Origin of the sequence: Pseudarthrobacter sp. 1C304 (assembly GCF_052245515.1) — a bacterium.
GTDB lineage: Bacteria > Actinomycetota > Actinomycetes > Actinomycetales > Micrococcaceae > Arthrobacter.
On the sequence record NZ_JBQQCH010000011.1, the window covers coordinates 1 to 56,920 of the forward strand.

Here is a 56,920-nt window from a genome sequence, read left to right on the forward strand (position 1 = left end):
TGACCCGCGGGTTCATCATCGGCGCCACCGCCGGCCGCACCACCCTCACCGGTGAAGGCCTGCAGCACGCCGACGGCCACTCCCCCATCCTGGCCGCCACCAACCCCGCCGTCGTCACCTACGACCCGGCCTACGGCTACGAGATCGGCGTCATTATGCGCGACGGCCTCAACCGCATGTATGGTCCGGGCCCGGCCGACAATGATCCGTCGCGGAACGTGATGTACTACATCACGGTCTACAACGAGCCGATCTCCCAGCCGGCTGCACCGGCGGAAATCGACGTCGAAGGCATCATCAAGGGCATTTACCTGCTGGCTCCGGCCAAGATCGACGGCCCGCGCACGCAGATCCTGGCCTCCGGTGTCTCCGTCCCCTGGGCCCTCGAAGCCCAGCGCGTCCTCGCCGAGGACTGGGGCGTCTCCGCAGACGTCTGGTCCGTGACGTCCTGGAGCGAACTGCGCCGCGACGCCATGGCCGCCGAGGAGGAAGCCTTCCTCAACCCCGGCCAGCCCGCCCGCGTCCCGTTCGTCACCGAACAGCTGGCCGGCGCCACCGGCCCGATCGTGGCCGTCACGGACTACATGAAGGCCGTGCCGGACCAGATCCGCCAGTTCCTGCCGAACGAGTTCGCCTCGCTCGGCGCGGACGGGTTCGGGTTCTCCGACACCCGCGCCGCTGCCCGCCGCTTCTTCAAGAACGATGTCCACTCCGTGGTTGTCCGTTCGCTGCAGATGCTGGCCCGCCGCGGCGAGGTGGATGCCCAGGCTCCGGCCCAGGCGATCGAGAAGTACCGGCTGCACAACGTCAACGCCGGCACCACCGGCAACGCGGGCGGCGACTCCTAAGTCCAGCCCGGCAGCACTCGACGGCGGCTCCCACCGGAAGGCGGGGCCGCCGTCGTGCGTTTAACCCCCGGCACGCTGCACCCGGCACCCGGGACGCCGGACCCGGCACCCAGCACCCGGGGACGCCAGCCGCAGTGTGACCCGGTGCGGTCCGGCCGACCCGGCACTGTGATTAAACACAAAGCGCGTTGTAGCCTTTGCACAAATGGAGCTTGCCCGGCCATCCCCGTATGCTCGATGCATGGCCGAGCCGATCACCACTCCTGCAAAACGCAAGCCCGCCTCAAGGGCGATGCCTCCGGAGAAGGTGGAGACCCTCAAGAAACTGCGGGCCAGCGTGGGCCAGCTGTCCACCACAACGCTGCGCCAGCTGGAGAAATCCCTGCCCTGGTACAGCCGGCTGAACTCCGACGAACGCTCGGCCCTGGGCATGGTGGCCCAGAACGGCATCGCCGCGTTCGTCACCTGGTACGAGCGGCCCAGCTCACCGTCGTGGATCCTGTCCGACGTCTTTGGCACCGCCCCGACCGAGCTGACCCGCTCCATCAGCCTGCAGAAGGCCCTCCAGCTGATCCGGATCGTCGTGGAAGTCGTCGAGGACCAGGTTCCCGTGATTGCACCGGAAGCGGACCAGGGCGCTCTCCGCGAGGCGGTGCTGCGGTACTCCCGCGAGGTGGCGTTCGCCGCCGCGGACGTCTACGCCCGCGCCGCCGAATCCCGCGGATCATGGGACACCCGGCTGGAAGCCCTGATTGTCGACGCGATCCTGCGCGGCGAAAACACCGACGCCCTGCGGTCCCGGATCGCGGCGCTGGGCTGGAAGGCGCAGGAGCGCTTCACCGTGATGGTGGGCAACTCCCCGTCCGAACCGAGCGCCAGCTACGTCAGCGAACTGCGCCGCACAGCGGGGCGTTTCGCCGAGGACGCGCTGGTGGGGATCCAGGGCGACCGGCTCATCCTTATCCTCGGCGGCGTGCACGACCGCGAGACGGCCTACCTGAAACTGGCCGAGCTTTTCGCTCCCGGTCCGGTGGTGTACGGCGCCGAAGCGGGTTCCCTACTCGAGGCCAGCGGCTCCGCCCAGTCCGCGTTCGCCGGGCTCACCGCCGCCCGCGCCTGGCCGTCCGCGCCGCGCCCGGTGGCCGCCGATGACCTCCTGCCCGAACGCGTGATCTCGGGGGACGACGCCGCGCGCCGCTCCCTCGTGAAGAACATCTACCGGCCCCTGCTGGCCGCGTCCAACGGCCTGGTGGAGACCCTGGGCACGTACCTTGAACTGGGCCATTCGCTGGAGGCAACGGCGCGTGAACTTTTCGTCCACGCCAACACCGTGCGGTACCGGCTCAAGCGCGTCTGCGACGTCACCGGGTGGGATCCGCTCCTTCCGCGGGAGGCCTTTGTGCTCCAGACAGCCCTGGTGGTGGGCCGGCTGGCGGCCCCGCCCAAGCCCGCCACGGAACGCCAGCCTTCCCGGAACAGCTCCTGATCGGTTGTAGACTTCCTACAAAGTGACCCGATGAGCTTGGTGCATGAATGCACCATAAATCACGCCGCAATTTGGAAAGCTGGATACGTGCTTGCAATCGTCTGCCCTGGACAGGGCTCCCAGACCCCCGGTTTTCTGGCCCCCTGGCTGGAACTACCGCCCGTCGCAGGCCACCTGGCCTCCCTCAGCGAAATCGCAGGTATCGACCTCGCCGCCCACGGCACCACCTCCGACGAGGAGACCATCAAGGACACCGCTGTTGCGCAGCCCCTGATCGTCGCCGCCGGGCTGGTGGCCGCGAAGTCCCTGTTCGACGTCGAACTCGGCACCCTGCCGGTGATCCTCGCCGGCCACTCCGTCGGCGAAATCACGGCGTCGGCCCTAGCCGGCGTCCTGACCGAAACCGAAGCCATGACGTTCGTCCGCGAGCGTGCGAACAGCATGGCGGCTGCCGCAGCCGCCACCCCCACCGGCATGAGCGCCGTGGTGGGCGGCGACCCGGCCGGGGTCCTGGCGGCGATTGAGGCCAGCGGCGCCACGGCAGCCAACGTCAACGGTGCCGGGCAGACCGTCGCAGCAGGAACCCTGGAGCAGCTGGCGTCCCTCGCGGACAACCCGCCGGCCAAGGCCCGCGTCATTCCACTGAAGGTCGCCGGCGCGTTCCACACCTCGCACATGTCCCCCGCCGTCGCGGCGCTGCAGGCCCTGAAGCCCACGCTGCACCCGCGCAACCCGCAGGTCCCCCTGCTTTCCAACTACGACGGCGCGGAAGTCACCGATGGTGGCGCCGCCGTCGAAAGCCTGATTGCCCAGGTGTCCCGCCCGGTCCGATGGGACCTGTGCATGGAAACGCTGGTGCGCCGCGGCGTGACCGGCGTGATCGAGCTGGCCCCGGCCGGCACCCTCGCCGGACTCGCCAAACGCGGCATGCCCGGCGTCAAGACCGTCACCGTCAAGACCCCGGACGACCTGTCCGCCGCCCTGGCCCTATTCGCAGAACTGGAAGGACAGGCATGAGCGTTCCCGCCCTGAAGCAGGCGCCCCTGCACGAGCACACCCGCGTGATGGGTGTCGGTGCGTACCGGCCCGACGTCATCGTCACCAACGACGACGTCTGCCAATGGATCGACTCCTCCGACGAATGGATCCGCCAACGCACGGGCATCATCACCCGGCACCGTGCCCCCGCCGACGTCAGCGTGATCGACATGGCCGAGGGCGCAGCCCGCGAGGCCCTGCAGAAGGCCGGCATCGAGGCTTCCCAGCTCGGCGCCGTCATCGTCTCCACCGTCACCCACCCCTACGCGACGCCGTCCGCCGCGGCGAGCCTCGCAGATCGCCTCGGCGCCACGCCCGCCCCGGCCTTCGACATCTCCGCAGCCTGCGCCGGGTACTGCTACGGCATTGCCCAGGCCGACGCGCTGGTCCGCTCCGGCACGGCCGACTACGTCCTCGTGGTCGGCGCCGAAAAGCTCTCCGACGTCATCGACAACACCGAACGCACCATCTCCTTCCTCCTCGGCGACGGCGCAGGCGCCGTGGTGATCGGCCCGTCCGACACCCCGGGGATCGGCCCGTCGGTGTGGGGCTCGGACGGCAGCAAGTGGGACGCGATCGGCATGACCAACTCCATGCTGGACCTCCGCGAGCACGCCGCGGCGGGCAAGCAGGGGGCTGCACTCAGCGCCGGCGAGGCCGCCGTCACCGACGCCGCCGTCTGGCCGACCCTCCGCCAGGACGGGCAGACGGTCTTCCGCTGGGCGGTCTGGGAAATGGCCAAGGTTGCCCAGCAGGCCCTGGACGCCGCCGGCATCTCCGCTGACGACCTTGCAGCCTTCATCCCGCACCAGGCCAACATGCGGATCATCGACGAGATGGCCAAGCAGCTGAAGCTTCCGGAGACCGTGGTCATTGCGCGGGACATCGCCGACGCCGGGAACACCTCCGCTGCCTCCATCCCCCTCGCCACCCACCGCCTGCTGCAGGAAAACCCGCAGCTCAGCGGCGGGCTCGCACTGCAGATCGGCTTCGGCGCCGGGCTGGTCTTCGGCGCGCAGGTGATTGTGCTTCCGTAGGCGTCCCCGCCTCTCCACGTCTTCAAATCCCAGAGCAAGCCGAACCCTCGGTTTGAGTCATTTACCGCCCGAAGTTTCCGGCATACCGGCAGCCCACGGCACCAACAAGAAAAGGAGCCACCAATGGCTAGCAACGAAGAGATCCTGGCCGGCCTGGCTGAAATCGTCAACGAAGAGACCGGCCTGGCCACCGAGGCTGTCGAAATGGACAAGTCCTTCACCGAGGACCTGGACATCGACTCCATCTCGATGATGACGATCGTCGTCAACGCTGAAGAGAAGTTCGGCGTGCGCATCCCGGACGAAGAGGTCAAGAACCTCAAGACCGTCGGCGACGCCGTCAGCTTCATCGCAAACGCACAGGCCTAATTCGGGCCCCGGGCCGGTCCGGGGGCGCAACTGCTCCCCCGGACCGAGCCCTTGCAGTACCTTCCCCTGCACCACCCCAGAGTTTTTTCACCGCAGGCCGACGCACCCCTTTCCCGGGTTTCCGTCACGGCCGGCGCACCGACAGAGAGTGATCCCATGGCACGCAAAGTAGTCATTACCGGTCTGGGTGCCACCACGCCCATCGGCGGCGATGTCCCCACGATGTGGAAGAACGCGCTGAAGGGCGTCTCCGGCGCGCACACGCTTGAAGACGACTGGGTGGCCAAGTACGAACTGCCCGTCCATTTTGCCGCACGCGCTTCAACCCCCGCGACCGAGGTCCTGAGCCGGGTCGAAGCCAAGCGCATGGACCCCTCCACCCAGTTCGCCGTCGTCGCCTCCCGCGAAGCGTGGGCCGACGCCGGCATCACCGATGTCGACCACGACCGGCTGGCCGTGGCCTACGCCACCGGCATCGGCGGCGTCTGGACGCTCCTGGACGCCTGGGACACCCTGCGCGAAAAGGGCCCCCGCCGGGTCCTGCCGATGACCGTGCCGATGCTGATGCCCAACGGCCCGGCCGCGGCCGTGAGCCTCGACCTGGGCGCCCGCGCCGGAGCCCACACCCCGGTCTCCGCCTGCGCCTCCGGCACCGAAGCCGTGCACATGGGCCTGGACCTGATCCGTTCCGGCAAGGCAGACGTCGTCGTCTGCGGCGGGGCCGAAGCTGCCATCCACCCGATGCCGATCGCCGCCTTTGCCTCCATGCAGGCGCTCTCGCGCCGCAACGACGATCCCGAGCACGCCTCCCGGCCCTACGACCGTGACCGCGACGGCTTCGTCATGGGCGAGGGCGCCGGCGCGCTGGTGCTGGAAGCCGAGGAACACGCGCTGGCCCGCGGCGCCCGCATCTACGCCGAGCTGGCCGGGACCTCGGTGACGGCCGACGCTTACCACATCACCGCCCCGGACCCGGAGGGCCTCGGCGCCACCCGCGCGCTGAAGGCCGCCATGTTCGACGGCCGGATCCAGCCGGAAGACGTGGTGCACGTCAACGCGCACGCCACCTCCACCCCGGTCGGCGACAAGCCCGAGTACGCGGCGCTCAAGGCCGCCCTGGGCAAGCAGGTGGACAGCGTGGCGGTCTCCGCCACCAAGTCCCAGATGGGGCATTTGCTGGGCGCCTCCGGCGCGGTGGAAGCCGTGCTGACCGTGATGGCCATCTACGACCGCAAGGCCCCGGTGACCATCAACCTCGAGAACCAGGATCCGGAGATCCCGCTCGACGTCGTCACCACGGCCCGCGACCTGCCGTCCGGCAGCATCGCCGCGCTGAGCAACTCCTTCGGCTTCGGCGGCCACAACGCCGTGATCGCGGTGCGCAGCATCTAGCCCCACCGCAGCGCGCCGGGCAGGCAGATGGCGGCAATGTTCTTCGGGAACATTGCCGCCATCTGTCTTTTCGGTGCTAGTTCAGGCGGTAGTCATTGATAACGACGCCGGATCCGAACCGTTCGCTGGCGGTCAGCTCCGCGTTCCGGGGCGTGTAGCCGTGGCCGGCGAAGAGCGGGATCCCCGCACCGAACGTCACGGGATTGACCTTCAGGACCAGCCGGTCGATCTCACCGGCCAGGGCGGACGCCAGCTGCCCTCCGCCGCACAACCAGATGTCCGCACCGTCCGGCCCGGCCTTCAGTTCCCTGACGACGGCGGCCGGGTCCTCCGCGCTGGTGGTGACCGCGGCCGGGGCGGCGGTCCGCGTCCGGGAAAACACATACTGCCGCAGGTGGGGATAAGGGTTGTCGAGGCCCTGAGCCAGCCCCACCGCATAGGTGTTCCAGCCCATCAGGACGGTGTCGAAGCGGGTCAGCGGGGCCGTGAGCCCCAGGGCAGCCAGCGCAGGCGCCGGAAGGGCGTCCGTATAGTCCCGCACGATGGTGTCCATGTGGTCACCGGTGACGGGAAAGGCATCGAAGGTGTGGTCCGGTGCCGCGATAAAGCCGTCCAGGCTGACGGCGACGTAGTACACGAGCTCGCGCATGTTCTCTCCGTTCATGGCTGAGGAAGCGGTGGAACGAGACTACGTTACCCGCGGCGCCGCCTGCGACAACGACAGCCGGCGGCACGGTTCCTGGGAACGGTGCCGCCGGCTGTCGTTGTGGATTGCTATGGAGTGATTGTCTGGAAGCCCCCGCGGGCCGGAGCCTCAGCCCACCTGGTGCAGCCAGCGTACGGGAGCGCCCTCGGCCGCGTGGCGGAACGGTTCGAGTTCCTCGTCCCAGGCCTCGCCGAGGGCCAGGGACAGCTCGTGGTAGACCGCCGACGGGTCGCCCGCGCCGGACTCGTAGGCGTAGCGGATGCGGTCCTCGGAAACCATGATGTTGCCGTGCACATCGGTGACGGCGTGGAAAATGCCGAGCTCAGGCGTGTGGGACCAGCGGCCGCCGTCAACCCCCTGGCTTGGTTCTTCCGTGACCTCGTAGCGCAGGTGCGCCCAGCCTCGGAGCGCGGACGCCAATTGAGCCCCCGTGCCCGGGTTTCCGGTCCACGACAGCTCGGCCCGGAACATTCCGGGCGCTGCTGGCTGAGCGGTCCACTCAAGGTCCGTCCGCTTGTCCACGACAGAACCTATGGCCCACTCAACGTGGGGGCACAGGGCGGTCGGGGCCGAGTGAACGAACAAGACACCGCGGGTCAGTGCAACAGACATTCCATCCTCCATAGCTGTAGGTACGTCTTCCCCAACGACCTCTTGCCTGGATGTCTGTCTGTTGCGCGGGTCCGCCATGATCGGGTGGTCCTTGCCAGACTATTAAATTAGTGCCCGGTATCTCGGTGGGGCTGATGCTCAAGAGCTTCAATCGACACTCGAAGGTGGCCGGGCGTGAGTCTTATTCTGCCGTACGCCTTGTTATTACGCCAGTGAAATTCGGCGCGTCTTTCCCGGCACGCCGCGCTGTGTCTTATATGGGCGGTCCGCGGGGGCCGGCACGCCGCCGGGCGGAGGGGTCAGGCCCTCGGGTGGGCCTGCTGGTAGCTCTGCCGGAGCCGCTCCACGGAGACGTGCGTATAGATCTGCGTGGTGGCAAGGCTGCTGTGGCCCAGGATTTCCTGCACTGCACGGAGGTCGGCCCCGCCGTCGAGCAGGTGCGTCGCGGCCGAGTGCCGGAGGGCGTGCGGCCCGGTCGCGGCGGTGTCCCCCAGCGCGAGCAGCAGATCGCGGACCACACTGCGGACCTGCCGCTGGTCCACCCGTTTGCCGCGGGCGCCGAGGAACAGCGCCGGGCCGGAAGTTTCCGTGGCGAGGGCGGGCCTGCCCCGGCGCAGCCAGTCGTCGACGGCGATCGCTGCGGGCAGTCCGTAGGGCACCGTACGTTCCTTGTTGCCTTTGCCGACCACGCGCAGGGTCCTGCGGTCAGGATCGAAGTCGTCCACGTCGAGGCCGGCCAGCTCGCCGACCCGGATGCCCGTGGCGTACAGCAGCTCCACCATGGCGCGGTTCCGCAGCGGCAGGGGCCCGCCCTCGGCGGCAGCAGTTTCGGTGCCTTCGACGAGGCGGAGGACCTGCTGCTGGTGCAGAACGCCGGGCAAGGACTTCTCCCGCTTGGGCGCCTTCAGCCGCAGCGCCGGATCCGCGGCGATCAGTTCCTCGCGGACCGCCCAGGCTGTGAAGGCCCTGGCAGTCGCGGAGCGGCGTGCCAGCGTGGCACGGGACATCCCGCCTTCGCTTTGCGCACCTAGCCACCGCCGCAGGGTCCCCAGTTCCAGGTCCGGCAGGTCCTCCACCCCTTCGGAGACGGCATACTCCAGGAGGCTTCCGACGTCGGAGAGGTAAGCGCGTACCGTGTGGGCCGAGCGGCCCCGCTCCGCCTCCAAGTAGCGGCCGAAGGCTGCGGCGGCGGCGGCCAGCGGGGCCGGGATCTGCTGTGTGGGCACCCCCTTACTTTCGCAGGATTCGTCCGGCGGTCAAGGAGCCGGGCGGCGCGCCGCGGGTCTGCTGCTGCCACGGCGCCTCCTCCGGGAACCGGGCACCGCTCAGCCGGGCTTCCCGGAGCGTTTCCAGCCGCCGGCGCGCGACTCGGCCAGCCCCAGCAACCCGAGCCGGCCCAGGCCCGCCCGGACCGAGTCCGCGCTGAGCCCCGCCACGACGGTGAGTTTTTCGACCGAGGTGGCGGTCCGCAGAGGCAGGGCGTCGAGCAGGATGAGGTCCTCCAGCGTCAGCCCGTCCTGGACCGCCGCGGGTCCGGATTTGTCATCGGGCAGAGATTCGCCGCTGGGCCCCGCGAGTTCGGCAATCTCGCCCGCATCGGTGACGCAGACAGCGCCCCCTTCGCGGAGCAGCCGGTGGCAACCAGCGGAGTTGGCGCTGTGCACCGACCCCGGGACCGCGCCAACCGCCCGGCCCAGCGTCTCGGCATGGTGCGCCGTGTTCAGCGCGCCGGATCTCCACCGGGCCTCCACCACCACCGTAACCGCCGAGAGCGCGGCTATCAGCCTGTTCCGCTGCAGGAACCGGTAGCGCGTCGGGGCGGACCCCGGCGGCACCTCAGCGAGGACCGCGCCCTGGTTGGCGACGGCCCGGAGCAGGTCCTCGTTGCCCGACGGGTAGAAGCGGTCCACTCCCCCGGCCATCACGGCGATGGTGGGGATCCCGCCGGGCGGGGCTCCGGCAAGGGCGGCCCGGTGGGCGTGCGCGTCGATCCCGTACGCGCCGCCGGAGACGATGGTGAACCCCCGCTGGGCCAGTGAGTACGCCAGGTCACCCGTCACCGACCCGCCGTAGGAGGTGCTGTCCCGGGAACCGACCAGGGCAATGGACTTGGGGGCCGGCGGCAGTTCCTGCTCGATGCCGCGCCACCAGAGGCAGATAGGCTCCTGCAGGCCAAGATCAGCCAGCTGACCAGGCCAGAGGTCGTCAGTGGGAATGATCAGGCGCCCGCCCAGCCGCTGCATCGTAGCGAGATCCCGTGCCGGCGCCAGATCCGGGATCCTGGGCGCCCAGCGCTGCCGTGCAGCCCCCAACCCCGTCCACCCGGCGCCCGTGCCGTTTTCGTCCAGCAGCCCGAACATTTCGCGCTCCAGCTCCGCACCGGCGGCCAGCTGCCCGGTGGCTATCCGTAGGGCGTCCTCCGCACCGGCGGCGCGCACGAGTGCGAGTCCCGCGGCGTCCTGCGGCTCAAACAGCCGTGACAGCGCTGCCCGCGCCGTCCGATCGCTCTCTGTCATGGGGGGGTCCTTTCACGCTCTGGCATCAGTGGCGGTACCGCCGCGCGGCGGAACCGGGCAAACGGGCTGGGCAACAAACGGGCTGGGTAACAAACGGGCTAGGCCGCGACAGCTGCCTGCCGCAGGTTGAGGGCCACCCCGATGTCATCGGCCTCCGGCACCTCGCGGAGGGACAGATCCGCCAGGGTCCATGCCAGGCGCAGAACACGGTCGTAGCCGCGTGCCGTCAGCACCCCGCGCTCCAGGGCATGGTCCAGGATCTGGGTAGTAGAGGCACCCAGCCGGAGGGCACCCCGGAGCACACGCCCCGGGACCTGGGCATTGGTCTCCATCCCGAAGGGCAGGAGACGCTCCAGCTGGCGCTTCCGGGCTGCCTCGACGCGGGCCGCGATGGTGGCGGTGTCCTCCTCGGCCACGGGCTGGCCGAAGTCCGCCAGCGAGACGCGCTCCACCTGCAGCTGGATGTCGACCCGGTCCAGGAGCGGCCCGGACATGCGGGCCAGGTAGCGCCGCCGCATGGTGGGCGTGCAGATGCAGTCGACCCCTTTGCCCGCGGCCTTGCCGCAGGGACAGGGATTGGCCGCAAGAACCAGCTGGAAGCGCGCCGGGTACGCCGCCGTTCCTGCAGAGCGGTGAAGCACCAGTTCCCCGCTCTCCAGCGGCTGCCGCAGCGCGTCCAGGACGCGGCGTTCATATTCGGGCGCCTCATCGAGGAACAGCACCCCGCGGTGGGCCCGCGAGGCTGCCCCCGGCCGGGGCAGCCCGGAGCCCCCGCCGATGATGGCCGCCGGCGTGGCTGTGTGGTGCGGGCTCTCGTACGGCGGCCTGCGGACAAGGTCCAGGGAAGCCGAGGTCAGCGAGCACAGGGAATGGATGGCGGTCACTTCCATGGCCTCGGCGTCACCAAGGTCCGGCAGGAGCCCGGGAAGCCGCTCAGCCAGCATAGTCTTGCCGGCGCCCGGCGGCCCCGTGAGCAGCAGGTGGTGGGCCCCGGCGGCGGCCACTTCCAGCGCCTTCCGGGCCTCCCCCTGCCCGGAGACGTCCCGCATGTCCGGCGGCACGAACGACACCGGACCGCCGCCGGTCTCCGGTTCCTCCTGATCCGGTTCGGGGTCGAAGTCGAGGGCCAGGTCCTGCGGATCAGCGCCAAAGTCGAACGCCAGCCGGGCAAGCGTGGAGTAGCCCTGCACACGGGCGCCCGGCACCAGTTTCGCCTCGGCGGCGTTTGCCTGCGCCACAACGACGTCGGCGTACCCGGCCCGCACGGCGGCCATCACGGCGGGCAGGACCCCGCGGACCGGCCGCAGCCTGCCGTCCAGACCCAGTTCGGCGATGAACACCGTGCGGCCCGTGGAGCGGACATCACGGGAGGCGAGGAGGGCGGCCATGGCAATGGCCAGGTCAAAGCCGGAACCGCGTTTAGGCAGCGACGCCGGGATGAGGTTGGCCGTGATCTTGCGGCGGCTGAGGGGGATGCCGGAGTTCTGCGCGGCGGAGCGGATCCGCTCCTTGGCCTCATTGAGGGACGCGTCCGGCAGACCCAGGATCACAAATGCCGGGAGTGTTTGTCCGATGTCGGCCTCGACTTCGACGATGTAGCCGTTCAGCCCGACGAGGGCCACCGAGTAGGTCCGGCCGAGTGCCACTCACCCCACCCCCTTGAGGTGTTCCACGGACGGCACGCCGCTGCCGTCGTCGAGCACCGCGACCACATCGACCCGGCGCAGCGGCATACGGAGTTCATGGTCACGGCACCAGGCGGAGGCCAGCCGGTGCAGCCGGGCGAGTTTGTCGACGCCGACGGCTTCGAAGGGGTGCCCGTAGGCGAGGGACCTGCGGGTCTTGACCTCGGCGATCACCAGCGCATCGCCGTCAAGCGCCACAATGTCGATCTCGCCCTCGGGGCACCGCCAGTTGCGGTCCACGATCCGCATGCCCTGGGCCTCGAGGTAGCCGGCCGCGAGTTCCTCCCCGCGCCGGCCCAGCACGTCCTTTGCTCTCATGGAACAAGCCTGTTCCGGAACACCGGAACAGCACAGGCATCGATCAGGCTATGTGGGTAACTCGCCTGTCATACCCGGCGGGACCCGGACCGCTTAGGCTTCGGTGCGGGCTTCCTGGACGGTGCGTGAGAGCAGGCAGAACTCGTTGCCTTCGGGATCGCTGAGCACAACCCAGGTTGCTTCGGGCCCCTGGCCAACGTCCGTGCGCCGCGCGCCCAGATCCAGGAGCCGCTCAAGCTCCTCGGCGGTCGAGGAGCCGTCAGCGCGGAGGTCAAGGTGCAGCCGGTTCTTGACGGATTTCTTCTCCGGCACGGCTATCACGTCGATGGTGGGCCACGAGCCGTCCGCCGGCCCGATGCTGATGACACCGTCCTCCTCGTCAATGACGCGCCAGTCGAGGACGCGGCACCAGAAGTCGGCGATAACGCGCGGCTGTGCGGCGTCGATGGCGATGGACGAGATCCGGCTGGGCATGCGGCTCAGTTCCCCAGGTCCTCGACCTTGGGCAGGGCGAGCTCCTCGCTGCGCGGCAGCTCTTCCACGTTGACGTCCTTGAAGGTGATGACCCGGACGCTCTTGACGAAGCGGGCGGAACGGTAGACGTCCCAGACCCAGGCGTCCTGCAGGGTCAGATCGAAGTAGACCTCACCGTCGGCGCTGCGGGCCTGCAGGTCGACATGGTTGGCCAGGTAAAAACGCCGCTCGGTCTCGACCACGTAGCTGAACAGCCCGACGACGTCGCGGTATTCGCGGTAGAGCTGCAGCTCCATGTCGGTTTCATAGTTTTCAAGGTCCTCGGCACTCATGGTTCCATCTTGCACCATCCCGCGGCGCCCGCGCGCCAGGCGCCTCAGTCTGCGAGCAGCTGCCAGCTCACCCGGTGGTACGGCGTGGGCCCGGCCGCGCGGAGGGCTTCCTTGTGGACGGCGGTGCCGTAGCCCTTGTTCACGTCCCAGCCGAAGGCCGGGTACTCCCGGTGCAGGTCGCGCATCATGCCGTCGCGCTCCACCTTCGCCAGGATGGACGCCGCGGCGACACTCAGGCACTGCATGTCCGCTTTGACCAGCGTGTGCACCGGAGCGTCGCAGCCCGGCTCCGCCGGTCCGTCGTCGAACAGGGAGGGCTGGGACTCCGGGGACAGCCAGTTGTGGCTCCCGTCCAGGAGGACGACGTCGGGCCGCACCCCGGAGGCCAGGACGGCGAGCCAGGCGCGCGTGCCGGCGAGCCGGAGGGCCGCGACGATGCCCAGGGCGTCGATCTCGTTCGCCGAAGCGTGCCCGACGGCGGAGGCCACACTCCAGCTGCGGACCAGGGGCACCAGCCGTTCGCGGTCAGCCACCTTGAGCAGTTTGCTGTCCCGCACGTCGGCCAGCAGTTTCTGCCGGTGCAGGTCCACGACGGCGATGCCCACGCTGACCGGCCCGGCGAGGGCACCGCGGCCCACCTCGTCGATGCCGGCGAGGAGCCGGGCGCCGGAGCTGCGGAAACGGCGCTCGTAGTCGAGGGTGGGGGCTTCGGACATGGCGGCCGCCGTTACTTTCCGGCCGGGGCCGGCACGCCGCCAAAGACCTCGGAGTAGTTGTCGAGCGCGGTGACGCGGTTCAGCGGCCAGGCAATGACGGCGGCCTTGCCCTCGATGTCCTCGATGTCGACGAATCCGCCGTTGCTGTCCATGTGGGCGCGGGAATCGGCGGAATGGTTGCGGTTGTCGCCCATGACCCACACCTTCCCGGCCGGGACCACAACGTCGAAATCGCGGGCCTGGGGCACCTCGGCGGGATTGATGTACGGCTCGTCGAGCGGGGTGCCGTTGATAGTGATCCGTCCGCCGGCGTCGCAGCAGACCACGTGGTCACCCGGCAGTCCGATGACGCGCTTGACCAGGTGCTGCTCCGAGTTGTCCGGCAGGAGTCCGATGAACGTCAGCCCGCCTTGCACCCAGGCGAAGGGCCCGGCGTCCTTCTCCGCGACGGGGACCAGCCAGTCCTGGGTGTCGCGGAACACCACGACGTCGCCGCGCTCCAGGGCGAACGGCTCCGGGACGAGCAGGTTGACGAAGATCCTGTCATTGACGTCCAGGGTGTTGACCATGGATTCGGACGGGATGTAGAAGGCGCGGAAAAAGAACGTCTTGATCAGAAAGGACAGCACGATGGCGACGAGCACCACGGTGGCCACTTCCTTGGCCCAGAGGAACATCGGGCTGCGGTGCTCCCGGGATTTCGCCCGGCGCGAATGCTTCGAGGCACCGGCATGGGCGGGGCCGGCGGGGTGCCCGCCGTCGTCCACGGGGTGCCCGCCGTCGTCCACGGGCTGTGCCGGGGCGGGGACCTCGGAGGAGGTCACCCGGGGCTCCTCCTGCCCCCGCGGATCAGGAGTCCGGGGTCCGGTCTCGGGCATTTACTGTCCGTTCGTCGCTGTTGATGGGGTGGCTTCGGGGGGCCGGGTTATTGCTGTAAATCTATCAAGCGGCCAGATGATCTGTACGGGCCGTCCGATGACCCGTTCCAGCGGCACCATGCCTCCGCCCGGCGCGCCCAGAAGGCTGCGGGAGTCGGCGGACTGCGAGCGGTGGTCCCCCATCAGCCAGAGCCTGCCCTCGGGCACCATCACGCTGAACTTCAGCTGGCTCGGGGCGTCTCCCGCATAGAGGTACGGCTCCTCGACCGGCTGGCCGTTGACTGTGAGCCTGCCGCCGGCATCGCAACAGACCACATGGTCGCCCGCGACGCCGATCACGCGTTTGATGTAGGTGCTGTCGCCGCCGGACAGGCCAAGCCAGTGGCCGGCATCGGCCAGGAAGTCCAGTGCGGGGGCCGCGCCGCTGCCCAGCGGGGCGAAGGAGCCGCGGCCGTCGAAGACCACAATGTCGCCGCGGCCCACCGGTTCAGACTGGAAGTCCGTCCGGGAGACGAGGATCCTGTCCCCCTCCTGGAACATCGGTTCCATCGAGGCGGAGGGGATGTAGTAGACGTCGAGCCAGAGCGAGCGGACCAGGCCGCTGATGAGGACCGCCAGGAAAACGGCCAGCAACACAAAACGCCAGCCGAGTCTCCTGGGCTGGCGTTTTGTGTGTTCCATGATCCGTATCCTCATAACGCTTTTCTGAAGTGAACAGCGCTGTTGCGGAAGCTCCGGCGCTGGCCGGACACGGTTCGCGGACCCGCGAAGGAAGCCTGGAAAGACTTACTTGGCGGTCTGGAAGTCGCGCTTTTCCTTGATCTTCGCGGCCTTACCACGCAGGTTGCGCATGTAGTAAAGCTTGGCGCGGCGCACGTCACCCTTGGAGACGAGCTCGATCTTGTCGATGATCGGGGAGTGCACCGGGAAGGTACGCTCCACGCCGACGCCGAAGGAGACCTTGCGGACGGTGAAGGTTTCGCGGACGCCGTCGCCCTGGCGGCCCAGGACGAAGCCCTGGAAGACCTGGACGCGGGAGTTCTTGCCTTCGATGATGTTCACGTGCACCTTGAGGGTGTCACCTGCACGGAATTCGGGAACATCGGTGCGCAGCGAGGCTGCATCTACGGAATCGAGGATATGCATTAATCCACTCCTGGTGAACGCCACAGGTCCTTCACGTTGGGTCACGGCGGCCAAGCCCGGACGCGGATGCGTCCCGAAATTCCCGCCGAAAAGTTGTCGATCCGGCTCCGTCAGGAATAGACGGGGCCGGGGTGCCGTGCTGTTGGTGGCGCTCCCCCTGTGGCAGGTTCGCAACCCAGCAGGCACAAGGACTAATTTTGCCACACCCGGGGCTTTCCAGCCAATCTGCTCAGGCGGATTCTCCGCCGTCGGCCGGGCGGCGCGCCAGGCGGCCGTCGACGACGTCGTACCCCAGGTCCGCGAAGGCGGTGCGGTCCGCGCGGGGCAGCGCGCCGGCGTCGAACCCTTCCAGCAGGTCAGGGCGGCGTTCAGCGGTACGCCGGTACTGCTCGTGCCGGCGCCACTGGGCGATCTTTCCGTGGTTGCCGCTGAGCAGCACCGCCGGGACGTTCCGGTCGCGCCAGCTGGAAGGCTTGGTGTAGACGGGGTATTCCAGCAGACCGTCCGAGTGGGATTCCTCGACCAGGGATTCGGGATTGCCGACGACGCCGGGCAGCAGGCGGCCGATGGCCTCCACCATGGCCAGCACGGCCACTTCGCCGCCGTTCAGGACGTAATCGCCCAGGCTCATGGGCCGCACGGTGAAGTGCTCGGCGGCCCATTCCAGGACGCGCTCGTCAATGCCTTCGTAGCGTCCGCAGGCGAACACCAGGCGGTCCTCCCCGGCCAGTTCGTGGGCCGTGGCCTGGGTGAACCGCTCCCCCGCCGGTGACGGGACGATCAGGACCGGCTTCGCCGCGTCGGTCCCGGGCCCGGCCACGGCCGAGAGCGCCTGGGCCCAGGGCTCGGGTTTCATGACCATGCCGGCGCCGCCGCCGTAGGGGGTGTCATCCACGGTGCGGTGCCGGTCCGTGGTGAAGTCCCGGAGGTCGTGGACGTTCAGCTCCAGCAGTCCGTCCTGGCGCGCCTTGCCGATCAGGGACAGCTCCAGCGGGGCCAGGTACTCGGGGAAGATGCTGACGACGTCGATCCGCATTTAGGCGTGCTCTCCGGCGTCGGCGGGACCCCCGGCGCTGCCGGGCTTGGCCGCGTCCTCGGCGTTCACTTCGAACAGCCCGGGGGGCGGAGCGACCACCACGTACTTTTCGCCCACGTTGACCTCGGGCACGATCTGCTCGACGAACGGGACCAGGACCTCCTGGCCGTCGTTCGTGGTGACCACCAGCAGGTCCTGGACCGGCATGGTGTGCAGTCCGGTGACCTTGCCCACCACGCTGCCGCCCACGTGGACGTCCAGGCCCTCGAGCTCGTGCTCGTACCAGCCCTCATCGTCGTCGTCGGCGCCGATGTCTTCGGTTTCGATGAACAGCTTGGCGCCGCGGAGGGCCTCGGCGTCGTTGCGGGTCTCCACCTCGTCGAACGCCAGCAGCAGGATGTCCTTGTTCCAGCGGGCACTGAACACGGTGAGCGGCCCGGAGGATGCCGGCTCCACAATGAACTGCGTCCCGGGGACGAAACGGTCTCCGGGCGCATCCGTCAGCACCTGGACGGTCACTTCGCCGCGGATGCCGTGGGGTTTGCCGATTCGTGCCACCTGGAGCTGCATCTGTTCCTCTGTTCGAATGTTCTTGACGCCGTTAATTGTGATGGTGCGTTTTGTCGGTGCGTTTACTGCGCAAAACAGTCCGGCCCCTCCACCATAAGCTGGTGGAGGGGCCGGACTAAAGACAAGTACTGCTGGTCGCGCTACCGGCGGCGGTCGGTGTCGACGACGTCGACCCTGACCGGCTCGCCGTCGGCCAGTGCTGCCACCACAGTGCGCAAAGCGCGTGCGGTGCGGCCCTGGCGTCCGATCACCCGTCCGAGGTCGTCCTGGTGAACGCGCACTTCGAGGGTGTCCCCGCGGCGGTTGTTCTTGGCACTGACCTTGACGTCCTCGGGGCTGTCAACAATCCCGCGGACCAGGTGTTCGAGCGCTTCTGCCAGCAATTTACTCAGCCTCGGTGGTCTCTGCTTCGGCGTCGGCGGGGGCCTCGGCTGCGTCGTCCTTCTTGGCCTTCTTGGTGATGGCTTCCGGGATGATCACGGAACCCTTTTCCGGGGCAACGAACTCAGCCTTGGCGGCCTTGGTCTTCAGGGTTCCCTCCTGGCCCGGGAGACCCTTGAACTTCTGCCAGTCACCGGTGATCTTGAGGATCGCAGCAACCTGCTCGGACGGCTGTGCGCCGACGCCGAGCCAGTACTGTGCACGGTCCGAGTCGACCTCGATGTACGAGGGCTCTTCGGTCGGGTGGTACTTGCCGATCTCTTCAATGGCACGGCCGTCACGCTTGGAGCGTGCGTCCATGACGACGATGCGGTAGTACGGTGCGCGCATCTTGCCGAAGCGCTTAAGGCGAATCTTTACGGCCACTTTTGTGGTCACTCCTGTTTCTGAAACGGGGTCGAGCCCGGCGTTCTGCACCCGTGGGGCGGGCCATACTAGGGGGTTCTAAAAGGACAAGATCCGGACGCGGAGAGAGGGGCCACGCAGATCAAGTACCTGTTCATTGTGCCAGATCAGCGGCGGGATTTCGACTTGACACCCGCAACCGGCCCATTCCGCGGCCTGCCGGAGGCCGCGCGCTGGTCAGGAGGTCCAGACGTAAAGCCCGGATTTGCTGGCCGGGTCGACGCCGGCAGCCAGTTCGGCGAGCTGCCGGACGATGCGTGCGGCCTGCTCGGCACCGAAGGGCATGTCCTCCTCGGCGGCCCAGCTCTCGGCCACCTCATCCAGGACGTTGCCCTCCCCCTCGGTCTCGTAGCTGAGGAGCTCGGCCAGGGCCCGGACCATCGCCGCCGGCACGCCGAGCAGGGAGTCACTGGCGACGTCCACCATGGCGAGTTCGTAATCGGCGCCGGCGGCGTGCACCGCGGCACCGGCCAGGTCACCCAGGCGCTCGACTTCGAAGTCGGTGATGTCCGCGATCCGGACGGCCCCGGCAGCGGCTGCCGCCCCGCCGTCGAGGGCGGCGGCGCGCTTGAGGGCTTCATCGTGGGTGGCGACAAAGACTTCGGTGAATCCCATGGAACAAGTCCTTACGTTCGGCGGCGCTGGTCCGCTGTTTTTCGGCGTCGTTTCCAGCCTATCCGTTCCGCCAGCCGCAAGGGGCATGCGCTCCCCCGGCCGTGGCCACTGGACATACTGCCGCTATGTCCGGTGGCCGCGGCGGCGAGGGGGCATGTCCGCCGGGGTGGGGCTCAGCGGACGGCGACGCGGATCCGGTTGCGCCACGGATCCTCGAAGCGCAGTTCCGCCCCGGTGTGGTGGGACTGGACACCGGCGGTCTTGAGGCGCTCGGCGAGGGATCCGACGTCGTCCCCGGACGGCACTTCGATCAGCACCTCGCCGAGGCCCAGGGTGTCGCGGCGGGGGCCGGCGCCCCGGCTGTTCCAGACGTTCATGGCCATGTGGTGGTGGTAGCCGCCGGCGGAGACGAACAGCGCCTGGCCGTGCCAGCCAGCGGTCTTTTCGAACCCGAGGGTGCCGACGTAGAAGTCATGGGCGGACTGGACGTCGCCCACCTGCAGGTGGACGTGCCCGACGTCGGCATCGGTCTCGCGCTGGCCCGCCAACGAGGCTTCGGTGAGGTGCTGCTCAAGGTAGCGCTGCGGCGGCAGGGCGAGGCTGTCCATGACGACGTTCTTGCCGTCCCAGGACCAGGCGTCGCGGGGCCGGTCCCAGTACAGCTCGATCCCGTTGCCTTCGGGGTCGTTGAAGTAGAAGGCCTCGCTGACGAGGTGGTCGGCGCTGCCGGTGAAGGACTGCGGCTCGAACTGCGCGGCGGACGCGACCGTGGCCGCGAGGGAGGACTGGTCCTCAAACAGCAGGGCGGTGTGGAAGAGGCCAGCTTCGCCGCGCGAAGGGAGGTTCAGCCCGGGGGCCGGGGCCAGGTGGACCAGCGGCTTCTGCTTGCGCCCGAGGTAGAGCCCGCCGTCCTGCTCGGCCACAATCTCGAGGCCCAGGGCGCGCTGGTAGTAGTCAGTCATGAGCTTCATGTCGCCGACCTTGAGCATCACAGTGCCCATGGTGAGGTCGGCGGGAAGAAGATCCTGGGTGCTGGTTTCTGCGGTCATGTCATGGCTCCGATGCTCCGGCGGCCACCGTCCCTCGATGACCCTTCATAGATATAAATTACTTGAAGCTTCAATTTATTCCTAATGGAGCGGGCACGTTTCTAGCGGACAGGTTCCCCGCGCAACACGATGTTTTTGAGGTCGTGGAGGGTGGCCAGGTTCCTGCGCGGGTCGCCGGCGCAGACCAGGACGTCGGCGCTGGCGCCTTCGGTGATGCCGTCCGCCCCCAGCCAGTTCCGCGCGGCCCAGGAGCCGGCGTCGAGCGCTGCGGCGGCCGGGAGCCCGGCGGCGTGCAGCGCTTCAAGTTCGTCGACGATGCGTCCGTGGCTGATGACGCTGCCCGCGTCCGTCCCCGCGTATATGGTGACACCGGCGTCGAAGGCTTCCCGGACGCGTTCCGCCCGGCGCTCCCAGAGCCGGCGCATATGCGCCGCGTAGCGGGGGAACTTCACCTCGGCCTGGGCGGCGATGTCGGGGAACGTGGCGATGTTGATCAGGGTCGGGACGATCGGCACACCTTGTTCCACGAACCGCGGCAGGTGGCGGGGAAGCAGGCCGGTGGCGTGCTCGATGCAGTCGATCCCGGCGTCGAGCATGTCATCGAGGGTGTCTTCGGCGAAGCAGTGGGCCGTGACCCGGGCGCCCTCGTCGTGCGCGGCCTGGACGGCGTCCTTCAGCATCCGGGCCGGGAAACTCGCGGCAAGGTCGCCGGCGTCGCGGTCGATCCAGTCCCCCACGAGCTTGACCCAGCCGTCCCCGGCGCGGGCCTGCTTGCGCACGGCCTCCACCAGGTCCCCGGGCTCCACCTCGACGGCGAACCCCCGCAGGTAGCGGCGGGTCCGCGCGATGTGCCGGCCGGAACGGATGAGGCGCGGCAGGTCGGCGCGCTGGGCGATCCAGCGGGTGTCGTGGACGGCGCCGGCGTCGCGGACCAGCAGGGTTCCGGCGTCGCGGTCGGTGGCGGCCTGTTCTTCAGCCAGCCGTTCCGGGACGTCCCCGCCGGGGCCGAGCCCGATGTGGCAGTGCGCGTCCACCAGCCCGGGGATGACCCACCCGTCGAGGATGAGGTCCGGGGCGGCGGCGGGACGGCGGAACGTCAAGCGACCGTCGACGGACCACAGGCCGTGGTGTTCCGTGCCGGGTCCGGTGAGGACGGTGCCGCTGAACTCGATGATGCGGGTCATGGGTTAAGCCTAAGGTGCCTGGCTCAGGAGGCGCGGGCGTGCTCCTGGCGTCCGACGTCGGCGATGAACGTCCGGATCATCCGGTCACCTTCCACGGAATCGTGCGGCCGGTGCCCGCCGGCCGCGGTGCGGTGCAGGGCCCCGGTCTCCCGCAGGTAGCCCGCAATTTCCTCGTAGAGCGGTTCCCAGCCTCCGGTCAGCACCAGCGTGGGAACGCCCGGCACGATCTGCAGCGGGGCATCCCAGGCCGGGGCCTGCAGCCGCAGCCGGCGCGCCTCCCGCTGGTCCTCGGGAGCGCCCAGGCCCGCCTGCGTGGGCGTGTGGGCCGCGAATACGCGTCGGACGAATTCGCGGTGGAAGTCCTCGTCGCTCAGGTGGTGCCGGACGTCGAAGAGGGGCTGCATAAGGGCGCGGTGCGCGGCGGTGGCCGGCAGCTCGGCGGTGAGGGAAAGGCAAGCCGGTTCCACCAGCGTCAGTGACTGCACCAGGTCGGGACGCTGGACGGCGGCCATCATCGCCGCGATGGCCCCCTGGGAATGCGCCACGACGTGCCCGCCGGCGGCGCCGCGGCCGTCGTCGGCGAGGGCGCCCAGGACGATGGCCGCGTCGGCAGCGAAGTCGGTTTCCAGCGGCTCGGCCACCGGGTCGAAGCCGTGGCGGCGCAGGAACAGGGCGTCATAGTTCAGCGCCATGCCGTGCTGTTTCGGCCACGCCGCAGCGCCGAAGCTGCCCGCCCCGTGGACGAAAACTACGCGCTGCTTGAACATGGTCTAACCCTATGGCACCGGCCCCGCAACGGGGCCGGCGACATCTCGGCCGGCAGGGCCTATTTGCCCCCGCCGAGGAACTTGTCAAAGCCCTTCGGCAGGTTCAGCTGGGACGGATCGAAGTCGCCGCCCTGCTGGCCGAAAGCGGCGCCGGTGGGCAGCGCCTTGGCGCCGGCCGCACGGCGGGCCTCCGCGTCCTTGCGCTCCTGCGCGGCCTTGGCCGGGTTTCCGGAGCGGGCCTTCTTCTTGGGTGCGGCCTTGGCGCCCTTGCGGGGTCCGCCGCCGCCCATGCCGGGCATCCCCGGCATGCCGGGCATTCCGCCGCCGGCAGCCATCTTCTTCATCATCTTCTGGGCCTGGGCAAAGCGTTCCAGCAGGCCGTTGACCTCGGAGACGTGGACGCCGGAACCGCGGGCGATGCGGGCGCGGCGGGAGCCGTTGATGATCTTGGGAGCCACCCGCTCATGCGGGGTCATGGACCGGACAATGGCCTCGACCCGGTCGATCTCGCGCTCGTCGAACTGCTCCAGCTGCTGCCGGATGTTCTGTGCACCGGGCATCATCATGAGCATTTTCTTCATGGAGCCCATGTTGCGGATCTGCTGCATCTGGGCGAGGAAGTCGTCCAGGGTGAAGTCTTCCTGGTCGGCGAATTTCTTCGCCATCCGGGCGGCCTCGTCCTTGTCCCAGCTCTTCTCGGCCTGCTCGATCAGGGTGAGCACGTCACCGAGGTCGAGGATGCGGGAGGCCATGCGGTCCGGGTGGAAGAGTTCGAAGTCGTCCAGGCCCTCGCCGGTGGACGCGAACATCACGGGCTTGCCGGTGACCGAGGAGACGGAGAGAGCGGCGCCGCCGCGGGCGTCGCCGTCGAGCTTGGACAGCACGATGCCCGTGAAGTTGACGCCTTCATCGAAAGCCATGGCCGTGTTGACGGCGTCCTGGCCGATCATGGCATCGACGACGAACAGCACTTCGTTGGGAACGATGGCGCGGCGGATCTGGCGCGCCTGTTCCATCATTTCGGCGTCGACGCCGGTGCGGCCGGCGGTGTCAACGATCACGACGTCGTGCAGGGTACGGCGGGCTTCCTCGACGCCGGCGCGGGCGACGGCGACCGGGTCGCCGGCCGGGTGCTCGAGTTCGGTGGAGCTGGCGCCCGGGTGCGGGGCGAAGACCGGCACGCCGGCGCGCTGGCCCACCACCTGGAGCTGGGTGACGGCGTTGGGGCGCTGCAGGTCGCAGGCGACCAGCATGGGGCTGTGGCCCTGCGACTTAAGGTGCTTGGAGAGCTTGCCGGCCAGTGTGGTCTTGCCGGCACCCTGGAGGCCGGCGAGCATGATGATGGTGGGTCCGGTCTTCGCGAGGCGGATCCGGCGCGTCTCGCCGCCCAGGATCTCGACGAGCTCCTCGTTGACGATCTTCACGATCTGCTGGCCCGGGTTCAGCGCCGCGGAGACCTCGGCGCCGAGGGCACGCTCCCGCACGCGTCCGGTGAATTCACGGACCACGGGCACTGCGACATCGGCGTCCAGGAGGGCGCGCCGGATTTCGCGGACTGTGGCGTCAACGTCCGCCTCGGTCAGGCGGCCCTTGCCACGGAGATTCTTGAAGGTTGCTGTCAACCGGTCAGAGAGTGAATTGAACACGCGCCGTGCACTTCTTTCAGTGGATCTACGGATGGCGGCCGGTCCGGCACGCCAGCGTCGCGACTGAGGTTCGCGTGAACGAACCGCCTCGACAACGGGACTCGACTATCTAGGGTACCAAGACGCGCGTTCAAGATGGCATGCTGGCTTAGGTGACCAGCCAAACAACTGTAAAAACCCTGCTCATCCTCGGCGCCTCCGGCGACCTCACCGGCAGGCTCCTGCTGCCGGGACTGGCCCGGCTCGTCGCCCGGGGACGCGCCGACGGGCTGGCCCTGGTGGGCGCCGGCTCGGACGCCTGGACCCCGGACCAGTGGCGGGAGCGTGTTGACACCTCCTTCGCCGACGCCAATTCCCAGGCCGACGCCTCCGGCCGGCGGGAGCTCAAACGGATCCGCGAGACCACCAGCTATCACCAGCTGGACGTCACCGCAGACGGGCAGCTCGCCGGCCTGCTGGCGCAGCTGCCGGGACCTGTGGCCATCTACTTCGCCCTTCCTCCGCGCGTCAGCCAGCTGGCCTGCGAGGCGTTGGAGCCGGGGCAGGTACCCGCCGGGACACGACTGGTCATGGAAAAGCCGTTCGGGTCCAGCGAGGAATCCGCCCGGCATCTGAACGAGACCCTGGCCGCCCTGGTGCCGGAGGACCATATCCACCGGGTGGACCACTTCCTGGGCAAGGCGACGGTGCTGAACATCCTCGGGCTACGCTTCGCCAACACTTTCCTGGAGCCGGTGTGGAACCGCGAACACATTGAGAGTGTCGAGATTGTCTTCGACGAGGACCTCGCCCTGGAGGGGCGTGCCCGCTACTACGACGGCGCCGGCGCCCTGCGCGACATGGTCCAGAGCCACCTGCTGCAGATCATGGCCCTCATGGCGATCGAACCGCCGGCCTCGGTGGATGAGCGTGACCTGAGGGACGCCGTGGCCACGGTGCTGCGGGCCAGCAGCATCAGGGCACCGTACGCCAAGAACACCCGCCGCGCCCGGTACACCGCGGGATCCATCGACGGCCGGAAGGTCCCGGACTACGCCAAGGAGGAGGGCGTCGACGCCGCCCGCGGCACCGAAACCCTCGCCGAAGTGCAGGTGGCGATCGACAACTGGCGCTGGCAGGGCGTTCCTTTCACGCTGCGCTCCGGCAAGGCCCTGGGCAACAAACGGAAGGAAGCCGTGGTGACGTTCCGGCCCGTGCCGCACCTGCCCAAGGGCTTCACCGGCGTGGACTCCCCCAACCAGCTGAGGATTGGTTTCGGGCCGGACACACTGCAGTTCGACGTCGATGTGAACGGCCCCGGCGACGTGCTGAGCCTGGACCGCGCCACATTGAGGGCCGAGTTGAGCGGTTCCGAGCTGCTGCCGTACGGCGAAGTCCTGGAAGGCGTCCTCACCGGGGATCCGTTGCTTTCCGTCCGCGCGGACACCGCCGAGGACTGCTGGCGGATCCTGGAGCCGGTCCTGAAAGCCTGGGCCAAGGACAGCGTGCCGCTGGACGAGTACGCCGCCGGAAGCGCCGGCCCCGAAGGCTGGCCGGCCCGCTAATCGGCTGGGCTGGGACGCGGGCTGGGACGCCGGCCGGGGCGGATGCGGCCGCGGCTGGGCGTGGATCGCGCTGAGGCGCGGGCCGCCGTCGGACTTCCTGGCGACGCGCTTCCCCCTGTACGACGCGCAAAGATCCGGACGACACCCGACTACCGACGCGCCGGAAACTTGGCGCGTCGCAAGACCTCTTGCGCGTCGGCGGGCACAACACAGCGGGCCGGGTACCCTTTCAGGTTCCCGGCCCGCCGCGTTGTTTGGAGCTGTGAGGTTGTTGCCTAGATGGCGGCCGATCCGCGCTCACCGGTGCGGACCCGTACTGCCTCGAACACATCCATCGTCCAGACCTTGCCGTCGCCGGCCCGGCCCGTATTCGAGCTGGCGATGATGACATCCAGGATGTCGTCCGCCTGTTCGTCGGTGGCCAGGACCTCCACCCGGATCTTGGGGAGCAGGTCCACGTTGTATTCGGCGCCGCGGTACACCTCGGTGTAGCCGCGCTGGCGGCCGTAGCCGCTGGCTGCGCTGACGGTGAGGCCCTGCACTCCGTAGGCTTCGAGGCCTTCGCGGATGGTGTCGAGCTTTTCCGGCCGGACGATTGCTGTGATCAGTTTCATGCTTCCACGCTTTCCTTGCCTGCTGCTGCGGTCGTTTTGCCGTTGGCTGCCGCGTCCACCGTCTCGGCGGCCGGGACTGCCCCGGTCTGCGTCTTGCCGGTGATGAGCTCATGCAGCGGGGTGAAGCTTCCGCCGTGGCCGCCGACGCCGAACTCGTAGGCGGTCTCTGCGTGCAGGCTGAGGTCCACACCCACCACTTCCTGCTCCTGGGAAACCCGGAAGCCCATGGTCTTGTGGATGGCGAAGGCGATGATGGCGGTCATCACTGCGGAGTAGGCGATGGCGATGCCGGCCGCTGCCAGCTGGGCCCACATCTGGGTGAGTCCGCCGCCGTAGAACAGGCCGCCGCCGACGCCGTCGGTGGGGAGGGCGATGAAGCCCAGCGCCACGGTGCCGATGATGCCGGAGACCAGGTGGACGCCGACGACGTCGAGCGAGTCATCGAAGCCCCAGCGGAACTTGAGTCCCACAGCCAGGGCGGACGCGGCACCGGCCACCAGGCCGAGGGCGAGGGCACCGACCGGGCTGACGTTGGCGCAGGCCGGGGTGATGGCGACGAGGCCGGCGACAACACCGGAGGCGGCACCGAGCGAGGTCGGGTGGCCGTCGCGGATGCGTTCGGTGATGAGCCAGCCGAGCATGGCCGCTGCGGGGGCTGCGAGGGTGTTGACCCAGATCAGGCCGCCCTGTTCCGCGGTGGTGGCTGCGCCGCCGTTGAAGCCGAACCAGCCGAACCACAGGATCGCGGCACCGAGCATCACGAACGGGATGTTGTGCGGACGGTGGTTGGGATCCTTGCCGAAGCCCTTGCGGTTGCCGATGATGAGCACGAGGATCAGTGCGGCGACGCCGGCGTTGATGTGAACGACCGTACCGCCGGCGAAGTCAATCGCCGGGCCGAGGGCCTGGCCGATGGCGCCCTCCGGGCCGAACAGCCCGCCGCCCCAGACCATGTAGGCCAGCGGGCAGTACACCAGCGTGACCCAGACGGGGACGAAGACGGACCAGGCGCCGAACTTGGCGCGGTCCGCGATGGCGCCGCTGATCAGTGCGACGGTGATGATGGCGAAGGTGGCGGCGTAGCCGACCTTGATGAGCCCGTCAGGGGTGTCGATGCCCTCGAGCCCGAAGGTGGCGAACGGGTTTCCGACCATCTGCATGAAGCCCTCGCCGGAGCTCATCGAGGCGCCCCAGAGCACCCAGACCACACCGACCATGCCGATGGAGATGAAGCTCATCATCATCATGTTCAGTGCAGCCTTGGCGCGTGTCATGCCGCCGTAGAAAAATGCGAGTCCTGGTGTCATGAACAGCACGAGTGCCGCCGCCACCATCAGCCATACGTGACCTGCGGTAAGTTCCATGGTGCACGTCCTCCCTTTTGGATGCGAATCTGTTGGGTGTTTCGCGGAGTGTCCTCCGCATGCCTCAACGCTGGTTGCGTTCTACAGAAAAGTTTGTCCGCGGAGTGTTTCGCCGGTGGAGGAATTAGATTGCCGGGTTGTTACAAGAACCTCCCGGAAGTAAATGGTGCAAATCCTTCTTGTTACGGTTATGTTTCACCCGTTCCAACATCAGTTCTCTCCGCACGCCAGTGCGCCCGTACCGCCAGGAAGCCGACGCCATGAGTAAGACCCCCCGCCCCGCGGGTTCCCCGCCGCTGGCATCCCCGCGCAACAGCGGAAAGGCAGTGCTGCCGCGGGACATCAAGGTGATGTTGGTCGCGGCCTTCCTGATCGCCCTCGGTTTCGGCCTCGTGGCGCCCGTCCTCCCCCAGTTCGCCACCACATTCGACGTCGGCGCGACGGCGGCCGCGGTGATCGTGAGCATCTTCGCCTTCATGCGGCTGGTGTTTGCCCCTGCCGGCGGTGCGCTGATCGTGCGGCTCGGGGAACGGCCGGTCTACGTGGCCGGCCTGCTGATCGTTGCGGCGTCGACGGCGGCGTGCGCGTTTGCACAGGACTACTGGCAGCTGCTGATCTTCCGGGGCCTGGGCGGCGCGGGCTCGGTGATGTTCACGGTGGCGTCCATGGCCCTGGTGGTCCGGCTGGCCCCGCCTGAAAGCCGGGGCCGGGTGTCCGGCGCGTACGCCTCGGCGTTCCTGATCGGCAACGTGTGCGGGCCGGTGGTGGGCGGCCTGCTGGCCGGGTTCGGGCTGCGCGTGCCGTTCCTGGTGTACGCGGCCGCGCTGGTCCTGGCCGCGCTGGTGGTGCAGACCCAGCTCAGCCACGTGCCGGCCGCGTCCCGGCCGGACGGGAGTACGGCGCCCGCGATGGAACTGTGCGACGCGCTGCGCGACAGCGCGTACCGGGCGGGGCTGTTCTCCAGCTTCGCCAACGGCTGGGCCACCTTCGGTGTGCGGATGGCCACGGTGCCCCTCTTCGCCGTCGCCGCCCTGAACGCCGGGCCGGAATCCGCCGGCTGGGCGCTGGCGGTGTTCGCCGCGGCCAACGCCGTGGCGCTGACGTTCTCCGGCAAACTCGCGGACACCCTGGGCCGCAAGCCCCTGATGATTTCCGGCCTGCTGGTGACCGGGACCGCGACGGCGGCCATCGGCTTCACCCACGATCTGCTCTGGTTCCTGGTGGCCACAGCCGTGGCCGGCGTCGGATCCGGCCTGCTGGGTCCGGCCCAGCAGGCGGCCATGGCCGACGTGATCGGCAACGAACGCTCCGGCGGCCGGGTGCTGGCCATCTTCCAGATGACGGCGGACAGCGGCGCGATCATCGGGCCGGTGCTGGCCGGCCTCCTCGCCGACCGGCTGGGCTATGGCTGGGCCTTCGGCGTTACCGGCGGCGTCCTCATCGCGGCCGCCGCCGGCTGGCTGCTGGCCCGCGAAACGTTCCAGCGCCCCGGTCACCGCGCTGCCTGACGCTCCTGACAGAGCGCACGGCCCGGCCGTTGCAGCGTCCCGCGGGGGCGCCCGGCGGCGGACTTCGTTAGGCTGTTGGGAGATCCCACCCAGAAGCCGGAGAACTTAGTCATGCCACCCCAAGACCCGCTCTACGACCCCGCGCCCGATTCCAGGGACGAGGGCACGGACGCACCGCGGCCCCGGAAGCTGCGCCCCGCCGTCGTCCTGTCCGTGATTGCAGTCATCGCCGTTGTGGCGTCCCTGGTGTTCTTCCTCCGGCCCGGCGACGGCGGAAACGCAGCTGCCCCCGCGGGCACCGCACCAACGTCCGAGGCCGCGCTGCCGCCGGCCCCGGAAGTCACCTACTACCAGCAGCCGGGCCCGCCCGCCGGCTCACCGCTGGAGCCCGTCGAGCCGCTGCAGGTCAGCGTGTCGAACGATCAGGTCGGCACGTCCCTGACCAAAGGACTCGTTGGCATCTCACTCGAAGCCACCGACCTGGCCGACCCCATGCTCAGCGGTGACAACGCCTCCCTGGTGAAACTGTTCAAGGAAGCCGACCAGCCGGTGCTCCGCTTCGGCGGTAACGCCGTGGACCGCCGTTTCTTCTGGACGTCCACCAATGAGGCTGTCCCGTCCACCGGCTACAAGGGAGACAAGGCGCACCCGGTCAGGGCCGTCGGCCCGGCGGACCTGGCCCGGCTGAACACCCTGCTGGAAGCTGCCGATGCGACCGTCAGCCTCACCGTGGACCTGGGCCACTACGATCCGGAGCGTGCCGCCGACATGGCCAAGCACGCCGCGGAAATCTTTGGCCCCCGGCTGCTGAGCTTCACGGTCGGGAACGAGCCCAACGGTTTCGGCGCCAACGGCGTCCGCCCGGGCGGCTACAGCACCGGGCAGTACGTTGAGGAACTCAAGGCCTACGCGGTCGCCATGAACGCGGTGGCGCCCAATGTGCCCATCTCGGGCCCGGGCGCATACGACCGCAAATGGTGGCAGCCGTTCATTGATGCGGACATCCCGCAGAAGAAGATCCTGTCCTTCCACAACTACCCGCTCCACAGCTGCGACGGCGGCGACCCGAAAAGCTCGCCGACCATCGCCAACGTGATGACACCGCTGATGCACCAGCGCGCTGACGACTACCAGCAGGCCGCGCTGGAAGTCGCCAAGGCGGCGGGGCTCGAAACCTGGCTGCCGGAGACCGGCATCGCCGCGTGCCCGGGGTCAAACGAGACCTCCCGGACCCACGCCTCGGCGCTGTGGACCGCTGACTATGCGCTCAACGCCGCGCAGCTGGGCATCACCCGGATCGGGTTCCACAGCTCGATGCTGACCTGCAAGGGCGGCCCGCCCATGTCGGCCATCTGCAGCGGCGGCGCCTACCTGAAGCCGGACGGAACCTTCACCGGCCGCGCCAACTTCTTCGGCATCTCCATGGTGGCCGAGATGGAGGGCGGCAAGTTCCTGAACCTGGACTCGAAGGGCGGCGGCCTGATGTACAGCTACGCGCTGCGGAACGGCGACGGCAGCACCAGCGTGGTCCTGGTCAACCAGAACGACCCTGAGAAGGCGGCCCAGACCGAGGTCACGCTCACCCTGCCGGAGCGCGCTCTGACCGGAACCATGACCCAGCTGGCCGGTCCCAGCTACGCGGCCGAGGACAGCACCGTGATCGACGGCGCCAAGTCCGAGCCGGTTCCGCTCGCCGAGCGCGCCACCGTGGAAGGGTTCGCGTACGGTTCCCGGCAGCAGACGTTCAAGCTGACGGCCGGAACAGTCACCGTCCTGAACTTCAAGCACTAGCCGCAAACACCGCTGGCTCCCAGCTGTTCCCGTTCCGGATCGTCCGGACGGCAACGGCTGGGAGCCAGCGGTGTTTAAGGGGAGCCTAGTTCAGGATGGCGTCAACGAAGTTCTCGGCGTCGAAAGGTGCGAGGTCGTCCGCGCCCTCGCCCAGGCCGATCAGCTTGACCGGTACACCGAGGGTCTTCTGGATGGCGACCACGATGCCGCCCTTGGCCGTGCCGTCCAGCTTGGTCAGGACGATGCCCGTGATGTTCACCACCTCGGCGAAGACCCGGGCCTGGTTCAGGCCGTTCTGCCCGGTGGTGGCATCCAGGACCAGCAGCACCTCGTCCACCTCGGCCAGCTTCTCGATAACGCGCTTGACCTTGCCGAGTTCGTCCATCAGCCCGACCTTGTTCTGCAGGCGCCCGGCGGTGTCCACCATGACGACGTCGACTTCCTGGTCGATGCCGGCCTTGACCGCCTCATAGGCCACTGACGCCGGGTCCGCGCCGTCGACGTCGGACTTGACGGTGGGGACGCCGACGCGCTGGCCCCAGGTGGCGAGCTGCTCGGCGGCGGCGGCGCGGAAGGTGTCCGCCGCGCCCAGCAGCACGTCCTTGTCCTCGGCGACGAGCACGCGGGCGAGCTTGCCCACGGTGGTGGTCTTGCCGACGCCGTTGACGCCGACCACCAGCACGACGGCGGGCTTGTCGGCGTGGCGGGTGACGTTCAGGCTGCGGTCCATGGTGGGGTCCACGAGCTTGATGAGTTCCTCCCGCAGCAGGGCCTTGACCTGCTCCGGGGAGCGCGTGCCCAGCACCTTGACGCGTTCGCGCAGCGCGTCCACCAGCTGGAGGGTGGGCTCGGTGCCCAGGTCGGCGAGCAGGAGGGTCTCCTCCACCTCGTCCCAGACGTTCTCGTCGATCTTGTCGGCGGAGAGGAGCGCCAGCAGGCCCTTGCCCAGGATGTTGTTGGACTTGACGAGGCGTTCGCGCAGGCGGACCAGGCGGCCGGCCACCGGCAGCGGCGTCTCCACGGGCACCGTTTCCAGGCCGGCGACGGTGTCCGGGACTTCGACTGTTTCCAGGTCCCCGACGTCGACGGCGTCAGGGGCGTTGCGGTCGCGGACCGGCGCGGGGCGGTCCTCGAGGAGGGTTCCGCCGCCCGGCTGGACGGGATCGTTCGCGTCACGCTTTTCGGGGTAGTTGGTGATGTTCCTCCGGGTCTTCATCAGGACCGGGATGAGCGCACCGAGGACCACCAAGGCGGCGAGAATGGGCAGAAGAATAGGGAGAATGTCGTTCACTCCCCTAGCTTCTCACACCCCGAACGCCCCTGACGCCGTCGACGTCGGGGACCTCGACCGGGTGCCGGCGCGCCTTAGACCTGGGCGCCGAGGCGCTGGCTGATGACGGTGGAGACGCCGTCGCCGCGCATGGTGACGCCGTACAGGGCGTCGGCGACTTCCATGGTGCGTTTCTGGTGGGTGATGATGATGAGCTGGCTGGATTCCCGCAGCTCCTCGAAGATGGTGATCAGCCGGCCCAGGTTGGTGTCGTCCAGCGCCGCCTCCACCTCGTCCATGACATAGAACGGCGAGGGCCGGGCCTTGAAGATCGCGACCAGGAGCGCCACCGCGGTCAGCGACCGTTCGCCGCCGGACAGCAGCGAAAGCCGCTTGATTTTCTTCCCGGCCGGCCGGGCCTCCACCTCGATGCCGGTGGTGAGCATGTCGGAGGGGTCGGTGAGGACCAGCCGTCCCTCGCCGCCCGGGAACAGCCGGGCGAAGATCCGGACGAACTGCGCGGAGGTGTCCTCGAAGGCCTCCGCGAAGACCTTCTGCACCCGCTCGTCCACTTCCTTGATGATGTCCAGCAGGTCTTTGCGGCTGGACTTAAGGTCCTCGAGCTGGGTGCTGAGGAACTGGTGGCGTTCCTCCAGGGCGGCGAATTCCTCCAGCGCCAGCGGGTTGACCCGGCCCAGGGCGGACAGGTCCCGTTCGGCCCGCTTGAGGCGCTTCTCCTGTTCCTCGCGGACGAAGGGTTTCCCGGCCACAATCTCACGGCCGTCGGCATCCACGGGGGCACGCAGGGCCGCCCACTTGTCCCCGGATTCCGCGGCGGGGACGGGAACGGGCTGGTCCGGACCGAAATCCGCCACGAGCTGGTCCGCGGTGAGCCCCAGTTCCTCGACGCTCCGGAGCTCCAGGGCCTCGATCCGGAGGCGCTGCTGGGCGCGGGCCATTTCGTCGCGGTGCACGGAATCGGTCAGTTCGGCCAGCTCGCGGGCCAGTGCGTCGTTGCTGGTGCGGACGGCGGCGAGTTCGGCGTCCATCTGTTCTTTGCGTTCCTCGGCGCGGTCCCGTTCCTCCCGGGCGAGTTCCACGGAAACGTCGATGAAGCCGACCACCTGGCCGACGGCGGCGGAGACGGCAGCGGCGCGCCTGGCCTGCAGCCGGCGGCGGCGGGCCCGCTCCGCTGCCTCCTCGCGGGCGCGCCGCTCGGTGGCGGCCGCGCGTTCGAGCGACGCCGCCCGGTTGCGGGTGGCGGTGAGCTGCTCCTCGGCGCTGCGCAGGGCGAGCCGGGCGTCCATTTCGGCGCTGCGGGCCAGCGAGGCGGCCAGGGCCAGGGCGTCACGGTGTTCCGGGGAGGGCTCCTCCTCGGCCGGGGCTTCCTGGGCGGCGGCAAGCCGGGCAGCCACAGCGGTGAGCGCCTCCTGTTCACCGGCAATGTTGGCCTCGGCCCCGGCGAGGGAAGCGGCAAGCCGTTCGCTTTCGCCGACGGCGCTGCGGAGCACCGAGTTCAGGTGCCCCAGGCGTTCGGCGACGGCGGCGAGCCGGGCGTCCGAGTCGTGCAGCTTGTCCAGGGCCGCGTCGGCACGTTCCTGCGCCTCGGCCCGCCGGGCCCGGGCGGCGGCGAGCGCGAAGCGCTGGCGTTCCAGTCCGGCGGTGACGGCGGCCAGCCGCGCAGCCGCGTCGTCGACGGCGGCCTGCACCTCGATCAGTGACGGCGCCTTCGCGGAACCTCCGCTGACGGTCAGGGCGGTGACGACGTCCCCGGCGGTGGTGACAACGGTCAGTTCCGGGCGGCGGGCGACCAGGCCGGCGGCGTCCGCCAGGTCCTCGACGACCGCGGTCCCCGCGAGGAGCCGGTCCAGGGGCAGCCCGGGGATTTCGGTGTCCCCGGGGCCGGGCGCCGTGACCAGCTCCGCGGCCCACCGGGCGCCGGCGGGCAGATCAGCGACAGAGTCAGTGGCAGGGTCAGCGGCAGAGCCGGAAGCAGGGCCGGGCGCGCCACCAGCCGCGCCGGCCAGCAGCAGTGCCGCACGGCCGGCGTCGTCGTCCTTCAGCCGCTGCACGGCGGTGGCCGCCGCCTCGGCATCCTGGACCACCACGGCGTCGGAGGCCGCACCCAGGGCTGCCGCGATGGCGGCCTCAAAGCCGGGTTCCACCGAGATCATGGCCGCGAGGGATCCCAGCACCCCGGGGAGCCCTGCACCGAGGACGTGGCCCGTGCCGTCCTTGCGGTTCAGGCCGAGCTGGAGGGCGTCGCGGCGGGCCACGAGCGCGCCGCGTTCCCGTTCGCCGTCGCGTTCGGCGGTTTCCAGCGCGTCGATCTCGGCGGTGATGGCGTCGAGGGCCGCGCTGGCGTCCTCGTAGTCGGCGTCGAGGGTTTCCTCGCCGTCCTCCACGCCCGCCACCTGGGATTCAAGCGCGGTGAACTCGCTCTGGGCCTGCCGGCGGCGTTCCTCCCCCGCTGCGAGGGCTTCCCGGAGGCGGCCGAGTTCCGCCTGGGCCGACTCCACCCGCGAGCGCGCGGCGCCCACCTGTCCGGCAAGCCTGGCAAGGCCCTCACGGCGGTCCGCGGCGGCCCGGAGCAGCGCCGCCAGCCGCTTGTCCTCGGCGGCGGCAGCGTTTTCGGCATCCTGTTTGGCGGCCGTCGCGGCGGCCAGGGCGGCGCCGCGCTCATCGATCTGGCGTTCCAGCCCCGCCTGCTCGGCCCGGGCGGCGGCCGCCTGCCGGTCAAGCCTGTCCGGGTCGCGGCCGGAGTCGGGGACGGTGTCCGCGGTCCCCAGCAGCCGGCGCCGCTCCTCGGCGAGCGCGCCCAGGGAACGCAGCCGTTCCCGGCCCGCGGAGAGCTGGTACCAGGTGTCGCGGGCCGCATTGAGTGCGGGCGTGGCTTCCGCGGCGAGCTGTTCCAGGCCGGCCTGCCGCTGCCTGCCCAGGTCAAGTTCCTGCCCGACGACGGCGCGGCGGGCTTTGAGCGCACTTTCGTCCGCGACGTCCTGGGCCAGGGCGGACTGCAGCTGGACCAGGTCGTCGGCGAGGAGGCGGCACCGGGCGTCGCGGACTTCGAACTGGACCGTCTGGGCACGGCGCGCCACTTCGGCCTGCTTGCCCAGCGGCGTGAGCTGGCGCCGGATTTCGCCGGTGAGGTCGCTGAGGCGGGCGAGGTTGGCCTGCATGGCTTCGAGTTTGCGGACCGTCTTTTCCTTGCGGCGGCGGTGCTTGAGGATGCCCGCGGCTTCCTCAATGAACCCGCGGCGGTCCTCCGGGGTGGCATGCAGCACCTTGTCCAGCTGCCCCTGCCCCACGATCACATGCATTTCCCGGCCCAGGCCGGAATCGGAGAGGAGTTCCTGGATGTCCAGCAGCCGGCAGCCGGCCCCATTGATCGCGTACTCCGATCCGCCGGTGCGGAACAGGGTGCGGGAAATGGTGACTTCGCTGTACTCGATCGGAAGGGCGCCGTCGCTGTTGTCGATAGTGAGCGAGACGTGGGCGCGGCCCAGCGGCGGGCGCCCGGACGTGCCCGCAAAGATGACGTCTTCCATCTTGCCGCCGCGCAGGGTCTTGGCGCCCTGCTCGCCCATGACCCAGGCCAGGGCATCCACCACGTTGGACTTGCCGGAGCCGTTGGGGCCAACCACGGCGGTGACCCCTGGCTCGAATTCGAAGGTCGTCGCCGAAGCGAAGGACTTGAATCCCCGGACGGTCAGGCTTTTGAGGTGCAAAGTGTTTCGGTTCTCCTGGCTGGCGGAAACGGCTGTTCCTGCCTCAAATCTACCGCCACCACGGGAAATTCAGCGGATTTAGGCTTTTCCCAAGGAATTCCTTTGGAGCGCTTCCGGACAGGACCATAGGCTGGCGCCAGAGTTGCTGGGCACAGCTCGGGCCGGCGGGCTCACGCCGGACCGACGCGGCAGAACGCACGCTGTCTTGTTCTGCCAGGGGCGTTCTGCCAGGAGCGCTTTGGGGGCGGGTGGCCGGCAACTCAGTTCAGGTACAGCAGGGACAAGTGAAAACCTTGGTTGGCTGCCCCGGGGGGTGCGGCACAGGCCGGTGCATCGCGCGCCGGCCCGATACCGCCGCAGCGCACTCACTCAGGAGTCCATATGTCTGTTTCTGCAGCCGGCCGCACACTGACAATCTTCCAGCGCGTCGCACTCCCCTTGGCCCTCGCGCTGGCGCTGGTGGCGGCGCTGCTGCCCGTTGCGGCGCCGCCGGCCCTGCTGCCGGCGGCCAGCGCGGCGGATCCCTGCTCACCGCTCCTGAACGCCGTGGCGTGCGAGAACTCCAAGCCCGGCAGCCCGCCGTCGGAATGGGACATCGACGGCGCGGGGGATGCTGACATCCAGGGGTTCTCGACAGAGATCAGTGTCAACGCCGGCCAGCCCGTCAGGTTCAAAGTGGACACCACCGCGGCCAGCTACACGATCGGGCTCTACCGGACCGGCTGGTACCAGGGCCTCGGCGCCCGCAAGATCGCCGACGTCACACCGTCGGCATTCCGGCAGAACCAGCCGCAGTGCCTCACGGACGCCACCACGGAACTCTACGACTGCGGCACCTGGGCGGTGTCCGCGACGTGGCAGGTCCCCGCGACGGCCGTGTCAGGCGTCTACGTGGCCCTGCTGACCCGGCCGGACACCGGCGGCCGCAGCCACATCACGTTTGTGGTCCGCGCGGACGGCAGCCGGTCCGACGTCGTTTTCCAGACCTCCGATACCTCGTGGCAGGCCTACAACAGCTACGGGGGCTCCGACTTCTACCAGGGCGCCGACAACGGCCGCGCCTACAAGATCAGCTACAACCGCCCGGTCAATACCCGCGGGTCCATGGCAGGGCGCGACTTCTACTTCAGCAACGAGTATCCCCTGGTCCGTTTCCTGGAGAAGAACGGGTACGACGTCAGCTACATCAGCGGAGTGGACACCGACCGGAACGGCGCGCAGCTTCTGAACCACAAGGTTTTCCTCTCCGTGGGCCACGACGAGTACTGGTCTGGCGCGCAGCGGGCCAACGTGGAGGCGGCCCGCGACGCCGGCGTGAACCTGCAGTTCCTCTCCGGCAACGAGGTGTACTGGCGCACCCGGATGGAGCCCTCGCCGGTGGATGGTGCGGCCGGCCGCACCATCACGTCCTACAAGGAAACCTGGGCCAACGGCAAAATCGACCCCAGCACGGGATGGACCGGGACCTGGCGGGATCCGAGGTACGCCGCCCCGGCCAACGGCGGAGGGATGCCCGAGAACGCGCTGACCGGGACCATGTACGTGTCCAACTACACGGACCTTCCCATCACGGTCAGCGCCGCCGAGGGGAAATCGCGGCTGTGGCGCAACACCCCGCTGGCGGCGCTCGCCGCCGGCAGTTCCGCGGAGCTGGCGCCGCACACCGTGGGCTATGAATCCAATGAAGACGTGGACAACGGGTTCCGGCCCGCCGGCCTCATCCGGCTTTCCACCACGACGGGCCCGACACCGCAGTACCTGCAGGACTTCGGCAACGCCGTCCTGCCGGGGACCACCACACACAGCACCACCCTGTACCGGGCGCCCAGCGGGGCGCTGGTTTTCTCCGCGGGCACCGTCCAGTGGACGTGGGGGCTGGACCAGGTGCACGACGGCGACGGCGCACCGGCGGATCCGCGGATGCAGCAGGCCCAAATCAACCTCCTGGCCGACATGGGCGCCCAGCCCGCCACCCGCGACGCGGCCCTGTCACCGGCGACGGCCAGCACGGACACGGCCGGCCCCGCAGTGACAATCACCTCCCCCGCCGACGGGACCGCCGTCCGGCACGGGACAGCCGTCACGGTGTCCGGCACGGCCGCCGACGCCGCCGGCATCGTGGCCGGCGTCGAAGTCTCCACCGACGGCGGGGCCAGCTGGCGCCCGGCCCAGGGCAAGCAAAACTGGACCTACACCTACATCCAGAAGGGCCTGGGCACTGCCAGCATCCGCGTGCGCGCCATCGACGACAGTGCCAATATCGGAGCCCCTTCCATCCGCGGACTCCAGCTCACCGGACCGTACTCGGTGTTCGGCCAGCAGGTCCCGGACGTGCCTGATTCCCAGGACGGCGGGGCGTACGAGCTCGGGTTGAACATCACGCCCAGCGTCGACGGCTTCATCACCGGGGTGCGTTTTTACAAGAGCGCCGCCAACACCGGAGCCCACAGCGGCTCGCTCTGGAACGCCGCCGGGCAGCGGCTCGCCACCGCGGCATTCACGGCGGAAACGGCGTCCGGCTGGCAGGAAGTGCGCTTCGGCCAGCCCGTTCCGGTCACTGCCGGGAAGAAGTACGTTGTCTCCTACACGGCGCCGAACGGCCACTACGCCACCAAGGACTACCAGTGGGCCAGCTTCGGGCTGGCCGATCCGCCCCTGACCGTCGCCGGCGGCTTCGGCAGCGCTCCGGCCGGCGTGTACGCGGCGCCGGGTTCGTTCCCGTCCACCAGCTACATCAACGGCAACTACTTCGTGGACGCCCTCTTCGACACCGTGGATACCTCCCCCCTGACAGCATCCGGGCACTGGCCGCTGGGCGGCTCCTCGAGCGTCCCGCAGGCCACCACCGTGGGGGCGGTGCTGTCCAAGGCCGTGACCGCGGACAGCGTGCAGCTGACGCTGACGGCGGACGGCACGGCCGTCCCGGGCACCACCGGCTACGATCCCGCCACACGGAAGGTCACCTTCACCCCCGCGGCCGACCTGGAGCTTGGCACGGTGTACGCCGCGGCGCTCAGCGCCACGGACGTGGGCGGTGGCCCGTTGACGGCCGGCGCGTCCTGGCAGTTCACCACCGTGGTGTCACCGCCGGCGCCGGGAACCTGCCCCTGCAGCATCTATGCCGACTCGGTGGCCCCGGGGATCCAGGAGATCCGGGACGGGGTGCCGCTGAGCCTGGGGGTCCGCTTCTCCAGCACCACGGCGGGAACCGTCACGGGCGTCCGCTTCTACAAGTCGGCCGGCAATACGGGCACCCACTCCGGCACCCTGTTCACCGCGGCCGGCGAGCAGCTCGCCACGGTCACTTTCGCCAACGAAAGCTCCTCCGGGTGGCAGACGGCGTACTTCAACCAGCCCGTTCCCATGACAGCGAACACCGAATACGTCGTGGCGTACAAGAGCACCACGGGCTCCTACTCCGCGACCGTAAACGGGTTCGGGCCCGGGCTGAGCGTCGGGAACCTGCGGACCGCCTCCGACGCCGGGGCCTACTCCTACACCAGCGACTTCCCGGGGAACCGCTCCGCCGCCAGCTACCTTGTGGACGTGGTGGTCCAGTACCCGGATCCGCCGTTTATGGCCGGCGCGCAGGCACCGCTTCCCGGGTCCTCAAGCGTGGCCCTGGACTCCACGGTCACCGCTACCTTGTCCAAGCCGGCGTCGGGCGTGGAGCTGACCCTGACCGGTCCGGACTCCGCCGGGGTGCCGGGAACGGCGTCCTATGACGCGGCGGTGAACCGGGCCACCTTCACGCCGTCCTCGCCCCTGGTGCCAGGCACCACGTACACGGCCAGGCTGGCCGCCACGTCGGCGACGGGACAGCAGCTTGGCGACGGCGGCACGTGGACGTTCACGACTGTTCCGGCCCCGCGGACAGAGGGCGTGTGCCCGTGTTCGCTCTACCAGGACTCCGTCAGCCCCGGCGGCCCGGCATTCAACGACGGGGTGCCGCTGACACTGGGGGTGCGCTTCGCCAGCGATTCCCCGGGCCAGGTCACAGGCATCCGCTTCTATAAGGCGGCGGACAACGCGGGCGTCCACACCGGGGCCCTCTACACCGCCGGCGGCCAGCAGTTGGCCGCCGTCACCTTCACCGGTGAGTCCTCCTCCGGGTGGCAGACCGCCACCTTCAGCCAGCCCGTGGACATCGCGGCGGACACCGAATACGTAGCCGCGTACCGCACGCCCACCGGAGTTTATTCGGCGGTTCCGGGCGGCCTCAGCTCCCCCGTCACCAGCGGCCCGCTCCGCACGGCCTCCGGCGCCGGCGCGTATACCTACAACGGGGATTTTCCGGCATCCTCCTCGACGGCCAGCTACCTCGTGGACGTGGACTTCGTGGCATCCGTTCCGCCCCTCACGGTGACAGCCCAGGCGCCGGCGCCCGATTCCGCCGGCTTCCCGCTGACCTCGAAACCCTCGGTGACGTTCTCGGCGCCCGTCCGGGCCGGGTACACGTTCGGGCTGGCCGCCGGCGGCACCGCCGTCGACGGCACGGCCGCCCTGTCGGCGGACGGTAAAACCATCACGTTCACACCGGAGCAGGCACTGCCCGCGGCCACGGCGCTCACCGCGAGCGCCGGCAACCTTGTCTCGGTCCAGGGCGCCGAACTGGCGCCGGTCACGTGGCAGTTCACGACGTCCAACCCCGGCGGGCCCGGGCAGACCCTGTTCGGCCCCCTCCTTCCGGCCGTGCCGGCCGCCACCGGGGACACATCGTCCATCGAACTCGGCACGGCCTTCTCAGTGTCCGCGGCCGGCAGCGCCACGGGCGTGCGGTTCTACAAGGGCGCCGGCAACACCGGAACGCATGTCGGTTCGCTGTGGACCGCCGCCGGGGAACGGCTGGCCCAGGTGACGTTCACGGACGAGACCGCCGCCGGCTGGCAAAGCGCCACGTTCGCTGCTGCCGTCCCGCTTGAGCCCAGGCAAAGCTACGTGGTGTCCTACCTGGCCCCCAACGGCAACTATGCCTACACGGCGGCGTTCTTCGCGGAACCGTGGATCAACGGACTCCTGACGGCCCCGGGACCCAACAACGGCCGGTACCAGTACGGAACCGGCGGATCCGTGCCGTCGAACTCCTGGAACGCCACCAACTACTTCGTCGACGTCGTCTTCGCCCCCGCCTCCCCCTGACTGCCGGCCGCAGCTGCGGGGCGCCCGATTGAGGCCTGATCAGGGCAGTTACGGTGCAGCTCACGGGGGTCTTGCCGGCAGGAACCGGCAGGAACCGGGTCAGCGCACCACGGACGGAGACCAGGCGTGTTCGATATAGACCGAGGAACGCGACGCCGGGTCCGTGGTGATCCGCCAGATGTCGCTGTCGCCGGCAGCACCGTCGCGGGTGAGCCCGTAGAGCAAGGTCCGGTCGTCCAGCCATTCGATCTGGTCGTCCACGCTCCGCGGCTCGGACAGCACGGTTTCCTTCCCGCTGGCCAGGTCAAGGTAGGCGACGCGCCAGTGCACCGCCACGGCGCTGCCGGTGTTCTTCTTGTAGGCGATCCGGGTGCCGTCAGGCGAGATCGACGGGCATTCGACGCCGTCGTAAATGGCGGTCAGGGTGCGGGCCGCGATGCTCCCTTTCACCAGCCAGATCCGGCCCGATGATGCCGCCGTCGCATAAAACGTGTCGCTCTGGCCCGGGGCAAAGGTGACACCCCAGATGTTGCGGTCCGCGGCGGTGATGCGGGTGCCGTTGACCAGCAGCGCAAAGTCCTCAAGGTTGCCGGCAATGGTGCCGCCCTGCACCGCAGTAATGGACGTCTCGGTCGAGAAGTTCCCGTTGCCGTAGGCGTGGCCGGAGACGAACACCGTAGTGGCCACGAGGGAGCCGTCCGGGCTGATCCGGGTCCGGCTGGGGATGCCGGGCAACGCCCAGCTCCTGGCCGGCTGCCAGTCCGAGCCCAGGACGGCGGCTTCGAAATTGGTGACAAGGCCCCGGTTGGTCCTGAGGCAGACAATGTTTTGCAGCGTGCCGTAAACCCTGTCGCAGGCTGCCGCCGCCAGGGACCGTTCGCCGGCGGGGTCCGACAGCGGGACGACGCCGATGGTCCCGTACCCCTGGCCGGGCGCCGTGTTGCGGAACAGGACCGAGGCCTGCTGCAGCACGGCGGCGCCGGCGGCCACCCGTGCCGCGGATGCCGCCGTCCGGCTTTCCTGGAAGCGCCCGAACGCGTTCGCGGCGTAGGCGCCGGCCGCGGCGATGACCAGCATGGTGACCACCAGCAGGATCCCCCAGCGCGCCGTACGGCCGGCGGCGCTCACGCTGCGGCCCCCTGCAGCACCCCGCCGCGCAGCAGGAACCAGGACGCCACAACCCCCGCGGCCAGGAGCACGCCGACCACCACCATCGCAACGGCCGGGCCGACCGCGAACCACAGGACACCAAAGCCCACTGAAGCGGTCATCCGGCTCAGTGCCACAACGGTCTGCGCGGACCCGAGCCCGGTGGCGAGCTTGTCCGGCGGGGTCAGCTGGCTGGCCAGGGCCGCGAGCACCCCGTCCGTCGCGGCGTAGAAGGCCCCCAGCAGAACGAGGCAGGCCAGGGTGGGCCCAAGTCCGCCGACCGGAACGGCCGCCAGCAGGTAACAGGCAAGGAGCGCAACGTGCCCCAGGATGAAGACCCGTGCCTTGCCCCAGCGGTCCGCGAGGCGGCCCAGTGGAATGGCGAGGAGCAGGAACACCACGTTCGTGCCCACATACAGCAGCGGGAACCACTGGACGGCGAAGGCGTCCCTGGCCTGCAGCACCAGGAAAATGAAACCGTCGCCGACCGTCAGCAGGCCCAGGATCCCTGCCGCCATCAGGAGCCTGCCCAGGCCGGGTTCACGCAGGAGGCGCCAGCGGAAGCCGGTTCTGCCCCGACTTTGTTTGTCCTGTTCTGTGGTGCCCTTCTCCCCGCTGCCCTTCTCTATTCTGTCCTTCTCTAATCTGTCCTTCTCTGTTCTGTCCTTCGGACCTGTTTTCAGGTTCGGCACCAGCAGCACCAGCACCGCCACACCAAGGGCCGCGAATGCCAGGGAGATCACAAAAACGGTGGTGTAGCCGTTGGGGATCAGCATCAGGATGAAGAAGGCCAGCAGCGGGCCGGTGGCCGCACCGATGTTGTCCAGCATCCGGTGCACTCCGTAGTGCCGCGCCAGGTGTTCAGGCTGGGCCGACACCGAGATCAGCGCATCGCGGGGGGCCGTCCGGATGCCCTTGCCCACACGGTCCGCGGTCACGACGGCGGTCAGGGCCCAGAATCCGCCCGCGAACAGCAGCCCGGTCCGGGCCAGCATGGAAAGGCCGTAGCCCGCGACGGCCACCGGTTTGGGCCGGCCGATGCGGTCGGAGGCATACCCCGCAGCGATCCGGACAATGGCGCTGGCCCCCTGGTTGATTCCGTCCAGGATGCCGAAGGCAATGGTGGACAGGCCCAGGAACGCGGTGATGTACAGGGGCAGGACCGCGGAGACTGATTCGGACGAGACATCGGTGAGCATGCTGACCACACCCAGCCAGAGAATCACCGGGGAAAGCCGGAAACGCGGTGTGACGTGCTCCGCCGGTTCCGCGCCCGGGGGTGGCTGCTGGTCCTTCTTGCCGCCGTTGCGGTCCGACATGGAAAGGTACATGGCGCTATCCCCCGGCAGCCGCGCGCAGGTTTCCCAGGAGCATAAACCGGGTGCCGCCGGTGCCCGTGGTGGAGGCCGTGAACGTCAGGGAGTCGGTACCCCGGCCGAAGCGGATGGCCCGTTGTCCGTCTGCGGCAGGAACGGGTTCGGACCAGAAACCCAGGCCGCCCAGGACCTGCTGGTAGTGCCCGGCCACCGCGTCCTGGCTCAAGGCGGCGATGGCGTCGGCGGCCACCTGCAGGGTCCCCTCGGCCGGAGAAACCGACGTCGAGACCAGCACCGTTGCATCCGGAAACGGGAGGACGTCCGCCGGGTAGCCGTCCACGATCCTGCCCTGGGCCGACGCCGCCGCGGGCAAGGGCGCGCTGACCAAAGCGGCCGGCGCGGTCGGCGCGGGCAGCCCGGTGGGGGCGGCACTGACGGGGGGAAGGACCTCCCGGCCCGCGGGGGCGGAGGCCGGCCCCTCAGCGGATCCCCGGGACGGCGCGGCCGCACTCCCGCCGGACGCTTCCCCGCCGGCACCCGGTACACCCGGAACTCCAGCAGTACCCGCGGCGCCCGGGCCGCTGCCGGCGCCGGCAGTGTGCGGACTGCTGCCGGCCGGCGGCCCGCCCGCCACCGAGGATTCAGCGGCCGTCATCTGGTCCAGCACGACGGCGGTGCCGCCCAGCAGCGCCGCCGCGCCGGCGCCCGCGACGACCAGCCATTTGGCTTTCACGGACTGTTCCTGGCCCGGACAGCAGCGCCCGGCGAGACCATGGTTGTTGTTCCCCTAGCACCCATCGCCCCAGTCTTTCAGCGCGGGCAACAGCGGCGTAAGAGTAGGACTACTTGAATTGCGGGCCCTCGCTACGGAGAGTTGTTAGGATCGGGCTGCCCGCCCCGACCGGGGGCTTTTCTCCGAAAGCGAGGACCCGTGAAGGCCGACCACTACGACAGTTTCGCCGAAAGCTACGCGGCAGAGAACGACTCCAGCCTCCTGAACGCGTACTACGAGCGGCCGGCAATGATCAGCCTGGCCGGCGACGTCGCCGGCCGCCGCATCCTGGACGCGGGCTGCGGCTCCGGGCCCCTGTCTGCGGCGTTGAGCGCAAAGGGCGCGATCGTGACCGGCGTCGATTCCAGCCCTGCGATGCTTGACCTGGCCCGGAAGCGCCTGGGCGCGGCCGCGGACCTGCACGTCGCCGACCTCAACGGGCCGCTGCCTTTCGCCGACGGCTCCTTCGACGACGTCGTCGCATCCCTCGTGCTGCACTATCTGGAGGACTGGTCCGCTCCCCTGGCCGAGCTGCGGCGCGTACTGAAGCCGGGCGGCCGGCTGATCCTGTCGGTCAACCACCCCGCGGTCAGCGTGGTCAATTACCCCGCTGAGGACTACTTCGCCGTCAGGCAGTACTCGGAGGACTACGAGTTCGACGGCGAACCCGCGGTCCTGACCTTCTGGCACCGGCCGCTGCACGCCATGATCAACGCCTTCACGGCGGCGGGATACCGTGTGGCCACCGTCAGCGAACCGGAGCCGTCCCCGGACACCCCGGCTGAGCTCCTTCCGCCGCGGATCCTCAGCGGCGAGAGGACGGCGTTCCTGTGCTTCATCTTCTTCGTCCTCGAAGCCGGCTGAGGGCCGGGGGAACCCATTCCGCGCAATATCTGCCGCCCGGAATGCGGGAACCGGCCTGCAGCGGGCATAGTTAAGCTCTTGGGCCTGTGCTTGGACTGCGGTCATCCGCGGGGCGCAGGACAAACACGAACAGGGGCTTGAATTTGGTAGGGAACGCAACATTCCGGCACCGCAACACCGCCTTGCTTTCGGTGAGCAGCGTCGAAGCTCCGAACAGCGTCAGTTCCGCGGAATTCGACCGCAGGCTGGCGTCGACACTGCGCCGGCTGAAGTTCCCCCCGAAGCTGCTCGAACGGGTCGCCGGCATCACGCACCGGCGCTGGTGGGCCGCCGGGACGTCGTTCGACGACGCCGCCATCGAGGCCGGTGCGAAGGCCCTGGCCGAGTCCGGCGTCGAAACGTCCGAGGTGGGGCTGCTGATCAACACGTCCGTTACGCGCCGAAACCTTGAACCGTCCGTCGCCGTGAAGATCCACCACGGGCTGGGCCTTCCCTCGTCGGCCATGAACTTCGACCTGGCCAACGCCTGCCTGGGCTTTGTCAACGGCATGACACTGGCGGCGAACATGATTGATTCCGGCCAGATCAAGTACGCGCTGATCGTCAACGGCGAGGACGCCCAGGCCACGCAGGAGGCCACCCTGGCGCGGTTGCAGCGGCCGGAAACCACGCGCGAGGATTTCAACCGCGAGTTCGCCACTCTCACGCTGGGCTCCGGAGCCGCCGCTGCCGTGCTGGGGCCGGCCGACCAGCACCCCGGGGCGCACCGGCTGGTGGGCGGCGTGGTGCGGGCCGGCACCGAGCACCATGACCTGTGTGTGGGCGGCATCGACGGCATGGCCACCGACACGAAGGGGCTGCTCGACGGCGGCCTGCAGCTGGTGTCCGACGCCTGGCACGAGGCGCAGCCGGAGTGGAACTGGGCCGCCATGGACCGGTACGTGACGCACCAGGTAAGCAACGCCTACACCCGGGCGGTCATCGACGCACTCGACCTGGATCCGGACAAGGTCCCCATCACGTTCCCGCGGTGGGGCAATGTGGGACCCGCTTCCCTTCCCATGACCCTCGCGGCAGAAGCGCAGACGCTCAGCCCAGGGGACCGTGTGCTCTGCATGGGCGTCGGTTCGGGCCTGAACACCGCCATGGTGGAGATCGAGTGGTAGCGGCCGGCTGGCCCGGCGTCGACCCCGAATGGTCACGCGAGATCGAGGTGGCCTCCACCTCCGCCGCGGAGACCTTAGGAACGGTGCGGCGCTGGCATCTGCTCGACAACGGCGCCCAGCTCGCCCGCCGCGGCCTGGTTCCTGCGGGCACGCTGCTGTGCGTGCACGGCAACCCAACGTGGTCCTACCTGTGGCGGACCCTGCTGGCCGCCGGATCCGATCCCGCCCATCCGTGGCGCGTGGTGGCGGTGGACCAGCTGGACATGGGGTTCTCCGAGCGCACCGGAACTTTCCGGCGGCTGGCGGACCGGATCAACGATCTGGGCGACCTCACCGGCGCGCTCGGGCTGGACGGGCCCGTGGTCACCGTCGGCCACGACTGGGGCGGCGTGATCAGCCTTGGCTGGGCCGTGGCCCACCCGCAGCAGCTCGCCGGCGTCGTGCTGACCAACACCGCTGTCCACCAGCCCGCCGGCTCCCCGATCCCTGCGCCGCTGCGGCTGGCCCTGCACCCTGCCGTGCACCGCTGGGGAACCACGACGTCGGACACCTTCCTTCGCGTGACGCACGCCCTGGCCCGCCCGCCGCTGGCCCCGGAGGTCCGGGACGCGTTCATGACCCCTTACCGGGGGGCCGGACGCCGCACGGGCGTGGGGAACTTTGTCGCAGACATTCCCGCGGGCCCGTCCCACCCCAGCTTCCCGGCACTCGGCCGCGTCGCTGAGGGGGTGCGCGGGCTGAAGGTTCCGGCGCTGATGCTCTGGGGCCCGCAGGACCCGATCTTCTCCGACCGGTACCTCAAGGACCTGATTGGCCGGCTGCCGCATGCGGACGTCCACCGGTTTGAGGGGGCCGGCCACCTGCTCCCGGAAGACCGGAACATTGCGGCCCCGGTCTTCGCCTGGCTGGCCGGGCCCGGCCAGCCCGCCGGATCCGGCGAGGACGGCGCAGCCGGCGAGGACAATGCAGCCGGCGGGGACAATGCAGCCGGCGGGGACAGCGCACCCGCCCTGGACAACGCACCAGCCCTGAACAGCGCCCCCGCACCCCTGCAGGCCGGCGGCCCCGCCGGGAACCCGCCCCTGTGGGCTCCCCTCACCGGGCTGGCGGCAGGCCCGGACGGCGGGTCCACCGCCGTCGCGGAAATGGCCGCGGACGGCAGCGTCTCCCGCTCGCTGGACTGGCGGGAGCTGGAACGGGACATCGCCGTGCTCGCGGCGGGCCTGCAGGACGCCGGGGTGCAGCACGGCAGCCGGGTGAGCCTGATGGTTCCGCCGGGGGTGGATCTGACCGTGGTCCTTTACGCCTGCCTCCGGATCGGCGCCGTGGTGGTCGTGGCCGACGCCGGCCTGGGCACCCGCGGCCTCAGCCGCGCCGTGAAGGGCGCCACCCCGGATTTCCTTATCGGCATCGACAAGGCGCTCGCCGCCGCCTCGGTGCTTGGCTGGCCGGGGCGGCGCATCAGTGTGCGGGATCTGCCGCCCGCCCGCCGCCGCCTCCTCGGCGTCGAGACCTCCCTCGCGGCCCTGTCCCGCCGCGGAGCCGGCCGCAGTCCGGACGCCTTGCAGCCGACGTCGCCGGCACCGGGCGGGCTTCCCGGCTTGGACGACCCCGCCGCCGTGCTCTTCACCTCCGGTTCCACCGGGCCCGCCAAGGGTGTCCTCTACACGCACCGGCAGCTCGCCGCGATGCGGGACACCGTGGCGGCGACACTGGAGATCCGCCCGGGAGCACGCCTGGTGGCGGGCTTCGCGCCGTTCGCCCTGCTGGGCCCGGCGCTCGGAGCCGTGTCGGTAACGCCCGCCATGGACGTCACCGCGCCCCGTACCCTGACAGCCCGCGCGCTGGCGGACGCCGCCGCCGCCATTGGCGCCTCGGTGGTTTTCGCCTCGCCCGCGGCGCTGCGCAACGTCCTGGCGACCAGGGACAGCCTGGACGGGGCCGGGCAGCGTGCCCTGGACGGCGTGGAGTTGCTGTTGTCCGCCGGCGCACCCGTCCCGGAACCACTCCTCGCCGAGGTGCAGCGGCTGCTGCCCCGGGCATCGCTGCACACCCCCTACGGGATGACTGAGGCACTGCCGGTCGCCGACATCAGCCTTGAACAGATCCGCACCGCCGAGGCCGACGCCGCCGGCGGAACCGTGGCGGGGGCCGGCAACGGCGTCTGTGTGGGCCTGCCCGTGCACGGCGCCCGCGTCGCCGTCGTCCCGCTCGCCGGGGACGGCAGCGCACCCGGGACCGGCACGGTCACGGACGCAGTCACGGACACCGGGGTGACCGGCGAGATCCTGGTCAGCGCCCCGCACGTCAAGGAAGCCTACGACCGGCTCTGGCTGACCCAGCGGGACAGCGCCCGCACGCCCGGCTGGCACCGCACCGGCGACGTCGGACACTTCGACGCCGCCGGCCGGCTCTGGGTGGAGGGGCGGCTCGCGCATGTGGTCACGGCCCCGGGGGCGGTGGTGACCCCGGTGGGCGCCGAGCAGGCCATCGAACGCCTGGGCGACGTCGGGCTCGCCGCCGTCGTCGGTGTCGGTCCGGCCGGGACGCAGGCCGTCGTGGCCGTCGTCGAAACCGTACCTCCGGTCCGCCGGGCCGGCCCGGCCGCTCCGCAGCTCGCCCGGCGCGTGCGGGACGCGGCCCGCCTGGCCGGAATCAGCATCTCCGCCGTGCTCGCCGTGCCCGCCCAGCCGACCGACATCCGCCACAACGCCAAGATCGACAGGACCCGGCTGGCCCGGTGGGCCTCGGCGGTGTTGGCCGGCGGCCGTCCGGGCACGCCATGAGGGTCCTTGTCACCGGCGCCAGCGGCCTGCTGGGCCGCGAGGTGGCCCGGCTGCTGGTGCGGCAGGGCCATGCCGTCACCACGTTCCAGCGCCGCCCGTCCGGAGTGGAGGGCGCCACGGACGTCCGCGGGTCCCTGGCCGACGACGCCGCCGTCCGCCGCGCCGTCTCCGGCGCCGAGGGTGTCATCCACCTGGCGGCCAAGGTCTCTTTTACGGGCCGCCCCGCCGAGTTCGACGAGGTCAACGTCGAGGGCACCCGCCGTCTGCTCCGCGCGGCCCGCGACGCCGGCGTGCGGGATCTGGTGTTCGTCTCTTCGCCGTCGGTGGCGAACTCCGGGGCCGCGATCGTTGGGCTGGGCGCCGGGCCCGCGGACCCCGCCCGCGCGCACGGCGACTACTCCCGCACCAAGGCGGCGGCTGAACTCCTGGCGCTGGCCGCGGGCGGGCCGGGGTTCCGGGTCGCGGCAGTGCGGCCGCACATCGTCTGGGGTCCGGGCGACACGCAACTGGTGGAACGGGTGCTGGACCGGGCCGGCCGCGGCCGCCTGCCCCTGCTCGACGCCGGGGCAGCCCTCATCGACACCACCTACGTGGACAACGCCGCCTCGGCCATCGCCGCCGCTTTGCACCGGATGGAGCATGTCCACGGCAGGGCGGTAGTGGTCAGCAACGGCGAACCCCGGCCGGTGGGCGAACTGCTGGCAGGCATCTGCGCCGCCGGCGGCATCCGTGCGCCGTCATGGTCGGTGCCGGGCCGGCTCGCCCGGGGTGCCGGATGGGTGGTGGAAAAGGCCTGGACCCGGCTCGGCCGGGAGGACGAACCGCCCATGACCAGGTTCCTCGCCGAGCAGCTCTCCACAGCGCACTGGTTCGACCAGCGGGAAACCCGCCGGCTCCTCGACTGGACCCCTGCCGTGTCCCTCGACGAGGGCCTGGCGAGGCTGGCACGGCATCACGGCCAGGGCTGATTCCCGTCGATTGCTCCATAACGGCCCTTTTGAGGGGTCAAAACGGCCGTTGCGGAGCAATCGACGTGGGGGAACCGGCAGGTAGGCGTGTCGGTTAGCAGGGCTCCTTACCAGCGGCCGTTGCGGGGCCGGGGCTGGCAGACCGGGCAGGTGTAGGAGGAGCGGTTCATGAACTGGTCCCGCCGGAGGAGGCTGACACGGCCGGCTTCGGCACAGCGCCTGCACTCCTTGCCCTCGCGCCCGTAGGCGTTGAGCGAACGGTCAAAGTAGCCGGATGCACCGTTGACGTTGACGTAGAGCGAGTCGAAGCTGGTGCCGCCGGCTGCCAAGGCGTCGGTCATGACGTCGCGGGCGGCGTCGAGGACCCGTTCGGCGTCTGCCCGCCGGAGAGTGTCCGTGGGCCGGGCGAAGTGCAGCCGGGCTTTCCAGAGGGCTTCGTCCGCGTAGATGTTGCCGATCCCCGAGACCAGCCCCTGGTCCAGCAGCGCACGCTTCAGGCCGGTCTTGCGCGCCCGCAGCCGGCGGTAGAATGCGTCGAAGGAGAAGTAGGGGTCCAGCGGGTCCCGGGCAATGTGGGCGGCTTCTTCGGCGATGAGCGGCAGCGGCGTTTCGGCAAGTCCGCCGGGGGCGCCGTCGGGCGTGGGAACCAGCGAGGTGAGGAAAAGGCCGCCGAAGATGCGCTGGTCCACGAACCGGAGCTGTTCGGGCATGCCGTCAGCGGGGCTGAGCCGCAGCCGCACTTTCAGGTGTTTCTCGTCCGGGGCCGCGGAGTCCTGCATCAGCAGCTGCCCGGACATGCCCAGGTGGGCCATCAGCGCGACGGCGGGAAGGGACGCGCCCGGGGTTCCGGTGTCAGCCAGCGGCATCCACAGGAACTTCCCGCGGCGCACCACGTCCAGGACGCGGGCGCCCTCCAGGTTGCCGGCGAAGTCCTCCGGGCCAAGGGCGTGCCGGCGGACGGAGCGCGGATCCACCACCTCAACAGCGGTGATGGTCCGGCCCCGCACCCAGCTCACCAGGCCGCGGCGGACAACTTCAACCTCGGGCAGTTCGGGCACGGTGCGTGCCTAAGCGCCTTCGGCGGGCGCCGAAAGCCTGCGCCAGGCGTCCGCCGCGGCTTCCTGTTCGGCTTCCTTCTTGGAGTTGCCGGTCCCGGTGCCGTAGTCGTTGCCGCCGATGCGCAGCACCGCTTCGAAGGTCCGGGCGTGGTCCGGGCCGGAGCCCTCCACGGCGTAATTAATCGTTCCGAGCTGACGGCTGGCCGCCAGCTCCTGGATGCTGGTCTTCCAGTCGGTGCCGGCGCCAAGCGCGGCAGCGTCCTTCAGAAGCGGGCCGATCAGGCGCATCACCAGCTGGCGTGCCGTCTCGATGTCGTTGGAGACGTACGTGGCGCCGATCAGCGCCTCCATGGTGTCCGCGAGGATGGACGCCTTGTTCTTGCCTTCGGTGAGCTTTTCGCCCTGTCCGAGGTAGATGTAGTCGCCCAGTCCGATGCTGCGGCCGATGCCGGCGAGGGCCTTGGTGCTGACGACGGCGGACCGGCGCTTGGCCAGGTCGCCTTCGGGCAGCATGGGGTTGTCGCGGTACAGCGCGTCCGTGACCGAGAACCCCAGGATGGAGTCGCCCAGGAACTCGAGGCGCTCGTTGGTGGGGATGCCGCCGTTTTCGTAGGCGTAGGAACGGTGTGTGAGCGCAAGACGAAGCGTCCCGGCGTCAATAGAGACACCGAGACGCTTCAGAAGCTCTTCAGTTGAAGACATCTGTATCAGCCGTTTGGCGGATTAGACGTCTGCGACCTTGCGGCCCTTGTATTCAAGGAACAGCGCGGTGCCAGCTGAGTCGGTAACGACCTTTGCCTGGTGCGGCAGGCTGTAGGTGACCTGGCCGTTCTCGACGGTCTTCACCAGGTGGGGGGCGGTTGCCTTCCACTGGGAGCGGCGGGCGCGGGTATTCGAGCGAGACATTTTCCGCTTCGGGACAGCCACGGCTAACTCATTTCTCTCTAGTCCAACACTTACAAATCAGTTTTGCCGGTCAGGCTTAGCCAAGTCAGCTAGGGCAGCCCAGCGAGGATCTACCACCTCGTGGTGATGCCCCGGCTCGTCTTCCAGGCGAACTCCACATTCGGAGCAAAGGCCCTGGCAGTCTTCCCGGCACACCGGCTGGAACGGCAGCATGGTGACAACTGCGTCCCGCAACACCGGTTCAAGATCGATCAGATCGTGCTCGACTCGACGTTGCTCTTCTTCGTCTTCTTCGTCCGAGAACTCGGCGTCCTCGTAGAAGAAAAGTTCTTGCACATTGACCTCTTGGTCATACGCAAGGGGATCCAGGCATCGGCCGCATTCGCCGGTTACTTCGACGTCCGCGGTACCTGATACCAAAATTCCTTCGTGTACGGCCTCCAGCCGCAGGTCCAGCCCGACATCCGAGCCTTCCTGCACGCCAATGAGCGCCACACCAAGATCACCTGGTGCGGGTACATGTTCTGTCAGCGTCCGCATGCTTCCCGGACTGCGTCCAAGGTCCTTGACGTCAAACACCAAGGGCGAACTAGCATCTCGTTTAATGAGAACTCCTGTTGAACATATGACCGACGTACCATCTTAGCCTGATCTTCCGGACGGACTCAAACCGGGGGCGCGCCTGCGGTTTGCACCGCGGGCGCCCGCATTTTGGGCCGCGCAACCGGCAGCAGGCCGCCGAGTACCGGTCAAGCTTACCCTCTGCGCGGCCGCCCTTGGTCCGGCTCGCCGGAGTGCAGGCGTTTGAGCACCGATCGGGGCACAAACTCGGACACGTCGCCGCCCAGGGTGAACACTTCCTTGATCAGGGTCGAGGACAGGTGCAGGTAATGGCCTTCGGCGGGCAGGAACACGGTCTCGACGCCGGTCAGCTGCCGGTTCATCGTCGCCATGGGCAGCTCGTAGTCGAAGTCCGAGGAGGAGCGCAGGCCCTTGACGATCGCGGAGACCCCCCGCTGCCGGCAGTACTCGGCGAGGAGCCCCTCCCCCACGGGTTCGACCACAATACCGCGCAGCGAGGCCAGGGTTTCCTGCGCCATGTCGATCCGCTCCTCAAGGGTGAAGCGGTACTTCTTGGCGTAGTTGGTGGAGACCGCCACGATCACCTCGTCGAAGAGGCCCGAGGCCCTCGCGATGACTTCCAGGTGTCCGTTGTGGATGGGGTCGAAGGACCCGGGGCATACGGCGCGTCTCATGCTCCGAACCTACCGTATGGGCAGCCCCGCCCGAGGCAGGAGAACGGGATACCATGGCGGAATGTCAGCCACCAGCATTCCTTTTACTGTGTCCGGGGGCGTGGTCCTGATCACGGGAGCCGCCATGGGCATGGGCCGCCTCTACGCCCTGCGGGCGGCCCGTGAGGGCGCCGCCGTCGTGATTCTCTGGGACGTCGACGCCGGCGGCCTCGCCGCGACCGCCGCCGAGGTGACCGCCCTCGGCGCCCGCGCGGTGGTCCGGCAGGTGGACCTCGCCGACCGCGCGGCGATTGCCGAGGCCGCGGCGGAGGCCCGGGCGGAGGGCCCGCTGGCGCTGCTGGTGAACAACGCCGGAATCGTCCGCGGCGCGCTGTTCTGGGACCACCGCCCGGAACAGGACATCGCGCTGACCATGGACATCAATGCGCTGGCGCCGATGTACGTCACCCACGCGTTCCTCCCCGACATGATGGCCGACGCCGGCCGGCCGCGCCGGATCCTGAACATCGCCTCCGCCGCGGGCACCGTGTCCAACCCGAGGATGAGCGTGTATGCCGCCTCCAAGTGGGCGGTGATCGGCTGGAGCGACTCGCTCCGGCTGGAACTCGAGCAGCAGGGCTACCGCCACCTGGCGGTGACCACGTTCTGCCCCAGCTACATCTCCACCGGCATGTTCGACGGCGCCCGCGGGCCGCTGCTGACGCCCCTCATGACACCGGAGGACGCCGTGGACCGTGCCTGGCGGGCCACCGTCGCCGGGCAGCCGCAGCTGATCGCCCCGGCCACCGCGCAGCTGGGCAAGGTGCTGCGCGGGCTGCTGCCCGTGCGCGCCTGGGACTTCGTGGGCGGCAAGGTCTTCGGGATCTACTCCACCATGGACAAGTTCACCGGCCGGGGCGAAAAGGCGGGCACCCGGTGAACGCGCCGCTGCAGTCCCCCTGGCAGCGGGCGGCGACCGGCGCCAACCTGCTGTCCCCGGACGGAACCCTCGGCGTGACCATCTTCGAGGAAATGACCACGCTGGCGCTGCAGACCGGCGCCATCAACCTGGGCCAGGGCTTCCCGGACGAGGACGGGCCGGTGGAGATCAAGGCCGCAGCACAGGCCGCGATCGCCGCCGGCGCCAACCAGTACGCCCCGGGCAAGGGCATCCTGGAGCTGCGCGAGGCAATCTCCCTGCACCAGGAGCGCTTCTACGGCCTGACGCCGGACCCGCAGACCGAGATCATCGTCACCACCGGCGCCACGGAGGCCATCGCGGCCTCGCTGCTGGCACTCGTGGGCCCGGGCGACGAGGTCCTCACGTTCGAGCCGTTCTACGATTCCTACGGCGCAATCATCGGGCTCTCCGGCGCCCGCCACGTCACGGCCCCGCTGCTGGCCCCGGACTTTATGCCGGACCTCGATGCCCTGGAAGCGGCGTTCAGCAGCCGGACCAAGGTGGTGCTGGTCAACAACCCGCACAACCCCACCGGCGCCGTGTTCCCCCGCGAAGTGCTGGAACGCGTCGTCGAGCTCGCCGCCCGGCACAACGCCGTCATCATCAGCGACGAGGTCTACGAGCACCTCACCTTCGGCGTCCGGCACATCCCGGTGGCCACGCTGCCCGGCGCCGCGGAACGCACCCTGACCATCTCCTCGGCCGGGAAGACTTTTTCCTTTACCGGCTGGAAGATCGGCTGGCTCTGCGGACCGGAACACCTGGTGTCCGCTGCCCGCACGGTCAAGCAGTTCCTGAGCTACAGCTCCGGCACCCCGTTCCAGAGCGCCATCGCGGCCGGGCTGGGCCTCCCGGACGAGTTCTACACCGGCATCGCCGATACGCTCCAGCTCAAGAGGGACATCCTCAGCGAGGGCCTCCGCGCCGCCGGCCTGGACGTCTTCACGCCGCAGGGGACGTACTTCGTGAACGTGGACACCGCTCCCCTGGGTATCACGGACGCCCTGGACCTGGCCCGCCGGCTGCCGGCGCTGGTGGGCGTCGCCGCGATTCCGGTCCCGGTGTTCTGCCACCCGGAAGGCGCCGAACGCACGCGGAGCCTGCTGCGCTTCGCGTTCTGCAAGCGGATCGACGTCCTGCAGGAGGCCGCCGAACGGCTCGCGGCGCTCCGGGGCCTGCTCTGATGGCGGAGTCCCCCGCCGTGTCCCGGTTCCTGCGCACCACCGGCCAGCACGCCACGATTGAACCCGACGCCTTCACCGACGGCGGCTACGTGCTCAGCATCGGCGGGGCGGAGCAGTCCCACGTGGACCTGGCAGACCCCTCGGACATCTTCTATGAGTACCTGCGCCGGATCGGCCACGTGGTGGACCTCGCGGCGCCGTGGGGCGAACCCGTCACCGCCCTGCACCTCGGCGCCGGTGCACTGACCCTGGCGCGGTACATCCAGGCCACCCGGCCTGGGTCCGTGCAGTACGCGGTGGAGCTGGAGCGGGAGCTCCTCGATTTTGTGCTGGAACAGCTCCCCCTGCCGGACGGAACGGAGCTGCACACCATCATCGGCGACGCCCGCGACGCCCTGGCGGAGCTGCCCCCGGGCCCGGCGTTCGACGTCGTGATCCTGGACATCTTCTCCGGCCCCGAGGCGCCCGAACATCTCGCCTGCACGGAGTTCTACCGAGAGGCCGCCGCGAAACTGAGCCCCCGCGGGGTGCTGATCGTCAACGTCGGCGACGAGCCGGGGCTCACCCTGGTCCGCAGCCAGGTGGCCGCACTGCGCCGGGCCATGCCCGACGTCGCCGCCTTCGCCGAGGCCGGCATGTTCAGCGGCCGCTACCCCGGCAACATCATCCTCACCGGGACACAGGGACCCTGGCCGGACGTGTGGACCGCGGCGCTCACCGCCCGCGGTCCGCACCCCGCCAAGGTGCTCTCCGGCGTCGAACTGGACGCCCTCTCGGACTAACCGGAGCCTTCCGGGCCGGCGTCCTTCCAGACCGGACCACTGGACATGCCCATTCTTCGCATCCAGGGACGCACATATGCGCAGTATGTCCATGCGCCGGCCCTGGCGCTGAGCATGTCCGTGCTGCCAAGGTCAGCCCTCGGCTCGGCGGGGGCGGAGCGCGACCGGGCTACGCTCCGTCTTCGGGCGCGTCTACCGGGGCTTCGTCCACGGCGGGCTCGGCGAACCAGAGCTTCGTCTCGCCGTACTTGCGCTCGGCGAACCGCTCCATGCCGTCCGGCCAGGACGGTTCGGCGCTGCGGGAGGAGCGCTCCACGACCACAACGGCGCCCTCGGCCAGATGCGGGAGCAGCTTGGCCAGCACAGCGGCCAGCGCGGGTTCATCGAGCGGGTAGGGCGGATCGATGAAGACAAGGTCCCAGCGGACGGCGCCCTGGGCGCGGTCCAGGAAGGATTCGACCTTGGAGCGGTGCACGGAGACCACCTTCCGCCGCGCCACGGTGTTGACGAGGTCCGCGTTGCGCTGGCAGACCTCGCTGGCCTTGCCGTCGGACTCCACCAGGTCCACGGCCTGCGCGCCGCGGCTGGCGCTTTCCACGCCGAGCGAGCCGGAGCCGGCGTACAGGTCCAGCACGCGGGCGTCCGCGATCACCTCGAAGGCGTCCAGCCGGGAGAAGAGCGCCTCCTTGACCCGGTCCGTGGTGGGGCGGGTCAGGGATCCCGGGACGCTGGCCAGGGTGGTGCCGCCCGCCGCGCCGGCAATGATGCGGCTCATGGCCGAGCCCCCTGCAGCACTGGAACAGATGCCTGGAGAATGTCAGCCGCGTTCAAGGAACGCCTCCTTTTCCGGGTTGAGGTAGTCATCGATCGCCGCGGCGAGGGCAGGGTGGGAGCCCAGGGACGGGTCGCCGCCGACAATCAGCCAGGCGTCCTGCCGGGCCCGGGCGATCACATCCTCGTGTTCGAGGACCCGCAGCAGCTTCAGCGTGGACCGTCCCCCGGACTGCGAGGCACCCAGGATGTCGCCTTCGCGGCGCAGCTTGAGGTCCTCCTGGGACAGTTCGAAGCCGTCGGTGGTGGCTGCGACGGCGTCCAGCCGCCGCCGGCTGGGGTGGCCCGGTTCCAGCGTGGTCACCAGCAGGCAGGTGCCGGGCAGGCCACCGCGGCCCACCCGGCCGCGGAGCTGGTGGAGCTGCGAGATGCCGAAGCGGTCGGCATCGAGGATCACCATGAGCGTGGCGTTGTGGACGTCGACGCCGACTTCGATCACGGTGGTGGAGACCAGCAGTTTTGTCTGGTTGGCGGTGAAGGAGGCCATGGTCTCGGACTTCAGCACCGGGTCCTGGCGGCCGTGCAGCGGGGCGACGGGCACCCCGGCCAGGGCCGGTTCGTCCCTCAGGAGCTCCACGACGCCGGTCACGGAGGCCAGCTCGCGCGCCCCGGAGTCTTCCAGGTCCGCGTCGGCCGGCCCGGCCTCGCCGGGACTGAAGTCGCCGTCGTCGTCCGAGCCGATCTTGGGGCACACCACGTAGACCTGGTGGCCGGCGTC

The 56,920-nt window shown here is 69.5% G+C and carries 52 protein-coding genes (1 of these 52 cut by a window edge); 17 read left to right on the forward strand and 35 right to left on the reverse strand.

Annotation, left to right across the window (positions count from 1 at the left end):
• From ACTWQD_RS16795 to fabF, 6 genes are all read left to right on the forward strand, one after another.
• The coding region (locus ACTWQD_RS16795; RefSeq protein WP_443197272.1) for a transketolase-like TK C-terminal-containing protein at positions 1–848 on the forward strand (848 nt) is incomplete at its 5' end.
• A gap of 241 nt (positions 849–1,089) precedes the next feature.
• Complete coding sequence (locus ACTWQD_RS16800; RefSeq protein WP_443197273.1) at positions 1,090–2,334, forward strand: PucR family transcriptional regulator; 1,245 nt, start codon at positions 1,090–1,092, stop codon at positions 2,332–2,334.
• An 87-nt stretch (positions 2,335–2,421) separates the two neighbouring features.
• On the forward strand, positions 2,422–3,351 hold the full coding sequence (locus tag ACTWQD_RS16805; protein WP_443197274.1) for an ACP S-malonyltransferase: 930 nt from the start codon (positions 2,422–2,424) through the stop codon (positions 3,349–3,351).
• Positions 3,348–4,409: a beta-ketoacyl-ACP synthase III gene (locus tag ACTWQD_RS16810; RefSeq protein WP_443197275.1), complete on the forward strand. Its 1,062-nt coding sequence runs from the start codon at positions 3,348–3,350 to the stop codon at positions 4,407–4,409. Before ACTWQD_RS16805 ends, ACTWQD_RS16810 begins: the two co-directional genes overlap by 4 nt.
• Before the next feature lie 123 nt (positions 4,410–4,532).
• Positions 4,533–4,778, forward strand: a complete 246-nt coding sequence (locus tag ACTWQD_RS16815; RefSeq protein ID WP_018773434.1) for an acyl carrier protein — start codon at positions 4,533–4,535, stop codon at positions 4,776–4,778.
• Positions 4,779–4,934: 156 nt separating this feature from the next.
• On the forward strand, positions 4,935–6,170 hold the full coding sequence (fabF, locus tag ACTWQD_RS16820; protein WP_443197276.1) for a beta-ketoacyl-ACP synthase II: 1,236 nt from the start codon (positions 4,935–4,937) through the stop codon (positions 6,168–6,170).
• 76 nt (positions 6,171–6,246) lie between these two features.
• On the opposite strand, the gene ACTWQD_RS16825 is transcribed toward fabF, so the two are convergent.
• The 21 genes from ACTWQD_RS16825 to ffh all read right to left on the reverse strand — a co-directional run bounded on the left by ACTWQD_RS16825 (position 6,247) and on the right by ffh (position 23,266).
• On the reverse strand, positions 6,247–6,819 hold the full coding sequence (locus ACTWQD_RS16825) for a dihydrofolate reductase family protein (RefSeq protein ID WP_443197277.1): 573 nt from the start codon (positions 6,817–6,819) through the stop codon (positions 6,247–6,249).
• Between the two features lie 165 nt (positions 6,820–6,984).
• Positions 6,985–7,488: a DUF3145 domain-containing protein gene (locus tag ACTWQD_RS16830; RefSeq protein WP_056426723.1), complete on the reverse strand. Its 504-nt coding sequence runs from the start codon at positions 7,486–7,488 to the stop codon at positions 6,985–6,987.
• Between the two features lie 299 nt (positions 7,489–7,787).
• Positions 7,788–8,714 (reverse strand): tyrosine recombinase XerC, encoded by a 927-nt coding sequence (locus tag ACTWQD_RS16835; RefSeq protein ID WP_443197278.1) that lies wholly within the window; start codon positions 8,712–8,714, stop codon positions 7,788–7,790.
• A gap of 99 nt (positions 8,715–8,813) precedes the next feature.
• On the reverse strand, positions 8,814–10,004 hold the full coding sequence (gene dprA / locus ACTWQD_RS16840) for a DNA-processing protein DprA (protein ID WP_443197279.1): 1,191 nt from the start codon (positions 10,002–10,004) through the stop codon (positions 8,814–8,816).
• 98 nt (positions 10,005–10,102) lie between these two features.
• Positions 10,103–11,650 (reverse strand): YifB family Mg chelatase-like AAA ATPase, encoded by a 1,548-nt coding sequence (locus ACTWQD_RS16845; RefSeq protein WP_443197280.1) that lies wholly within the window; start codon positions 11,648–11,650, stop codon positions 10,103–10,105.
• Positions 11,651–12,007 (reverse strand): YraN family protein, encoded by a 357-nt coding sequence (locus tag ACTWQD_RS16850; RefSeq protein ID WP_443197281.1) that lies wholly within the window; start codon positions 12,005–12,007, stop codon positions 11,651–11,653.
• Between the two features lie 93 nt (positions 12,008–12,100).
• Positions 12,101–12,481 carry a VOC family protein gene (locus tag ACTWQD_RS16855; protein ID WP_443197282.1) on the reverse strand — a complete coding sequence of 127 codons (381 nt, stop codon included), beginning with the start codon at positions 12,479–12,481 and terminating at the stop codon, positions 12,101–12,103.
• A 5-nt stretch (positions 12,482–12,486) separates the two neighbouring features.
• Positions 12,487–12,813 carry a DUF2469 domain-containing protein gene (locus ACTWQD_RS16860; RefSeq protein ID WP_018773443.1) on the reverse strand — a complete coding sequence of 109 codons (327 nt, stop codon included), beginning with the start codon at positions 12,811–12,813 and terminating at the stop codon, positions 12,487–12,489.
• A gap of 44 nt (positions 12,814–12,857) precedes the next feature.
• A complete protein-coding gene (locus ACTWQD_RS16865) occupies positions 12,858–13,529 on the reverse strand; it encodes a ribonuclease HII (RefSeq protein WP_443197283.1) in 672 nt (223 codons plus the stop codon).
• A gap of 11 nt (positions 13,530–13,540) precedes the next feature.
• Positions 13,541–14,407 carry a signal peptidase I gene (lepB, locus tag ACTWQD_RS16870; RefSeq protein ID WP_443197284.1) on the reverse strand — a complete coding sequence of 289 codons (867 nt, stop codon included), beginning with the start codon at positions 14,405–14,407 and terminating at the stop codon, positions 13,541–13,543.
• Entirely contained in the window at positions 14,408–15,088 is a 681-nt protein-coding gene (gene lepB / locus ACTWQD_RS16875; protein WP_443197285.1) for a signal peptidase I, read from the reverse strand.
• A 105-nt stretch (positions 15,089–15,193) separates the two neighbouring features.
• A complete protein-coding gene (gene rplS / locus ACTWQD_RS16880) occupies positions 15,194–15,553 on the reverse strand; it encodes a 50S ribosomal protein L19 (RefSeq protein ID WP_443197286.1) in 360 nt (119 codons plus the stop codon).
• Between the two features lie 229 nt (positions 15,554–15,782).
• Positions 15,783–16,589, reverse strand: a complete 807-nt coding sequence (gene trmD, locus ACTWQD_RS16885) for a tRNA (guanosine(37)-N1)-methyltransferase TrmD (protein ID WP_443197287.1) — start codon at positions 16,587–16,589, stop codon at positions 15,783–15,785.
• Positions 16,590–17,159, reverse strand: coding sequence for a ribosome maturation factor RimM (gene rimM / locus ACTWQD_RS16890; protein ID WP_443197288.1), 570 nt, complete (start codon positions 17,157–17,159; stop codon positions 16,590–16,592). It abuts the gene before it with no gap.
• Positions 17,160–17,299: 140 nt separating this feature from the next.
• Positions 17,300–17,542, reverse strand: coding sequence for an RNA-binding protein (locus tag ACTWQD_RS16895; RefSeq protein ID WP_056426755.1), 243 nt, complete (start codon positions 17,540–17,542; stop codon positions 17,300–17,302).
• A gap of 1 nt (position 17,543) precedes the next feature.
• Positions 17,544–17,966 (reverse strand): 30S ribosomal protein S16, encoded by a 423-nt coding sequence (rpsP, locus tag ACTWQD_RS16900; protein ID WP_443197289.1) that lies wholly within the window; start codon positions 17,964–17,966, stop codon positions 17,544–17,546.
• A gap of 216 nt (positions 17,967–18,182) precedes the next feature.
• Complete coding sequence (locus tag ACTWQD_RS16905) at positions 18,183–18,620, reverse strand: hypothetical protein (RefSeq protein ID WP_443197290.1); 438 nt, start codon at positions 18,618–18,620, stop codon at positions 18,183–18,185.
• 173 nt (positions 18,621–18,793) lie between these two features.
• On the reverse strand, positions 18,794–19,669 hold the full coding sequence (locus ACTWQD_RS16910; RefSeq protein ID WP_443197291.1) for a VOC family protein: 876 nt from the start codon (positions 19,667–19,669) through the stop codon (positions 18,794–18,796).
• A gap of 101 nt (positions 19,670–19,770) precedes the next feature.
• Entirely contained in the window at positions 19,771–20,853 is a 1,083-nt protein-coding gene (locus tag ACTWQD_RS16915; protein ID WP_443197292.1) for an amidohydrolase family protein, read from the reverse strand.
• A 23-nt stretch (positions 20,854–20,876) separates the two neighbouring features.
• Positions 20,877–21,620: an alpha/beta fold hydrolase gene (locus ACTWQD_RS16920; RefSeq protein WP_443197293.1), complete on the reverse strand. Its 744-nt coding sequence runs from the start codon at positions 21,618–21,620 to the stop codon at positions 20,877–20,879.
• Positions 21,621–21,679: 59 nt separating this feature from the next.
• A complete protein-coding gene (gene ffh, locus ACTWQD_RS16925) occupies positions 21,680–23,266 on the reverse strand; it encodes a signal recognition particle protein (RefSeq protein WP_443197294.1) in 1,587 nt (528 codons plus the stop codon).
• A gap of 152 nt (positions 23,267–23,418) precedes the next feature.
• Between ffh and ACTWQD_RS16930 the strand changes: the two genes are divergently transcribed.
• Entirely contained in the window at positions 23,419–24,810 is a 1,392-nt protein-coding gene (locus tag ACTWQD_RS16930) for a glucose-6-phosphate dehydrogenase (protein WP_443197295.1), read from the forward strand.
• Positions 24,811–25,085: 275 nt separating this feature from the next.
• Here the strand turns inward: ACTWQD_RS16930 and ACTWQD_RS16935 are convergent, their stop codons facing one another.
• Positions 25,086–25,424: a P-II family nitrogen regulator gene (locus ACTWQD_RS16935; RefSeq protein ID WP_024366371.1), complete on the reverse strand. Its 339-nt coding sequence runs from the start codon at positions 25,422–25,424 to the stop codon at positions 25,086–25,088.
• Positions 25,421–26,788 (reverse strand): ammonium transporter, encoded by a 1,368-nt coding sequence (locus ACTWQD_RS16940; RefSeq protein WP_443197296.1) that lies wholly within the window; start codon positions 26,786–26,788, stop codon positions 25,421–25,423. Before ACTWQD_RS16940 ends, ACTWQD_RS16935 begins: the two co-directional genes overlap by 4 nt.
• A 260-nt stretch (positions 26,789–27,048) precedes the next feature.
• Between ACTWQD_RS16940 and ACTWQD_RS16945 the strand changes: the two genes are divergently transcribed.
• Both ACTWQD_RS16945 and ACTWQD_RS16950 read left to right on the forward strand, forming a co-directional pair.
• Positions 27,049–28,296: an MFS transporter gene (locus tag ACTWQD_RS16945; RefSeq protein ID WP_443197297.1), complete on the forward strand. Its 1,248-nt coding sequence runs from the start codon at positions 27,049–27,051 to the stop codon at positions 28,294–28,296.
• A 111-nt stretch (positions 28,297–28,407) separates the two neighbouring features.
• Entirely contained in the window at positions 28,408–30,087 is a 1,680-nt protein-coding gene (locus ACTWQD_RS16950; protein WP_443197298.1) for a hypothetical protein, read from the forward strand.
• Positions 30,088–30,172: 85 nt separating this feature from the next.
• Here the strand turns inward: ACTWQD_RS16950 and ftsY are convergent, their stop codons facing one another.
• Together ftsY and smc are read right to left on the reverse strand one after the other, a co-directional pair.
• Positions 30,173–31,378: a signal recognition particle-docking protein FtsY gene (gene ftsY / locus ACTWQD_RS16955; RefSeq protein ID WP_443197299.1), complete on the reverse strand. Its 1,206-nt coding sequence runs from the start codon at positions 31,376–31,378 to the stop codon at positions 30,173–30,175.
• Between the two features lie 74 nt (positions 31,379–31,452).
• Entirely contained in the window at positions 31,453–35,085 is a 3,633-nt protein-coding gene (smc, locus tag ACTWQD_RS16960; protein WP_443197300.1) for a chromosome segregation protein SMC, read from the reverse strand.
• A 381-nt stretch (positions 35,086–35,466) separates the two neighbouring features.
• On the opposite strand from smc, the gene ACTWQD_RS16965 reads away from it, so the two are divergent.
• Complete coding sequence (locus ACTWQD_RS16965) at positions 35,467–40,224, forward strand: DUF4082 domain-containing protein (protein ID WP_443197301.1); 4,758 nt, start codon at positions 35,467–35,469, stop codon at positions 40,222–40,224.
• Between the two features lie 99 nt (positions 40,225–40,323).
• Here the strand turns inward: ACTWQD_RS16965 and ACTWQD_RS16970 are convergent, their stop codons facing one another.
• Genes ACTWQD_RS16970 through ACTWQD_RS16980 form a run of 3 tightly spaced genes read right to left on the reverse strand, consistent with a single transcriptional unit; the run spans position 40,324 to position 43,422 of the window.
• A complete protein-coding gene (locus ACTWQD_RS16970; protein ID WP_443197360.1) occupies positions 40,324–41,301 on the reverse strand; it encodes a TolB family protein in 978 nt (325 codons plus the stop codon).
• 47 nt (positions 41,302–41,348) lie between these two features.
• A complete protein-coding gene (locus ACTWQD_RS16975; protein WP_443197302.1) occupies positions 41,349–42,704 on the reverse strand; it encodes an MFS transporter in 1,356 nt (451 codons plus the stop codon).
• Positions 42,705–42,708: 4 nt separating this feature from the next.
• A complete protein-coding gene (locus tag ACTWQD_RS16980; RefSeq protein WP_443197303.1) occupies positions 42,709–43,422 on the reverse strand; it encodes a hypothetical protein in 714 nt (237 codons plus the stop codon).
• A gap of 198 nt (positions 43,423–43,620) precedes the next feature.
• Here ACTWQD_RS16980 and ACTWQD_RS16985 point away from each other — a divergent pair, with 198 nt between their 5' ends.
• The 4 genes from ACTWQD_RS16985 (at position 43,621) to ACTWQD_RS17000 (ending at position 49,245) form a co-directional block, all read left to right on the forward strand.
• Positions 43,621–44,325, forward strand: a complete 705-nt coding sequence (locus tag ACTWQD_RS16985) for a class I SAM-dependent methyltransferase (protein ID WP_443197304.1) — start codon at positions 43,621–43,623, stop codon at positions 44,323–44,325.
• 143 nt (positions 44,326–44,468) lie between these two features.
• Complete coding sequence (locus ACTWQD_RS16990; protein WP_443197305.1) at positions 44,469–45,491, forward strand: 3-oxoacyl-ACP synthase III; 1,023 nt, start codon at positions 44,469–44,471, stop codon at positions 45,489–45,491.
• On the forward strand, positions 45,485–48,277 hold the full coding sequence (locus ACTWQD_RS16995) for an alpha/beta fold hydrolase (RefSeq protein ID WP_443197306.1): 2,793 nt from the start codon (positions 45,485–45,487) through the stop codon (positions 48,275–48,277). The genes ACTWQD_RS16990 and ACTWQD_RS16995 overlap by 7 nt, the downstream gene beginning before the upstream one ends.
• On the forward strand, positions 48,274–49,245 hold the full coding sequence (locus ACTWQD_RS17000) for an NAD-dependent epimerase/dehydratase family protein (RefSeq protein ID WP_443197307.1): 972 nt from the start codon (positions 48,274–48,276) through the stop codon (positions 49,243–49,245). Before ACTWQD_RS16995 ends, ACTWQD_RS17000 begins: the two co-directional genes overlap by 4 nt.
• Before the next feature lie 107 nt (positions 49,246–49,352).
• On the opposite strand, the gene mutM is transcribed toward ACTWQD_RS17000, so the two are convergent.
• The 5 genes from mutM to coaD form a co-directional block, all read right to left on the reverse strand.
• The gene (gene mutM, locus ACTWQD_RS17005) at positions 49,353–50,303 is read right to left on the reverse strand and encodes a bifunctional DNA-formamidopyrimidine glycosylase/DNA-(apurinic or apyrimidinic site) lyase (protein ID WP_443197308.1); all 951 of its coding nucleotides are present in this window, start codon (positions 50,301–50,303) and stop codon (positions 49,353–49,355) included.
• A gap of 9 nt (positions 50,304–50,312) precedes the next feature.
• Positions 50,313–51,005 (reverse strand): ribonuclease III, encoded by a 693-nt coding sequence (gene rnc, locus ACTWQD_RS17010; RefSeq protein ID WP_443197309.1) that lies wholly within the window; start codon positions 51,003–51,005, stop codon positions 50,313–50,315.
• A 21-nt stretch (positions 51,006–51,026) separates the two neighbouring features.
• Complete coding sequence (gene rpmF, locus ACTWQD_RS17015; protein ID WP_009356569.1) at positions 51,027–51,230, reverse strand: 50S ribosomal protein L32; 204 nt, start codon at positions 51,228–51,230, stop codon at positions 51,027–51,029.
• A gap of 36 nt (positions 51,231–51,266) precedes the next feature.
• Positions 51,267–51,791, reverse strand: coding sequence for a YceD family protein (locus tag ACTWQD_RS17020; RefSeq protein ID WP_443197310.1), 525 nt, complete (start codon positions 51,789–51,791; stop codon positions 51,267–51,269).
• Between the two features lie 173 nt (positions 51,792–51,964).
• Positions 51,965–52,465, reverse strand: a complete 501-nt coding sequence (coaD, locus tag ACTWQD_RS17025) for a pantetheine-phosphate adenylyltransferase (RefSeq protein ID WP_443197311.1) — start codon at positions 52,463–52,465, stop codon at positions 51,965–51,967.
• Positions 52,466–52,526: 61 nt separating this feature from the next.
• Between coaD and ACTWQD_RS17030 the strand changes: the two genes are divergently transcribed.
• From ACTWQD_RS17030 to ACTWQD_RS17040, 3 genes are read left to right on the forward strand one after another with little or no spacing between them, the layout of a single operon-like run.
• Positions 52,527–53,384, forward strand: a complete 858-nt coding sequence (locus tag ACTWQD_RS17030) for an SDR family NAD(P)-dependent oxidoreductase (RefSeq protein WP_443197312.1) — start codon at positions 52,527–52,529, stop codon at positions 53,382–53,384.
• Positions 53,381–54,589, forward strand: a complete 1,209-nt coding sequence (locus ACTWQD_RS17035) for an aminotransferase class I/II-fold pyridoxal phosphate-dependent enzyme (RefSeq protein ID WP_443197313.1) — start codon at positions 53,381–53,383, stop codon at positions 54,587–54,589. The genes ACTWQD_RS17030 and ACTWQD_RS17035 overlap by 4 nt, the downstream gene beginning before the upstream one ends.
• Positions 54,589–55,371 carry a spermidine synthase gene (locus tag ACTWQD_RS17040; protein ID WP_443197314.1) on the forward strand — a complete coding sequence of 261 codons (783 nt, stop codon included), beginning with the start codon at positions 54,589–54,591 and terminating at the stop codon, positions 55,369–55,371. The genes ACTWQD_RS17035 and ACTWQD_RS17040 overlap by 1 nt, the downstream gene beginning before the upstream one ends.
• Before the next feature lie 169 nt (positions 55,372–55,540).
• Here ACTWQD_RS17040 and rsmD read toward each other — a convergent pair whose 3' ends face one another.
• On the reverse strand, positions 55,541–56,146 hold the full coding sequence (rsmD, locus tag ACTWQD_RS17045) for a 16S rRNA (guanine(966)-N(2))-methyltransferase RsmD (protein WP_443197315.1): 606 nt from the start codon (positions 56,144–56,146) through the stop codon (positions 55,541–55,543).
• Positions 56,147–56,188: 42 nt separating this feature from the next.
• Positions 56,189–56,920, reverse strand: partial view of an ATP-dependent DNA helicase RecG gene (locus ACTWQD_RS17050; RefSeq protein ID WP_443197316.1) — the 3' portion only. Its footprint extends 1,524 nt past the window's final position; only the last 732 of its 2,256 coding nucleotides appear in the window; the start codon falls outside the window, past its right edge; its stop codon occupies positions 56,189–56,191.

What these genes read in the sequence shown, in the direction of transcription:
- ACTWQD_RS16850 (WP_443197281.1), bottom strand. Translation starts at nt 12,007, where the DNA reads ATGAGAGCAAAGGACGTGCTGGGCCGGCGCGGGGAGGAACTCGCGGCC.
- dprA (WP_443197279.1), bottom strand. Translation starts at nt 10,004, where the DNA reads ATGACAGAGAGCGATCGGACGGCGCGGGCAGCGCTGTCACGGCTGTTT.
- ACTWQD_RS16815 (WP_018773434.1), top strand. Translation starts at nt 4,533, where the DNA reads ATGGCTAGCAACGAAGAGATCCTGGCCGGCCTGGCTGAAATCGTCAAC.
- ACTWQD_RS16970 (WP_443197360.1), bottom strand. Translation starts at nt 41,301, where the DNA reads ATGCTGGTCATCGCCGCGGCCGGCGCCTACGCCGCGAACGCGTTCGGG.
- ACTWQD_RS17040 (WP_443197314.1), top strand. Translation starts at nt 54,589, where the DNA reads ATGGCGGAGTCCCCCGCCGTGTCCCGGTTCCTGCGCACCACCGGCCAG.
- ACTWQD_RS16905 (WP_443197290.1), bottom strand. Translation starts at nt 18,620, where the DNA reads ATGGGATTCACCGAAGTCTTTGTCGCCACCCACGATGAAGCCCTCAAG.
- lepB (WP_443197284.1), bottom strand. Translation starts at nt 14,407, where the DNA reads ATGCCCGAGACCGGACCCCGGACTCCTGATCCGCGGGGGCAGGAGGAG.
- ACTWQD_RS16915 (WP_443197292.1), bottom strand. Translation starts at nt 20,853, where the DNA reads ATGACCCGCATCATCGAGTTCAGCGGCACCGTCCTCACCGGACCCGGC.
- ACTWQD_RS16865 (WP_443197283.1), bottom strand. Translation starts at nt 13,529, where the DNA reads ATGTCCGAAGCCCCCACCCTCGACTACGAGCGCCGTTTCCGCAGCTCC.
- ACTWQD_RS16975 (WP_443197302.1), bottom strand. Translation starts at nt 42,704, where the DNA reads ATGTACCTTTCCATGTCGGACCGCAACGGCGGCAAGAAGGACCAGCAG.
- ACTWQD_RS16945 (WP_443197297.1), top strand. Translation starts at nt 27,049, where the DNA reads ATGAGTAAGACCCCCCGCCCCGCGGGTTCCCCGCCGCTGGCATCCCCG.
- ACTWQD_RS16910 (WP_443197291.1), bottom strand. Translation starts at nt 19,669, where the DNA reads ATGACCGCAGAAACCAGCACCCAGGATCTTCTTCCCGCCGACCTCACC.
- fabF (WP_443197276.1), top strand. Translation starts at nt 4,935, where the DNA reads ATGGCACGCAAAGTAGTCATTACCGGTCTGGGTGCCACCACGCCCATC.
- lepB (WP_443197285.1), bottom strand. Translation starts at nt 15,088, where the DNA reads ATGGAACACACAAAACGCCAGCCCAGGAGACTCGGCTGGCGTTTTGTG.
- ACTWQD_RS16855 (WP_443197282.1), bottom strand. Translation starts at nt 12,481, where the DNA reads ATGCCCAGCCGGATCTCGTCCATCGCCATCGACGCCGCACAGCCGCGC.
- ACTWQD_RS17000 (WP_443197307.1), top strand. Translation starts at nt 48,274, where the DNA reads ATGAGGGTCCTTGTCACCGGCGCCAGCGGCCTGCTGGGCCGCGAGGTG.
- ACTWQD_RS16860 (WP_018773443.1), bottom strand. Translation starts at nt 12,813, where the DNA reads ATGAGTGCCGAGGACCTTGAAAACTATGAAACCGACATGGAGCTGCAG.
- ACTWQD_RS16965 (WP_443197301.1), top strand. Translation starts at nt 35,467, where the DNA reads ATGTCTGTTTCTGCAGCCGGCCGCACACTGACAATCTTCCAGCGCGTC.
- rimM (WP_443197288.1), bottom strand. Translation starts at nt 17,159, where the DNA reads ATGCAGCTCCAGGTGGCACGAATCGGCAAACCCCACGGCATCCGCGGC.
- ACTWQD_RS16920 (WP_443197293.1), bottom strand. Translation starts at nt 21,620, where the DNA reads ATGTTCAAGCAGCGCGTAGTTTTCGTCCACGGGGCGGGCAGCTTCGGC.
- rsmD (WP_443197315.1), bottom strand. Translation starts at nt 56,146, where the DNA reads ATGAGCCGCATCATTGCCGGCGCGGCGGGCGGCACCACCCTGGCCAGC.
- ACTWQD_RS16825 (WP_443197277.1), bottom strand. Translation starts at nt 6,819, where the DNA reads ATGCGCGAGCTCGTGTACTACGTCGCCGTCAGCCTGGACGGCTTTATC.
- trmD (WP_443197287.1), bottom strand. Translation starts at nt 16,589, where the DNA reads ATGCGGATCGACGTCGTCAGCATCTTCCCCGAGTACCTGGCCCCGCTG.
- ACTWQD_RS16800 (WP_443197273.1), top strand. Translation starts at nt 1,090, where the DNA reads ATGGCCGAGCCGATCACCACTCCTGCAAAACGCAAGCCCGCCTCAAGG.
- rplS (WP_443197286.1), bottom strand. Translation starts at nt 15,553, where the DNA reads ATGCATATCCTCGATTCCGTAGATGCAGCCTCGCTGCGCACCGATGTT.
- ACTWQD_RS17030 (WP_443197312.1), top strand. Translation starts at nt 52,527, where the DNA reads ATGTCAGCCACCAGCATTCCTTTTACTGTGTCCGGGGGCGTGGTCCTG.
- coaD (WP_443197311.1), bottom strand. Translation starts at nt 52,465, where the DNA reads ATGAGACGCGCCGTATGCCCCGGGTCCTTCGACCCCATCCACAACGGA.
- ACTWQD_RS16810 (WP_443197275.1), top strand. Translation starts at nt 3,348, where the DNA reads ATGAGCGTTCCCGCCCTGAAGCAGGCGCCCCTGCACGAGCACACCCGC.
- ACTWQD_RS16950 (WP_443197298.1), top strand. Translation starts at nt 28,408, where the DNA reads ATGCCACCCCAAGACCCGCTCTACGACCCCGCGCCCGATTCCAGGGAC.
- ACTWQD_RS16830 (WP_056426723.1), bottom strand. Translation starts at nt 7,488, where the DNA reads ATGTCTGTTGCACTGACCCGCGGTGTCTTGTTCGTTCACTCGGCCCCG.
- ACTWQD_RS16935 (WP_024366371.1), bottom strand. Translation starts at nt 25,424, where the DNA reads ATGAAACTGATCACAGCAATCGTCCGGCCGGAAAAGCTCGACACCATC.
- rnc (WP_443197309.1), bottom strand. Translation starts at nt 51,005, where the DNA reads ATGTCTTCAACTGAAGAGCTTCTGAAGCGTCTCGGTGTCTCTATTGAC.
- ACTWQD_RS16940 (WP_443197296.1), bottom strand. Translation starts at nt 26,788, where the DNA reads ATGGAACTTACCGCAGGTCACGTATGGCTGATGGTGGCGGCGGCACTC.